The sequence below is a fragment of the Pseudomonas sp. CAN1 genome (assembly GCF_030462585.1).
In the GTDB taxonomy this organism is placed as follows: Bacteria; Pseudomonadota; Gammaproteobacteria; order Pseudomonadales; family Pseudomonadaceae; genus Pseudomonas.
In genome coordinates this window covers 283,459-331,827 of sequence record NZ_JASMRU010000005.1, presented here as the reverse complement: position 1 = coordinate 331,827, position 48,369 = coordinate 283,459, and the positions used below count along the sequence as shown (strand labels likewise).

Here is a 48,369-nt window from a genome sequence, read left to right as displayed (position 1 = left end):
AGAACGTCCGCAGCCCGGAGCAGCGCGACAAGCTGGAGAACTGGCTGAAAAAGACCGTCCTGTCCCTCGGCTCGGCCGATGACACCATGGACGTCATCATCATCGGCACGATCCTGCACTACGACTCCGTCCTGTCGCGGCTGCTGAAAAACCCGCTGTGGAAGCGCCGCAAGTTCAAAGCCATCATCGAATGGCCGCACCGTATGGACCTGTGGGAGAAGTGGGAGGAACTGCTACTCAACTCCGACGACGAGGGCGCGTCAGCTCTGGCCTACTACCAGGAGCGCGCCGCCGCTATGGAAGAAGGCGCGATCATCTGCTGGCCGGATGGTCAGCCGCTCTACAAGCTCATGGTAAAGCGCGCCCGTGACGGGCATTCGGCGTTCGACTCCGAGCAGCAGAACGACCCGGTACAGGGCGACAACGCCCCCTTCGCGGCCTGCATCACCTTTTGGGTGAACCGCCTGTCTCAGTGGCTGTTCTATGGCGCGTGCGACCCATCCCTGGGCAAACAGGGTGCGAGCCGCGACCCGAGCGCCATCCTGGTCGGCGGCTTCAACCGCGAAACCGGCGTCCTGGACGTGGTGGAAGCCGGCATCCGCAAGCGACTGCCGGACAAGATCATCGAAGACATCATTGCCATGCACCGGGCCTATCGCTGCCTGGTGTGGGGCGTCGAGGCGGTCCAGTTCCAGGAGTTCCTGCGCACCGAGCTGGTGAAGCGCTCGGCCAAAGCCGGCTGCCCGGTGCCGGCCCGCGCGATCACGCCGCACGCCGACAAGCTCCTACGCATCGAGAGCCTGCAGCCACACGTGGCCAACGGCCTGATTCGCCTGCACCCCAGCCAGACAGTCCTGGTGCAGCAGCTGAAGCACTTCCCGGCCGCCGACCACGATGACGGCCCCGACGCCCTTCACATGCTCTGGATGCTGGCAACGACCGGCTTTTCCTCCATGGAGTTCGCCCTGGTTGGCCGTCAAGGAATGGCCTCCGCTGGTGGATTCGAAGATTCATTTGACGCAGGTGGCCGCATGGGCGGCGACTGGTAGGAGACRACRATGCCCATCGTGGATATTTACGGCCAGCCCCTGAAAATGCGGGAGCTGCGCGAGCAGCAGACGGCGCGCTTGACYGCCCTGGCTAAAGAGTTCGCCGACCATCCGGCCAGGGGCCTGACCCCGGCCAAGCTCGCCCGCATCCTCCTGGAAGCYGARCAGGGCAACCTGCAGGCGCAGGCCGAGCTGTTCATGGACATGGAGGAACGCGACGCCCACCTGTTCGCCGAGATGAGCAAGCGTAAGCGCGCCGTGCTTGGCCTGGACTGGACCATCGTGCCGCCGCGCAATGCCTCGGCCGCCGAGAAGGCCGACGCGGAGTACCTCCACGAAGTGCTCCAGGACCTGGAGGGGCTGGAGGACTTGATGCTCGATGCCATGGACGGTGTGGGCCATGGTTACAGCGCCATAGAGCTGGACTGGTCCCTGGAGGGGCGGGAGTGGATGCCGCTGGCCTTCGATCACCGCCCGCAAAGCTGGTTCCAGCTCAACCCGGACGACCAGAACGAGCTGCGCCTGCGCGACAACAGCATGGCCGGCGAGGCGCTTCAGCCCTTCGGCTGGATCATGCACAAGCCGCGTGCGCGCTCCGGCTACGTGGCGCGTAGCGGCCTGTTCCGGGTGCTGGCCTGGCCTTACCTGTTCAAGCACTACGCCACGTCAGACCTGGCCGAGATGCTGGAAATCTACGGCCTGCCGATCCGTCTCGGTAAGTATCCGCCCGGCACCCCTGATGAAGAGAAGGTGACCCTGCTCCGCGCGGTTACCGGCCTTGGCCATGCGGCAGCCGGCATCATCCCGGAATCCATGTCCATCGACTTCGAACAGGCATCCCAGGGCACCGCCGACCCCTTCCTGGCCATGATGCGCTGGTGTGATGACGCCATGTCCAAGGCGATCCTGGGCGGCACGCTCACCAGCCAGACAAGCGAGTCCGGTGGTGGTGCTTTTGCCCTGGGCAAGGTTCACAACGAAGTCCGCCACGATCTGCGCAACGCCGACGCCCGCCAGCTGGCCGCCACGCTCAGCCGCGATCTGCTCTGGCCGCTCCTGGTGCTGAACCGCTCCGGCAGTACCGATGCCCGCCGCGCGCCCCGCCTGGAGTTCGATCTGAAGGACCGCGCGGATATGACCGCCATGTCCACGGCCCTGCCGCCCCTGGTCAAGATGGGCGTCCAGGTGCCAAGGGACTGGCTCCAGGAGCAGCTGGGCATCCCGCTGCCAGCCAACGGCGAGGCCGTCCTGGTAGACCTGACCAGCTCCCCTATGGCGCAGCTGACCCGCCGCCACGGCAGCCGCGTGGCGGCGCTCGCCCAGGTGATCGGGCCGCGCTACGCCGACCAGCAGGCCCTGGACAAGACCCTGGCCGCAGTACCGGCTCAGGGCCTGCAAGATCAGGCCCACGACCTGCTAACCCCGCTCCTGGATGCGATCAACCGCGGTGGAAGCGAGGCCGAGCTGCTCGGCGCGCTGGCCGAGGCGTTCCCCGACATGGATGAGAAAGCCCTGACCGAGGCGCTGCACCGCCTGCTGTTCGTGGCTGATACCTGGGGCCGCCTCCACGGCGCCCTGGACAGGATCGACTGATGGCGACCCCGACAGAGGCCGATCTGCGCGCCATCTTTGGCATGCAGCCGGCCGCCGCCATTGAGTATCTGGAGCGCAAGGGCTTCGCCATCACCTGGAACTGGCACGACGTCGACGCGGCAACCCATGCCCGCGCCTTCACCGTGGCCAGGGCGGCCCGCTTGGACGTGCTCCAGGACATCCGCGACGCACTCACCGAGAACCTGCAGAAGGGGCAGACCCTGCAGGACTTCCAGCGCAACCTGCAGCCGACCCTGGAGGCAAAAGGCTGGTGGGGCCGCCAGATCATCGTGGCGCCGGACGGTGGCGCAGAGGTCGCCCAGTTGGGCAGTCCGCGCCGCCTGGCGACCATCTACCAGACCAATGCGCAGTCGGCCTACATGGCGGGGCGCTACGCGGCGGCCTATGAGGCGCGGGAGACGCACCCCTATTGGATGTACGTGGCCGTCATGGACAGCGTCACCCGGCCCAGCCATGCCGCGCTGCATGGCAAGGTCTACCGCTGGGATGACCCGATCTGGCAGCACATCATGCCGCCCAACGGCTACAACTGCCGCTGTCGCATGGTCGCGCTCAGCGCCGAGGCGGTGAAGCGGCGCGGGCTCACGGTTGAATCCAGCCAAGGGAAGACGCACCAGGTCACCGTGGAAACGGGCGTGGACAAGCGCACGGGGGAGATTCGTGAGCAGACCGTCACCGCCCTGGACACCACCGACCGCAGCGGTCGGAAGATCCAATTCCGTCCCGATGCCGGCTTCGACGGCAGCCCGATACAGAGCCACCTGATGGACCAGGTGCTTTACGACAAGGCCGAGCGCACCCTGGGTGCCGAGGCGGCCATTGCCGAGGTCCAGGACACGCTGCTCGATCCGGTGCGCCTGCGGGCCTGGGAGGCGTTCGTGGATCGCGCCGCGTCGCCCCAGGGGCAAACCATGTCCATTGGCGTGCTCGATCCAACCGACATCACCTACGCCGTCGCCCAGGGCGCCCAGCTGCGTGCCGGAGTGGTGGCCACCAGCGACACCGCCATCCGCAATAGCTCGCTCGCCCGTGAACTGCTGGCCAACCTGCCGCAGCGTCTGGCCAAGCCCGACCTGGTGCTGTGGGAGCGCGGCAGTGAATCCCTGGTGTACGTGGTGCAGGCCGAGGGCGTCGTCCTGGCCGTGCGCTTGCGCGGTGAGGTCTACGGCCCCGGCCAGCTGGAGAACGTCGGCCAGCTCCAGGAGGTCACCATGGAAAGCATCCAGGACGGCCTGGCCACGGGCCGATACAGGAGGATTCGCTGATGGCGAACAACTTCGACATCCAGCTGGACGACCAGGAACTACGCGAGCGCCTGGAGGCGCTGCTGGGCGCCGTCACCGATACGCTGCCGATGATGCGGGGCATTGCTGCCGAGCTGGCGGCCGAAACCGAGTTCGCCTTTATGGATGAGGGGCCAGGCTGGCCCCAGCTCGCCCCGGCAACGGTGGCAGCACGCGAGGCGAAGGGGCGCGGCGCCCATCCCATCCTGCAGCTCACCAACGCCCTGGCGCGCTCGATCACCACTCAGGCCGACCGCGACCAGGCGCAGATCGGCTCCAACCTGATCTATGCCGCGATCCAGCAATTGGGCGGCAAGGCGGGCCGGGGGCACAAGGTCGTTATCCCGGCGCGTGGGTATCTGCCTGTCACCAGCAATGGCCAGCTCAAACCCAACGCGCGCCAGGCTGTCCTGGACACTGTCATGGCGGCGCTCACTCGACCGCGCTAGAAACGCGCAGGATGCACGCAAGCGCGCGCCGCGCTACCTCGCATCGCGTTTGTGCCGATACCCCCGTTAGAACCCCGTTAGAAATCGTTCCTCGGCCATTCGCGCACGAGGGTTCCGCCTCCAGATCACTTGGGGGGGATATTCCTAGTCGTTGAACCCCTTCCCGTAACAGCACCCTTTGCCGGTCGCCACCATTGGCGGCATGGAAAAGAACCCACTGCTCGTTGCCATCGCTGCCTGCTCCTTCCAGCTCCCGAAGCTGGAGGACGGCAGCACCTGGATTCAAATCACTCCGGCTGGTGAGTTCCTGCCCATGGACGGGCGCCCCATGGACGTTCCGGCCTGGCGCATCGACGCTGCCAGCGCCGCCTCTGTCGTCCAGCGCGCCAAGGCTCGCCAGACGCCCCCCGTCCTGGACTACGAACACCAGACCCTGAAGAAAGAGGAAAACGGCCAGCCAGCACCCGCTGCCGGTCGCTTCTACGACTTCGAATGGCGCGAGGGCTCCGGGCTGTGGGGCCGCGTCGAGTACACCCCGCGCGCCGCCCAGCTGATCCAGGACGGTGAGTACATGTACTTCAGCCCAGTCTTCAGCTACGCCCCGGACGGCACTGTCCTGTCCTTCCTCATGGGCGCCCTGACCAACGACCCCGCCATCGATGGCCTGGAACCGCTCGCGCGCCGAGCGGCGGCCACCTTTGGCCTCTACCCCCCCAAAGAGGAACCCTCCGTGGATGAACTCCTGAAAGCCATCATCGCGGCCTTGTCGCTGAAGGAAGGAACGACCCAGGAAGAGGCCATCGCCGCCCTCAAGGCGCTGAAGCCTGCCCTGGATGACCAGGCGTCGGTCCTGGCCAAGCTGCGCGAAACCCTCGGCCTGGACAAGGAAGCGAACGCCGAGCAGATCGCCGCCGCCACTGCCCAGCTGAAAACCACCGGCAACGGCAACCCGGACCCCGCCAAGTGGGTGCCCATCGCCGTTGTCGGCCCGCTCCAGGAACAGGTCGCCGTGCTGACCTCCCGCCTCAACGGTGGCGAGCTGGACGGCCTGATCAATACCGCCATCCAGGAAGGCCGCCTCATTCCGTCCATGGAAACCTGGGCGCGCGAGTACGGCGCCAAGGACTTGGCCGGCCTGAAGAGCTACCTGGGCCAGGCGAAACCCATCGCCGCGCTGACCCGCCAGCAGACCACCGAACGCGATGTCGTGCCGACCTCGGTGGACCAGCTGGACGAGGCCGCCCTGGCCGTCTGCTCGGCAATGCAGCTCAAGCCCGAAGACTACCTCGCCACCCTGAAAGCCCAGTAAAGGAGGCGCCATGACCGCCCTGACCACTGACCGCAACACCCCGCTGCAGGACGCCGAAATCATCGGCGTGCCGGTGGCGGCCAACGTCCAGGTCTTCGCCGGCTCCATCGTGGTGGCGAACGCTACCGGCTACGCCGTAGGCGGCAGTACTGCGACCGGCCTGACTTACCTCGGCCGCGCCGAGGAATACGTGGACAACCGCAACGGCGCAGCCGGGGCCAAGGTCGTCCGCGTCCGCCGCTTGAACGCCTTCAAGTGGGCGAACGACGGTTCCATCACCCAGGCCAACCTCATGAAAACCGCCTACATCGTGGACGACCAGACCGTCGCCGCCACGGACGGCACCTCCACCCGCTCCCAGGCCGGCCGAATCATCGGCGTCGAGTCTGACGGCGTCTGGGTGGAATAACAGGCTCACCAACGGAGAACCGAGCACATGCTGATCAATAAGCAGAGTCTCATTGCGGCGTTCACCGCGATTAAGACGATCTTCAACAACGCCTTCGCGGCTGCACCTTCCACCTGGCAGAAGATCGCCATGGAAGTCCCCAGCACCAGCGGCAGCAACGATTACAAGTGGCTGAGCGCCTTCCCGAAAATGCGCCGCTGGATCGGCGCCAAAGTGGTGAAGAACCTCAAGGGCTACAAGTACGTAGTCGAAAACGAGGACTTCGAAGCCACGGTCGAGGTGGACCGCAACGACATCGAGGACGACACCCTCGGCATCTATGCGCCGCAGGCGCAGATGGCGGGCTACTCGGCCGCCCAGCTCCCCGACGAGCTGGTGTATGAAGTCGTCAACGGTGCCTTCACCAAGGTGTGCTTCGACGGCCAGTACTTCATCGACACCGACCACCCGGTCGGCGATGCCTCGGTGAGCAACAAGGGCACCGCTGCACTCTCCAACGCCACCCAGGCCGCCGCCAAGGCCAGCTATGGCGCGGCGCGCACCGCCATGAAGAAGTTCAAGGACGATGAGGGCCGCTCCCTCAACGTCACCCCGAACGTCCTCCTGGTCGGCCCCGCCCTGGAAGACATGGCGAAGATGCTGCTCACCAGTCCGAAGCTGGCGGACAACACGCCCAACCCCTACGTCGGCACCGCCGAGCTGGTGGTGGATGCGCGTATCGAGTCGGATACCGCCTGGTTCCTGCTGGATACCACCAAGCCCATCAAGCCCTTCGTCTACCAGCCGCGCAAAAAGCCGGTGTTCGTCTCCCAGGTCAACCTGGAGTCGGACGACGTCTTCAACCTGAAAAAGCTCAAGTTCGGCGCTGAAGCCCGTGCTGCTGCCGGTTACGGCTTCTGGCAGCTGGCCTACGGCTCCACTGGCACCGCGTAAGGGGGTAATCCATGGCACGCGCAACCACCACCAAGGCCGCTAAACCGGCCGCCAAGGCCAGCCAGGCGCCGGCCGGCGACCAGAAGACTGTGGACGGCATCTTCGTCCGTAGCTTCCCGCCGACCTTCCGCCGCGCCGGCTTCGCCTTCACCAGTGAAGGCATGGGGATCGCCCTGGACGCCATCAGCGCCGAGCAGCTCCAGGCGCTCCAGGACGAACCCATGCTCAGCGTCGAGTTCTGCGACTTCCCGGTGGACGACACCAGCGTCGGCGCCGCCGAGGCAGGCGAGCAGAGCAACGCGGAATAACCCGCCCCAGCAGAAGGACCGCCCCCGGCCAAGGATGGCCACCTATTCAGGAGACAGGCATGAGTGACCACGACCTGGCCGTCAGCCAACTGACCATCGCCGCGCAGATCGCCGAGCACAACGCGCCGATCAGCCTGGCCGAGGGTGACCTGGTCCAGGCCGGCCTGCAGCAACTGGTCGCCGCTGACTGCCGCGCCGCCATCGACGTCCTGGAGCAGCACCACGAGCACCAGGAGCCGCAGCTGTGACCTATTGCACCCAGGACGAACTGGTCGAGCAGTACGGCGAAGCGGTCATCCGCCAGCTGAGCGACCGCGTCAATAAACCCGCAACAGCTATCGACCCGGCTGTCGTGGCCCAGGCAATTGGCGATGCAGATGCGGAAATCGACCTCCACCTGCATGCCCGTTACCAGCTGCCGCTGGCCGAGGTGCCGGTGGTGCTCAAGCGAGTGGCCTGCGTGCTGGCCTTCGCCAACCTCCACACCCAGGTCAAGGACGACCACCCCGCGCTCCAGGATGCCGAGCGCAAGCGCAAGCTCCTGGTCGGCATTTCCACCGGGAAACTCAGCCTTGCGCTGTCCGCCACCGGCACGCCGGCCCCCATCGGCAACACCGTGCAGATCAGCGCAGGGCGCAACGACTGGGGGAATAAGTGGTGAGTGATCCCTTCGACTACCTGTTCCTGGAGCAGCTCCTGGTTGAACGGATTCAGGCCGAAGTTCCGGGCCTGGCCAGCGTCGAGGGGCTGCCCGATCTGGCGACCCTGGGCGACCAGAGCCAGGCATCGCCCTGCGTCTACGTGATCTACCTGGGCGACCAGATCGAAACCGGGGCGAGCGCCCAGGGTGGCAGTCGGGCGGTCCAGTTCGTAGTCCAGCACTGGGCGGCCGTGCTGACGGTGTACTACGCCGACGCCCAGGGCGACGGACAGGGCGCCCGCCGCTTGGCAGGTCCGCTGCTAGGTCGGCTGCTGAAGGCGCTTACCGGGTGGATTCCGGCCCAGGACGTGGCAGCACTGGCACGCAGTCCCCAGGCGGCCCAGGTCGGCTACGCCAACGGCTACTTCTACTTCCCCCTGGTGTTCACCGCCAGGTTTGTCTACCCGAGGATCAAGACATGGAAACCGTGAAAGTCACCATCACCGCTGAGAACCCCAACCACACCCATGCCGGCAAGCCGGTGGCCAAGGGCGACGAGATCGAGGTCAGTACTGTGGAAGCTGCGTTCCTGGTCCGCCGTGGCGTGATCGCCAAGTACCAGGGCCAGCCCAAGCCGGCCAAGCCCGAATCCGAAAGCAGCGACAAATAACGCGCAACAACTGATTCCTACGGAGGCCACACATGGCACAGGAAACTTACTTCTACGGGCAAGGCCAGGTCGACGCCGCCCCCATCGTCAACGGTGTGGTCGGTAAATGGCGCTGGATTCAGGACGTCTCGGCCATGGCCATCCAGTTGGCTGTCGACAAGGTCGAGCACAAGGAATCGTACAGCGGCCAGAAAGCCCTGGTCCGTAGCTTCCCCATCGGCAAAACCGCCACCATCAACATGACCCTGCACAGCATCAGTCCGGACAACCTGGCGCTGACCCTGTACGGCAAGGTGGTGACCAAGGCAGCCGGTACTGTGACCGCCGAACCGCTGCCCGGCGCCCTGGTGGCCGGCGACGTGGTCGCCCTGGCCAACCCCGGTGTCACTGACCTGGTCATCACCGACAGCGCTGCGACTCCGGTCGAGCTGGATGAGCAGTACTACGCGCTCCTGGCCGATGGTGCTTACGGTGAGGTCCAGATTCTGAGCCTGCCCACTCCGGCACCGACTCAGCCTTTCAAGGCTGCGTATGGGTATGCCGCGACCAAGCAGGTGGGCATGTTCACCGCGCCCCAGCCGACCATCGCCCTGCGTTATAAGGGCATCAACCTGGCCGAGGGTGGCGCGCCGGTCATCGTCGAGCTGTACAAGGTCGCCACCGATCCGCTCCAGGAGCTGGCACTGATCAACGACGGCAACGCGGTGGCGGGCATGCAGATTAGCGGCGGCATTCTCCTGGACAGCAGCCGTCCGGCTTCGGATGACCTCGGCCAGTTCGGTCGCATCATCCAGCTGGGGTAAGCCATGCAGAAGAGCCCGGCGCCCCAGGCGCCCGACAACAGCCTGGAAGTCCTGCTCCCCGACCGTCAGCTGACGGTCGGGGGTATCAAGGTCACTGTCCGCGAGCTGACCTTCCGCGAGCAGTTGGCCAACAACTACTTGCTCGCACCGATGGCGGATGCTCTGTCCGCCATCCCTGCCGAGCAGTTGGAAGGGCTGGATTCCATCAACGTCATCTATGACGCCCTGGCGCTGTACTCCGACAGCCTGAGCGAACTGCTTGCCATTAGCTGCGGGCAGCCTGTGGAGTGGGTGGACGCCCTGCCGCCCACTGACGGCGAAGCGCTCGTTCTGAGCTGGTGGATGGTGAACAGTGGTTTTTTCGTCCGAAGGCTCTGGAGGCCCCGCCTACTGGCAAAGGCGAAGGGACAGAGCCAACCACCTGGGGACGAGTCTTCGCCGATCTCGTCCGTGCAGGGCACTCCCGCGAAGCCCTCGGCAACTACACCCGACGCCAGCTGACCCTGTTCTGGGCGGAAGCACAGGCGGCTGAGAAACGACAGCAGGCCCGTGACCTTCGGGCGGTGATGTTCGGCATGGCGGGCGGCAAGGATGCCAGCGCCTTCCTCAAAAAGTTGGAAACCTGACATGGCAAACAATCAGCAGCTGACACTCGCCCTGCGCATTCGTGCCGAGCTGCGGGACGCCCAGGACGCTCTGCGCCGTCTGGACGGTGAGGTCGACCAGCTCGGGGACAGCACCAGGGCAGCCGCGCGGGATGCCGACCAACTGACGGCGGCCACCCAACGCATCGGCGGTGGGATGAACGCCCTAACCGCATCCATCAAGGCCGCAGCCATCGGGCTGACCGCCTTCTTTGGCGTCCGTGAAATCGTCCAGGCGACCGATGCCTGGACCAACCTGCAGAACAGATTGCGCCTGGTCACCACGGGGCAGGCCGAGCTGGCGGCGGTCACCAATGACGTGTACCGCATCGCCCAGCTAACCAGCTCCGCGCTGGACTCGACTGCCACCGTCTACCAGCGTTTCGGCCAAAACGCCGACCGCCTGGGTATCAGCCAACGGCAGGTTGCTGGGCTGACGGAAACCGTCGCCAAGTCCATCGCCATCTCCGGCGCCAGTGCCGAAAGTGCCGAGGCCGCCCTGGTGCAGTTCGGCCAGGCGCTGGCCTCGGGTGTGTTCCGTGGCGAAGAGTTCAACTCCGTCAGCGAACAGGCTCCGGCGCTACTCAAGGCGATTGCGGACGGGCTCAGCGTCAACATCGGCGAGCTTCGCAAGATGGCGAACGAAGGCCAGTTGACCGGGGATGTCCTGGTGGATGCCCTGACCAACGCGGCCGCCAGCGTCAACGACCAGTTTGCTACCCGCATCAAGACCGTCTCCATGGCCGTCCAGGAGCTGGAGAACGCCTTCACTCGCCTGGTGGGTGAGTTCACCAACGGCCAGGGCGCGGGCGAGGCGCTGGCCGGCGCCATCTCGGGCGTGGCCAACGTCCTGGACGGCCTGAGCAACAATGCCGAGCTATTGGGCACCGCCCTGGACGCAGTCATGGTGACGGCGGCCGGTCGTGCCGTGGCAGCCATCACCGGCCTGACCGCCACCTGGATCGCCAACGCCGCCGCCAGCAAGGCCGCCGCCGTCGCTGCCGCGCAGAAGGCCACGGCCGACGAGGGCGCTGCTGTCGCCGCTCAGCGTGCTGCTGTCCAGGAGCTGGCACGAGCCAAGGCCGCCGTCGCCTCGGCAGAGTCAGAGGTTGCCGCCAGCCGCGTCCGCCAGGCCGCCGCGCTGCAGAACCTTCGGGACGTGCAGGCCGCCCTGGTCGCCGAGCGCGGGCTGGAACAGGCGCGCCTGCAGGCGCAGATCACCGACGTGGGCCGGCAGCAGTCGATTGCCCGTCTGGCCGAGCTGCGACTGGCGGAAGCGGCAATCATCAAGCAAGTCCAGGCAGCGGAAGCGACGCTCGCATCCACCACCGTGGCCTCGTCTGCTGCGGCTACCGCCGCCTATCAGCGCAGGACCGCCGCAGTGGCGGCCGCCGCAACGGCGCAGCAGGCCCTCACGGTGGCCACGAACAGCGCCAACGTGGCGTCCGCTGCTGCCGCAACTGCCTCCAGCTTCCTGGCTCGGGGGATGGGCACGGTGACCGCCGTAGGTGGTCGCCTGCTCGGGTTCCTCGGCGGCCCGGTCGGCGTCATCTCCATGATCGCCATCGCCGCCACGGCCTTCCTGGACTTCGGCGGGGACGCCGAGTCCGGCATGGATCGCGCCGCCAACGCCACCGAAACGGCCAGCGTCCGCATCCGCAATGCCACCCGCAACATCATCCAGTCCCTGAACCTGGGCGACATCAAGACCGCCAACTATGACCAGATCGGTCAGAGCATTGAGCAGGTCAAGCGGCAGCTGGCGGACGCGGAAGCGGTCCAGCAGCGCGCCGAGGCGCTCCAGGACAGCGATGTGCCGGCCGTGCCGGGTATGGACCTGCCGAGCCTGGACGATGCGAACGAGAAGGTGCAGGCACTGACCGGGGCGTTGCGGCAGCTGGAGGCGCAGCAAGGCAGTGATCGCTTCAAGAACGTCCGGGAGGGTAACCAGTATCTGGACAACCTGCAGCGCCAGAACGAACGCCTGCAGAACCTGAGCGCTACTGAAGAGGCTATGAACTACCTCCGCAAGGAAGGTATCGACGCCACGTCAGCGCTGGGTAAGAAAATCCTGGAACAGGCCGGCGCCAACCAGAAGCTAGACGCGGCGAACAAGGCAGAGGCCGAGTCCAAGCGAGATGCGGAAGCGGCAGCGCGCAAGGGCCTCCAGACCTCCGAGCAGTTGCGCAAAAGCCAGGAAAGCTACGTCACCCAGCTGGAGCGCCAGGCCGCGCTGCTCGGCATGAACAGCACCGAGGTACGAGCCTACGAACTGGCAGAGAAGGGACTGACGGGCGCGCTCAAGGCCAGGGCGGAGGCAGCGCTGGCGGCCATCGACGCCGACGAGAAGAAACGCCAGGCCGAGGCCAACGCTCGGCAGAACGTCGACCTGCAGGCCGAGTACCTGCGCGCGAGCGGAAACAATGTTGACGCGGGCCTGCTGGAGATTCGGGCGAAATTTGACGCGATGCGCCAGGACTTCGAAAAGGCTGGCAACGACGCCGGCCTGGCCTGGATAGACAAGCTTGTCCCGGTAGCCGAGGCCAAGGTTCGCCTGGACGACGTGAAACAGCAGTTGGACGATCTACAGGCGGATCAGCAGCGCGCGGAATCGTCGGTCAACGTCCAGCAGGACGCGGGCGTCATCAACGAGATGGAGGCCCGCCAGCGCATCCTGGACATCCACCGGGCGACTTACGAGAAGCTCCAGCAGATTCGCCCAGTCCTGGAACAGATGGCCCGCCAACCTGGTGAAGTCGGGCAAGCCGCTGCGCAGGCATTGGCCGCGCTGGATAGCGAGGCGCAGCGCCTGCAGGCCACCACCACGCAGCTCCAGACGACGCTGCGAGATGGACTGACGACCGGCTTCACCGATGCCATCAAGGGGCTGGCGAACGGCACCATGGACTTGCGCGACGCCATCGGTGCGCTGGCCGAGGGTGTGGCCAATGCCTTGCTGGATATGGCGTCGCAGAACCTGGCGCAATCCCTCGCGGGTAGCATCATGGGCATGTTTGGTGGTGGGGACCAGGGGGCGGGCCTGACCACCGGCGCTCTGGCTGTCTCCGGATCAGCGACGCAGCTGAGTATTGCCGGTGGGACTCTGCTCACTGGCGCGGCGGCCATTGAGGCTGCCGCTATCTCCCTGGCGGCCGCGAACGCGGGTGGTGCGGCCGGAGGTTCGACCTCCGGGTCCAGCGGTGGCAGTAGTTGGTTCAGCCTGGCCTCATCGGCGTTCTCAAGCTACTACGGCGGCGGCTCGACTGGAGGATATGCGACCGGGGGGCACGTCCTTGGCCCCGGCACTGATACCAGCGATTCCATCCGGGCTGACCTCTCAAACTGGGAGTTCGTCACCCGCGCTGCGGTGGTTCGCCAACCTGGTGCGCTGCCATTCCTGAACGACTTCAACGCGCACGGCATGGCTGCCCTGGACAAGTGGGCGACCCGTGTCGGCCATGCGACTGGTGGGCTAGCTGGTACTCCTGCGCCAAGTCTCCCGGCGCCGGTAGGTGCTGGAGCGCCGCCGCCTGACTCCAGCTCCCTGATGAGCGCCACCCTCAAGAACGCCCAGAACTTCTACCTGGTAGACGACCCCAGTCGCATCCAGGAAGTCGCCTTCAGCGAAGCCGGCATCGAGAAGATGCTGGTCCGAATCTCCCGCGACCCGGAGCGCTTCCGGGCCGTCCTCAAACTGGACGCCTAACCATGCCCAGCTCGATTGGCTACGTCGACAACGCGGGCGGCACGCTCGCCCACTACAACATGCTCCAGCAGATTCGAGACTTCGCGTCTGCCAACGGCTGGACGGTGCTGCGATACAACACTGTCCCCGCCAACCGTGAACTGATCATGAAGGCCCCCGGCCTGAGTGGTGAGGAAGATATCTATGTTGGCTTCCGCACCTACCAGGACGCCTCCGCCGACTACTACAACCTGGTGGCGGCGGCCTTCACTGGCTACCTGTCGAGCAGCACCTTCGACGCCCAGCCTGGCGCGATGCTCTCCGGCGTGCCCTGCCACAACAACCGCGTGGACTACTGGCTAACCCTGAATGGCCAGCGTCTGGCGCTGGCTATGAAGGTCGGGACGCCGGTCTATGAATCGGTCTACCTGGGCAAGTTCCTGCCCTACGCCATGCCCGACCAGTACCCCTATCCGGTCATTGCGGCGGGCATGCTCGATGGCGTCCCAGCCACTCGCTTCTCCGACACCACGCACTCGATGCCTTACAAGGGCACCCGACCGAACATGCGCATGCGCTTCAACTCGGGAGTCTGGTTGCAGCCGGACTGCAACCCCTGGTTTGGCAACACCATCACCGGAGCGGTCACCCAGGCGCGCGATACCGGCGGCAACTACGCGCTGACTCCCGTCGTATTGAGTGACGCCAATGGGGTCTATGGCGAACTGGACGGCATCTTCCACATCACCGGCTTCAACAACGCAGTGGAGAACACCCTGGTCATTGGCGGAGTTACCTACGTCGTGATCCAGGACGTGGGCCGCAATGGCTTCTCCGACTACTACGCACTGAGGATGGACTGATGGCTTTCTACACCGGAGCGGCGAACAGCTTCGCGGACCTGCGTACCGCCCTGTTTAGCGCGTGTGTCGCCCAGGGCTGGACCCTTACCGATGACGTATTGAGCAAGGGGGCTGCGTTCGTTAAGTGCTCGATCAGCTCGGCGGACACCGCCGCGCAGGGCATCGGTCTGATCCTGCAGGGGGCCACCGGCTACGCCTCGGGGGCACTGGTCAGTCCGGCTCCAGTAACGCCGCGCCTGGGGGCACCTTCGCGCGATACCACCCTGGCCTCCTGGCCGATGGAGTACTCCATACACGTCTTCGACAGCCCGGCCGAGGTCTACCTGGTCGCGCGGTACAACCTGGATTACTACCTCTGGTTGGCCTTCGGGGTATCGGACGTGGCAGGGCTCGGCGGTTCGGGGCTATGGACGTCTGCCATCAGCCGCTTGAAGCGTGGCCCCCAGGGTGGAGGTCTGAACATTTCTCCGATTACCGGAGGCGGTCAGGGCTCAGATCACACCAATCCGGGTTTCGGCGCCTCGTCGGGCGCGCTGTTCTGGAATACCGACGGCTACATCGATGCCGGCTCGCAGCAGGACGCCATTTGCTCAAACCTGGACGGTGTGCTGTGGCCGTACCGCACGCTGAATAACGCGCGCTCATTGAACAGCTTCCAGGCTGTCGAAGCGTCCTATCCACTTATCACTCGAAGCCCTTCAGCCTGGAACAGTGAGGCCATCCTGTTGCCGATCCAGGGCTACGTATTCCGCGCGAGCAATAAGTGCTCCCTGGTAGTTGATCTGCGAAACGCACGCTATGTCCGCGTCGACAACTACGAGCCTGGTCAGATCATCACCCTTGGCTCTGATCGCTGGCGGGTCTACCCGTTCTACCGGAAGAACACCGCAGCGCGAAACGGTGGTACTGGTCTCGACCATAGCGGCACCTTCGGTTGGGCCATCCGATATGACGGTCCCTGATCATGGCAGTGCTGAACGGAATGCTGGTGCGCTCCGCTGCGGGTGGTCTCAATAACCCGTACCTGACCGGGGCAATGCATGACTTCGCCGTGGACTACTGGCCCCCGCACGAAGCGCTTGTCGGGGCCAGACCTCGCGGCACGTTGTCTTCTGACTGGCCAGTAGAGGCAAACGGCCGAGCCATCAGCGGCAGCAAGGCCCGGAGTTACAGCGACGATTACTACCACCGCATCCACGTCAGGCCGCAGGAGCTTGCCCTGGGCAACGTGGCGTCGGTCCAGACCACGCCGATCTATGTTTGGAACGCCTTCCTGGTGGCCAAGACGCTGGCGTCCATCGACGGCACCGACGAGGGGCTGATTGCCAGCGGCCAGGCCGAGCCGCCGCTGCTGTTCCCGGCACTGAAAGAACGCATCTGGCAACTCAGCGTCACACCGGACGGCCAGCCGGTGCTGGACACTCGTGTGGTGTGGAACTTCGGTGGCGGTATTGGCGCAGCTGTCAGGGTTACGGCCAATCGGATCATCGCCTGGAGTTTCGCGCCGAACTGGGGCGACAGCGTCATCGAACGGCTCAGTGCTGCCACCGACATCCTGCAGAGCGAAACCAACGTCGAGCAGCGCCGGTCCCTTCGCACCGTTCCGAGACGCGAGTTCCAGGCGCAGATGATTGCCGTGGAGCGCGAGCGGCAACTGCTCGATCTCTCGCTATTCGGTTGGGGCGCACGCACTTGGGCGATGCCGATCTGGCCAGACGTCCAGCTTTTGCGGGTGGCTGCCTCGGCGGGTGAAAGCCGCATCAATTGCGATACCCAGTACTTGGACTTTCGCGTCGGCGGAATGGCCATGCTGCGTGGCGAATCAGCCTTCACCCATGAAGTCGTCCAGGTGCAAAGCATCGACGGCACCGGCCTGACCCTGGGGCGTCCGCTTCAACAGACCTGGGGCATTGGCTCGCGCCTTTACCCTGCCCGCGCGGCGCAGCTCACAGCGCAACCGCAGCTCACCCGCCTTACCGACACTGTCAGTACTGCGGAGGTCAACTTCCTGCTGATGGAGCTGACGGACTGGCCGGCTGTCATGCCGGCTAGCAGCTATCGCGGATGGCCAGTGCTTGAGCAGCGCCCGGACGAGAGCCAGGACTTGACGCATAGTTTTGAGCGCCTGATACGCGCCCTAGATGGCGGCATGTCCCTGCCACTGAACACTGACTTGGCCGGGCGGGCCTTCCCCGTGATTGGTTGGCGCTGGCTGGGCATGGGAAGGGCTGAGCGCGCGGCTTTCCGTTCGCTCATCATGGCTTTGAATGGTCAGCAGGCCGCCGTATGGGTTCCGACGCATGCGGATGACCTAACACTTCTCTCCACCATCAGCGACGCGGGCGTCACGCTGGATATCGCCAGCATCGGTTACACCCGCTTTGGCCAGCTGAAACCGGGCCGCCGCGACATCCGCATCGAGCTGGTCGACGGCACTGTCTTCTATCGCCGGATCATCAATAGCACCGAGACAAGCACCGAGACCGAGCGCCTGGCGATAGACCTGGCCCTGGGGCGTCAGGTCGAGCCGGACCAGGTCGCGCGAATCTGCTGGATGACGCTGGCCCGCTCTAACAGCGACGTGGTGGAGCTTGAGCACATCACCGACAGCGAAGGCTTGGCCAGTTCCTCGCTCACCTTCAAGGGGGTCCGAGACGATGAGTTTTGACGTGCGCGAGCAGTCGCTTGCACTGGGTAAGCCCATTCGCCTGTATGCCTTCAGTCGCGGCGTTCTGCGCTGGAGCTACAACAGCAGTGACCGAGACGTCACCTACAACAACCAGGTCTATAAGACCGTCCAGGGCGGGCTGGTGGATTCCGGCATCATCCAGTCCGGTGACCCTGGGTCCGACCGGCTGACCCTCACGGGGCCGGCCGATCTGGAGGTAGCGCAGGAATATCGGGGGATGCCGCCGAGCGACGTCATTGAGCTGGAAATCTATGACGTCCACTGGCAGGACACCGAAGTGCTAACCGCCTGGGTCGGCCAGGTCACGTCCGTGAACTGGCCCAAGGTCGAGTCGGCCACCATCACATGCACGGGACTGGATGCGCTGATGGATCAGCCGGGGCTGACTGACACCTACTCGCGGACCTGCACCGCAGTCCTGGGCGATGTCTGGTGCGGGGTCGATCTCGACGCCTACCGCGTCGAAGGGGTCGTCCTGGCAATCGATGGCTTGAAGATCACAGTAGGCGCGGCCGGTGGCTACCCGGACGGCTACTTCACAGCGGGCTATGTCGAGTGGGACGTGGGCGGCGGCAACTTCGACCGGCGCCATGTTGAGAAGCACCAGGGCAGTGACCTGACCATGTTGGCCGGCACAGCCGGCATTCCCTCGGTTGGCGTGCTGCGACTCTATCCAGGCTGCGACTTCCTGCCGACGACCTGTCGAGACAAGTTCAACAACGCCCAGCGTCTGCGTGCCATTCCGCAGTTGCAGGGCTCTTCTCCCTTCGATGGAAACCAGGTCTGGTGAGGTAATACGCCATGTGGGTTCAGATCGTCATTCTTATCGCGTCATACATCATCTCAACAGCGCTTGCGCCCAAGCCCAAGTCCCCCAAGGCCCCGGCCTTTGAGGACTTCGATTTCCCCCTTTGCGAAGAGGGTGAGGAAAAAACGGCTCTGTTCGGTCAAGCCTGGACGAAGTCCTGGATGGTGCTGACGGTGGGCAACTACCGAACCAAGAACATCCGCAGCAAGGGCGGCAAAAAATGATTGTGACTGCCCAGCACTTGCATACGATTCCGACCTGGACGGGCCGTCAGGGCTTCTGCCACGCGGCGGCGCGGGAGTTCTTCGCCCGCCACGACCTGGACTGGCTCGACTTCATCCGCAACGGCATCGACGAACAGCTTTTGATCGACACTGGTGACGCCATGGCGCTGCTCCTGGTTGAGTACGCGCGGGAGGTCGGCGATGGGGTCGAGTAACAAGTCTCAGACGATTGGGCGTCGCTATTCCTTCGACATCCACATGGGGCTCGGCCTCCCGGTGGACGAGATTTGCCAGATTCGCGCCAGTAAAAAGACAGCTTGGCAAGGCTCCATCACCAGCAATGGGCAAGTCAGGATCAGCGCGGCCAACCTGTTCGGAGGTGACAAAGGCGAAGGCGGGATCGATGGAACCCTGGATGTCATGTTCGGCGAAGAGGATCAGGTTCCGGTCGCCAAGCTGACGTCGATGCTGTCGCAGCTCGGCGGCGTCGTACCCGCGTTCCGAGGTATCACTACCGCCTTTTTCTCCGGCCTGGTCGGCTCTAACAACCCCTATCCCAAGACCTGGGAGATTCTCCGCCGTGGCGGCAACCGGCTTTGGCTGCCGGACAGTGCCTGGTATCCGGAAAAGCAATTCATCTGGCTGGCGGACAACCAGATCAAGGCGATGAATCCGGCCCATATCCTCTACCTGCTCTACACCGGACAGCGGTTCGGGAAGCGCCCCCGCGCTCGCATGGACGACGCATCCTGGCGTGCCGCCGCCGACACCCTGTACAGCGAAGGTCTCGGCCTCTGCCTGGAGTGGAAGCGCAGCGATACCTTTAAATCCTTCCGCGATACGGTGCTGGGCCACATCAGCGCTGAGGTTTACCTGAGCCGCCGCACCGGCCTGATCAGTATCCGACTACTGCGTGACGACTACGACGTCGATAGCCTGCCGTTGTTCGATGAGGACAGCGGACTTTTGGAGATCACCAAGGACGAGTCAGGCAGCAACGACAGCAGCAGTGTGCCCAGCGTCCTTTACGTCAAGTACGTCGACGCTATCGATGGCGAGACGAAACAGGTCAAGGGCGTGAATAGTGCCGTGGCCAAGCGCGACGGGGGCCAGTCAGCCCAGACTGTCGAGTATGTCGGGGCGCCCACTGGTGACATCGCCGGCCGGCTCCTGCAGCGTGACATGCGCCTGAAAACCTCGGGCCTGAAGCGCTTCAAGGTCATCCTGGATCGTCGCGGTCGCAACCTGGAACCGGGCCAGCCTTTCCGCATTCGCTCGCTCCGGCGCGGTATCCAGCAGATCGTCGTCAGGGTGGGCCGCTACGAGGACGGTACGGTGGATAACGGGCGGATCACCATTACCGCGCTTCAGGACGTTTTCAGCCTGCCTTTGACCAGCTTTGTGGGCGTTCCCCCCACTGGCTGGCTGCCGCCTGACCGGGAGCCGCGCGCGATCACTCAGCGCCGCTTTTTCGAGCTGCCGTATCGGGAGCTGGCGGGCGTCATTGATCCGGCCAACCTCGCCAGGCTGGACGTGACTGCGGCATTGGCCACCGCCGTTGCGGCTGCTCCAACCTCGCTGTCGCTCAGCTACACCCTGACCGACCGGGTGGGCTCCTCTGGCGCGTTCGTGGACCGGGGAGAGGGCGACTGGTGCCCCACCGCGCTGCTCGCCACTACTCTGCCGATTGCGGCTGGCCCGTCCGTTGTCACGCTCGCCAGTGGCGACCGCCTGGAGGAAGTATTTGTAGGCCAGGCGGCCCTGGTCGACGACGAGATCGTCCGGGTGGATGCAATCAACTACACCACGGGCGTGGTGACCTTTGCCCGAGGCTGCATTGATACGGTGCCTGCCCAGCACGCAGCCGGAGCGCGTGTCTGGTTTTATGACAACTTCGAGAACGCTGACGAAACGGTGTATACCAGCGGCGTCACACTCCAGGCGCAGCTTCTAACCAATACCGGAGTAGGCCAGTTGGCTCCAGGGCTCGCTGGCACCGACAGCCTCGCGCTGACAGGTCGCCAGGGCCGCCCCTATCCGCCAGGGCAGTTCAAGCTGTCCGGCAACTACTACCCGACAGCGGTCACGGGTGAGCTGGTCCTGACAGGCGTGCATCGTGACCGGCTTCAGCAGGCGGACCAGTTGGTGGATACCACCATCGGCGCCATCGGGCCTGAGAGCGGCACGACCTATAATGCCCGTCTGCTGCGGGCTGATACCCTGGCCGAGCTGACCTCGGCCACTGGCTTATCTGCCCCCACGGTGACACTGGCCACCGGCTATGCCGGGGCGATCATTGCCGAGCTGTGGTCTGTTCGGGGTGGGCTGGCGAGCCAGCAACGGCAGCGCCACCAGTTCACCTACACCCCGCCTGCAGTGGGGAGCCATCGATACTGGCGGGTCTACGTCACTGCTGGAGAAAGCAGCTATGTGGGCTTTGCAGAGGTGCAGTTGCTCAAGGCTGGCGTCAATCAAGCAACCGGCGGCACCGCCTCGGCGAGCTCCAGCTATACCGGCCTGCCGCCGTCCAATGCCTTCGATGGCAGCACCAGCACAGAGTGGGCGAACAACGGCGGCTTCCCTGCATGGCTGGCCTACGACTTCGGGACGCCCAAGTCTGTAGACTCGGTGAGGCTGCAGGCCCGTTCCTTCACCGGGCAAGGCCCCAAGACCTTCAAGATTCAGTATTCCGACGACAACGCCAGTTGGACGGATGCGCTGACAGTGGCGAGCGCCCCAACATGGGGCTCCCTGGAAGCGCGGACCTATACCCTGTAGCCGGTCAGTTCTGCCCTTGTTTTGGCGCGCTCCGCATCAGCTCGGCGCGTCAAAACCGGCGCAAATCCGCGCCAAAAAGCGCGCGGCGCTACAGGGGCACGCCGCGAAGGGCCATCCCTGGCCCATCGCGGCTCTCGCGACATCCATGTCGCTCAACCCCTGAAACTGCGCTTCAACGAGGCCTCCTGAACGGGGCATTCGAAGTGCTCGGAGGTTTCTCTGGAAGCCTTGCGGAGCCAGAGCCAGAGCCAGAGCCAGAGCCAGAGCCAGAGCCAGAGCCAGAGCCGATGGCGGGGCTCTTCGTAGGACCGAGGGGGACGCCTAGTCCTTGCTCGCGAACCGCATGGCACGGAATTCCCCGTAAGAGCGGACCTTGTCCGCGAAATCCATCGCGGATGGATTCCGCCCTGGCCAGAAGATGCCGATGTACAACGCCCGCGCAGGGCCGGATTGCGCCGGCAATTCGTACGATCTCAGGCGAAATGGACTACGCCTCACCACCCCATCGGATAATGCTCGATCCGACACGGCCGTTCGTTTCCATCACCCTTGCAGATGCCGTCCAGGTACTGGTAGCGCATCCACACCCGCTGTCCCGATGCAGGCCAATGTTTGCGCGGGATGCGGCTTTGCCAGTCGGCGCTTTCGGGTTCGAAGGCGATCAGCTCGCCCTTGGCCGGGCAATCGGTGCCCGCGGAACGTGGCTTGGACGACTCGACGCGGCCCTGCAGTCCGCGCACGGGGAGTTTCAGCGTGCCGATGATCTCGACTTCCAGCTGGCAGACCTGCCAATCCCCCGCGTTCGCCGCCTGTACGGCGCCAAGCGAGAGCAGCAGTCCGGCCACGGCGACAGCTTTCACGAAAAGGCTCCTTGTGATCGATGGTCCCTGTCCGCCAAGCCTATACCAGACCGGCGAAATGGCTCGGGGCTTGTCCCGGATGGTCCGCCGGGCCTATGCTGGCGGCCGGTCGGCAGTTCACCCAGGCGTCGCCGCCTCCGTATGGAGAGCGCTAAACCTGCCGCGCGGTTCCCCGCACCTTTGATGATCCGACACACTCTCTTCTGTGCCGCATCGGAATTCGGCGACCCCCGGTAACCTCTCCGCGAGGTCTTGGCACGCAACGAGGATTGCACTGTGTCCAGGCAACGCTTGCCCTATCACGCCCCCGACATCTCCGCCCTGGCGAAATCGCTGGCGCGCCAGCTCGACGAATCGTCCGAACGTCCCGGCCATGTCGAGATGCTCAACCTGCTCGCCCGTGCGGTGGGCTTTCGTAATTATCAAGCGCTGCGCGCCAGTCATGAGGCCGAGGCGCGCCTGGTGCGCGAGCCGCAGCCGGCCGAGGTGGTGGATTTTCGCCGCGTCGAGCAGTGGCGGCGTTACTTCGATGACGCCGGTTGCCTGCAGCGCTGGCCGAAGAAGCACAGCCACCGCGAAGCCTGTTTGTGGGTGCTGTGGTCGCGGCTGCCGGTGCGTGAGCGCTGGAGCGAGAAGGCGATCAACCAGCGCCTGCAAGCCCAGGAAGTGCTCGGCGACCACCTGCTGCTGCGCCGGGCGCTGGTCGATGGCGGCTGGCTGGCGCGCACCGAGGATGGTGGCGAGTACTGGCGCATCGAGCGGCGCCCGCCGGCCGAGCTGAGTGCCCTGCTGGCTGTTCTGCCAGCTTGTGCCTGATACTCGGCTGCTGAACTAAAAGCCCGCCAATTGGCGGGCTTTTTCACACGCGCATCTGTCAGTCGTCGTGATGCTTGTGTTTGTGCTTGTAGTGGCCCTTGCCCTTGTGATGGCTGCTGCCGCTGTGGTGGTCGTCGTCCTTGTCGCCCGCCAGGTGGTTGCCCAGCGCACCGCCGGCCGCACCGCCCAGGCCTGCGCCGATGGCGCCGCCGGTGGAGCCACCGACCTTGTTGCCGATCACCGAGCCGCCGGCTGCACCCAGGCCGCCGCCGATAGCTGCCTCGGTCTTGTTGCCGTTCTTCGCGCCCATCGCGCCGCCCGCTGCGCCGCCTACGCCGGCGCCGATGGCCGCACCGGTGGAGCCGCCCAGGGCGCCGCCGACCACGTTGCCGAGGGCGCCGCCTACACCGCCGCCGATGGCGGTCTTGGTGTCGTCGGCCACGGCGTGGCTGGCCAGCAGGGCCAGTGCCAGAACAGAAAGAGTCTTACGCATGTTGCGAACCTGAATGTAGGAGATAGATGAGGAAATTGTCCTGCACACAAAACAGCCGGGCAATCACTGCCCGGCTGACGGTCGACGTGCGGATCAATGGATCAACGGCGCTATGCCCTGGATCAATCCCAGTCGCGATGATGGTGTTTGTGCTTGTACCAGCCACGGTGACGACCGTTGTCGTGCCAGCGGCGGTCGTAGTGGCGACGGTCATAGTGACGGCGGTCGTCGTAGCGTGCGCGGCGATAATTGCGGTCGTCATCGTCGTCGCGGTTGTTGTCGGCGTAATGGTTGCCCAGTGCGCCGCCTGCGCCGCCGCCCAGGGCCGCGCCGATCAGGCCGCCCGTGGTGCCGCCCATCTTGTTGCCCAGCACCTGGCCACCGGCCGCGCCCAGGCCACCGCCGATGGCGGCTTCGGTCTTGTTGCCGTGGCGGGCGCCGACTGCGCCGCCGGCTGCGCCACCCAGGCCGCTGCCGATGGCTGCGCCGGTGCTGCCGCCGACTGCGTCGCCGACTACTGAACCCAATACCCCGCCCAGGGCGCCACCGACGCCGGCACGGGTGTCGCCGTCCGCGAAGGCAGTACCACCGACCAGCGCAAGGGACAACAGGAGCATCGAGGAGTACTTCATAGAGAGGATCTCTCTGTGGGGATGTTGGTGGCGATCCTCTGTTTGTGCGAAGGCTCTGACAAGGTACTTCCGACGAGTAACACGACTTTCATCAAAGAATGCAAGTAATTGATTTATGGTCAGAACTTTTTCGATTTAGGGCGGTCTGAGTGTTATTCCGGGGTTCCGATTTTAGCGTGCCTATCTCACAAAATGCCATTGAAATGATGGCTTTTCACGAAATGAGCTCCGGCCCTTCCGAGTTTACCTTTCAGCCTCTTCCTACTTGATCTGTGTCTTGCGGATTTTTCTCAGGACGCGGCATTTTCGCGTCTGCAGAAAAGCTTCGCGAGCAAGCTCGCTCCTACAGAAAGCCGCGCGCGCTCTTCGTAGGAGCGAATTTGCTCGCGAACGGAAACGGACGGCGGCGCCCCGGGCGGAGCGCCGCGAGAGGGCGTCAGGCGATCCGCTGGCTCGGGCGAGCTTTCTCGAAGCGGATGGCGACGAACTTGGAGGTCGGCGTGTGGCTGCCGACGCCGTGGCTTTCCAGCGGCACCAGCGGGTTGGTTTCCGGGTAATAGGCGGCGGCCTGGCCGGCGGGGATGTCGAAGGCCAGCAGGGTGAAGCCGTGTACGCGGCGCTCCACGCCATCGTCCCAGAGCGACAGCATGTCCACCTTCTCGCCCGGCTCGAAGCCCAGGCGGCGGATGTCCGCCTCGTTGGCGAAGACCACCTCGCGCTGGCCGCGCACGCCGCGGTAGCGGTCGTCGAGGCCGTAGATGGTGGTGTTGTACTGGTCGTGGGAGCGCAGGGTCTGCAGGATCAGGTGCGGTTCCTGGCCGGACTTGCGGATCTTCTCGTGGACCAGGTCGGCCGGCAGCGGGTGGTGGTGGAAGTTGGCCTTGCCGGTAGCGGTGTTCCAGCGCCGCGCGCCGGCGGGGTTGCCCAGGTAGAAGCCACCCGGGTGCGCGACGCGGCGGTTGAAGTCGGTGAAGCCGGGGATGGTGTCGGCAATCAGGTCGCGGATGCGGTCGTAGTTGGCGATCATCGCGTCCCAGTCCACCGGGTGGTTGCCCAGGGTGGCCTTGGCGATGCCGGCGATGATCGCCGGCTCCGAGCGCATCTGCTTGGACGACGGCTCCAGCTGGCCGAAGGACGCGTGGATCATGCTGAAGGAATCTTCCACGGTGATCGCCTGCGCGCCTTCGGCCTGGCGGTCGATGTCGGTGCGGCCCAGGCAGGGCAGGATCAGCGCGTCGCCGCCGACAGTGAGATGGCTGCGGTTGAGCTTGGTGCTGATCTGTACGGTCAGCTGGCAGTTTTCCAGGGCACGGTGGGTGCGCGGGCTGTCCGGGGTGGCCTGGGCGAAGTTGCCGCCCAGGCCGATGAAGACCGTGGCCTCGCCCTTGAGCATCGCGTTGATGGCTTCGACGGTGTTGTGGCCGTTGTCGCGCGGCACCTTGAAGCCGAAACGCTTCTCCAGGGAATCCAGCAGGGCCACCGGCGGGCGGTCGTTGATACCCATGGTGCGGTCGCCCTGCACGTTGCTGTGGCCGCGTACCGGGCAGAGGCCGGCGCCAGGGCGCCCGAGGTTGCCGCGCAGCAGTTGCAGGGCGACGATTTCCTGGATGGTCGGCACCGAATGGTGGTGCTGGGTGATGCCCATGGCCCAGCAGACGATCACCCGCTCGGCGCGGCGGTACATCAGCGCCGCCTGTTCGATTTCCTCAAGGCTCAGGCCCGACTGCTGGACGATGTGTTCCCAGCTGGTGGCGTCCAGTTGCGCCAGGTAGCCGTCGACGCCCTGGGTGTGTTCGGCGATGAACTCATGGTCGAACACCGCCGGCTCGCCCTTGGCCTGGGCCTCGCGCTCCCACTGCAGGAGGAACTTGGCGATGCCGCGCACGGCGGCCATGTCGCCGCCCAGCGCCGGGCGGAAGAATGCGGTGTTCAGCGGCTCGGAGCCGTTGGTGAGCATTTCCAGCGCGTGCTGCGGGTGCTGGAAGCGTTCCAGGCCGCGCTCCTTGAGCGGGTTGAAGGCGACTACCTGGGCGCCGCGCTTAACCGCCTCGCGCAGCGGTTCGAGCATGCGCGGGTGGTTGGTGCCGGGGTTCTGGCCGAAGACGAAGATCGCATCCGAGTGCTCGAAGTCGGCGAAGGTCACGGTGCCCTTGCCGACGCCGACGCTCTGGCCCAGGGCCACGCCGCTGGCCTCGTGGCACATGTTCGAGCAGTCGGGGAAGTTGTTGGTGCCGAAGGCGCGGACGAACAGCTGGTAGAGGTAGGCCGCCTCATTGCTGGCCCGGCCGGAGGTGTAGAACTCGGCCTGGTCGGGGCTTTCCAGGCTGTTCAGGTGCTGGGCGATGAGGGCGAAGGCGTCGTCCCAGTCGATCGGCAGGTAGCGGTCGGTGGCCGGGTCATAGCGCATCGGCTCGGTCAGCCGGCCCTGGTATTCGAGCCAGTAGTCGCTCTGCTGGCGCAGCGAAGTGACGCTGTGGCGGGCGAAGAAGGGCGCGTCGACGCGGCGCTTGGTGGCTTCCCAGTTCACCGCCTTGGCGCCGTTCTCGCAGAACTTCACCCGGCCGTCTTCGGGGGAGTCGCCCCAGGCGCAGCCGGGGCAGTCGAAACCGCCGTTCTGGTTGGTCTTGAGCAGCGCACGGAGGTTCTTGAACGGCTGTTTGCTGTCCAGCCAGAAGCGCGTGACGCTGATCAGTGCGCCCCAGCCGGCGGCGGCACCCTTGTAGGGTTGGTAGCGGGGGTTTTCCTGTTGCAGGCTCATGGGCGGCTCTCTGTCAGACGGCTTGTGGCGCCGGGCTGTAGACCCGGGGCGCATTGCGATGGGGCAGGTGGATCAGGTTCAGGTTGTGCTCGCGGGCCCACTGCACGGTGAGGGCGGTGGGCGCGGACAGGCTGACCAGGGTCGGCAGGCCGGCGCGCACGGCCTTGTGGATAAGTTCCAGGCTGCAGCGGCTGGTGACCACGGCGAAGCCCTCGCGCAGGTCCAGGCGCTGGCGCTTGAGGGCGCCGACCAGCTTGTCCAGCGCGTTGTGCCGGCCGATGTCCTCGCGGCACAGGCGGATTTCGCCGTCGCCGTCGACGAACAGCGCGGCATGCACCGCACCGCTGCGGCGGGCGATCTGCTGGGCGGCGTCGATGCGGTCGCGCAGGTCGAACAGGTGGCTGGCCGGCGGCAGCGCGGCGCCGGGCAGCAGCGGCAGGCTCGGCAACGCCTGGTCCAGCGCCTCGACGCCGCACAGGCCGCAGCCGGTGTTGCCGGCCAGCTGACGGCGCTGCTGCTTGAGGTTCCAGAAGGCGCGGCTGCTCACCTGCACTTCGGCGGCGATAGCGTCGCCGTGGGGTGTGAGGCGGATGTCATAGATATCGTCGATGGACTCGACGAGGCCGGCGCCGAGGCTGAAGCCGTGGACGAAGTCTTCCAGGTCGCCGGGCGAGACCATCATCACCGCCTGGCTGAGACCGTTGTAGGCGATGGCCAGGGCGACCTCGTCGGCCAGCGCGGCGCGACCGGTGTCGCTCAGCGAAGTGAGTTCGGCATAGGCATAGCCGTCGGCAGGCACGACGGCAGCCCGGACATCGGCGGGAGCCGGGCGGGCGATCAGGCAAGGCATGGGCTGAGCCCTGTGGTTCTAGTAATAGGGCCAGCCTAGGCCGATGCAGGGGGAGCGTCTAATGGGTGCTGTCGATGTAGTGATAGATGGCGTTTATCGGTCGGCCGGCGAGGCGCCCAGCAGAGCGGCTGCTTCGCGGAAGCAGGCTTCGGCCAGCGCCGAACGCGGCTCGCTGCGGCGCTGGATGAGGCCCAGCGGCGAGAGTGTGCGGGCGTCGTCGATGGGCGTGAGGACGAAATGCTCGCCCTGGGAGTCCAGCCCGCTACCCAGCGGCATGATCGCGCAGCACAGGCCGCGCTCGACGGCCTGCAGCAGTTGGTGCACGGCGTCCGTCTCCAGGCGCGGCTGGGGCGTCAGGCCGCGGCTGCGGAAACCGTGGTCGATGGACTGGCGAAAGTGCATGCCGGCCGAGAGCAGGCCCAGCGGCAGTTCCACCAGGGCATCCCAGCTCAGGCTCGGGCTGTCTATCTGGAAGTGCCGGCGGTCGTGCAGCAGGCCCATGCGCGTGGCGGCCAGCTCCAGGCCCTCGAAGTGCTCGCGATCGATGCGGTCCAGGTAGGACAGGCCGAGGTCCAGCTGGTTGCGGCCGAGGCCTTCGAGAATGTTCTCCGAACTCAGGGCGAACAGCTGGAAACGCAGTTCCGGGTGACGCTGGGCGAACAGCTCGATCAGCTGCATCGGGTCGAAGCCTGCCAGGGGCACCAACCCCAGGCGCAAGGTGCCAACCAGCTGGCCGCGGCAGGCGGCGGCTTCCGCATAAAGCCCGTCGTGGGCCGCCAGCAGGCTGCGGGCCCAGGCCAGCACGCGTTCGCCGGCTTCGGTGAAGCCTTCGAAACGCTGGCCGCGGCGCACCAGCTCCAGCCCCAGCTCTTCCTCCAGGCTGCGCAGTCGCATGGACAGCGTTGGCTGGGTGACATGGCAGCGCGCCGCCGCCTGGCCGAAGTGTCGCGTTTCGTCCAGGGCGCAGAGGAATTTCAGCTGCTTGATGTCCATCGGCGGGGGAGGCTCCGGAACGTTCTGTCGGTTAGCGGGAGGATTAGGACATTTCCGTCAGGCGCGGCGGAAGCTGCCGTCTAGACTCCAGGGGCGCGCGGTCTGCCCAATGCGGCCGCCTGTCACTGTAACCGTAGGGAGGTTGAAAATGGGCATTTTCGCGTTCGTGAAGGAAGCCGGCGAGAAGCTGTGGGACAGCATCGTGGGCAATGAGGCCAAGGCCGCCGAGTCGCTCAAGGAGCACGTGGCCAATGTTGGCCTGGGCAACCCGAACATCCAGGTCAGTGTCGAGGGCGACAAGGTGATCGCCAGCGGTGAAGTGGCGAGCCAGGAAGAGAAGGAAAAGATCCTGCTGGCCCTGGGCAACGTCGCCGGTGTTTCCGGCGTGGAAGACCACATCACCGTGGCAGCGTCCGCGGCTCCGGTCGCCGAAGCGCGTTTCGTTACCGTGAAGAAGGGCGACACCCTGAGCGCCATTGCCAAGGCCGAGTACGGCAACGCCAACGCCTACATGAAGATTTTCGAGGCGAACAAGCCGATGCTCAGCCATCCGGACAAGATCTACCCCGGCCAGGTGCTGCGGATTCCGGAATAAGCGGTTTTTGCATCAGGAAGTCGACGAGCCCGGCCCAGCGCCGGGCTCGCTGCTTCTGCTTGGTGTAAAGCTGCATGGTGTAAAGCCGGCCCGCTGAAAATCAGAGGCCTTCGAGCAGCGCCCGATAGTCTTCCACGGCGGCGAATTCCTCAGTGTCCTTCGGCCCCTGGCGGCTATCCGGATGGCGCACTGCCAGCAACTCGCCGATACCAAAGGTCCGCGCCGCGCGCAGGATCGGCAGGCTGTCGTCGATGAACAGGCTGCGCGCCGGATCGAAGCCGACATCCGTCTGCAGCGCGTGCCAGAACTGCTGGTCTTCCTTGGGGAAGCCGTAGTCGTGGGAGCTGATCAGCCGGTCGAACCAGGGCGCCAGCTCCACCCGCTGCATCTTCAGCGACAGCGAATCGCGGTGCGCGTTGGTGATCAGCACCGCACGCTTGCCCAGGCGGCGCAGTTGCGCGAGGAACCAGTCGGCGTCCGGGCGCAGGGCAATCAGGTCGGCGACCTCGTGCTTGAGGTCCATGATCGACAGCTTCAGCTCGCGGCTCCAGAAGTCCAGGCAATACCAGTTGAGCAGGCCTGCGTTGTCGCGGAACAGCGGCAGCAGCTCGGCGTCGGCCTGGGCGCGGCTGATGCCGTGGTGCTCGGCATAGCGCCGGGGCAGGTGTTCGAGCCAGAAGTGGTTGTCGAAATGCAGGTCGAGCAGGGTGCCGTCCATGTCGAGGAGCACGGTGTCGATCTGGTTCCAGGGCAGGCGGGGCATGCGGAGCTCGGCAACAGGGTGTCGCAAATGCAGCGGGCCGTGGCGGCCCCGGCGCAACATCCGACACGGAGAATCGGGAAAGGCGGGTTATCATAGCCGACCCGGCCACCCCCAGGAGTTGCCCCATGCGTGAGAAACCCACGGTCCTCGCCCGAGAGATCGTTGCCCGAAGCCGGCTGTTCGCCGTCGAGGAGCTGCAGCTGCGCTTCTCCAATGGCGTCGAGCGTACCTACGAGCGCCTGGTGGGCAAGGGGCAGGGCTACGGCGCGGTGATGGTGATCGCCATGCTCGATGCCGAGCACGCCGTGCTGGTGGAGGAATACTGCGCCGGGGTCGACGAGTACCAGCTGTCGCTGCCCAAGGGCCTGGTCGAGCCGGGCGAGGACATCCTCGACGCCGCCAACCGCGAGCTGAAGGAGGAGGCCGGCTACGGCGCCCATCAGCTGGAGCACATCACCGAACTGTCGCTGTCGCCCGGCTATATGAGCCAGCGCATCCAGGTGGTGCTGGCGCGCGACCTCTACGAAGAAAGCCTGCCCGGCGACGAGCCCGAGCCGATGCGGGTGGACAAGATCAACCTGCGCGAGCTTTCCAGCCTCGCCCAGCATGCGCAGTTCAGCGAAGGACGCGCCCTGGCGGCGCTCTACCTGGTGCGTGACCTGCTGACCCAACGAGGGGATTTCCAGCCGTGATGAATGCCTTTCTGCCTGCCGTGATCGACCTGGTCCACCAGGCGGGCGACGCGATCCTGCCGTTCTGGCAGGGTGACCTGGACGTACAGAGCAAGGCCGACGAATCGCCGGTCACCGCCGCCGACCTGGCCGCCCACCGGGTGCTGGCCGATGGCCTGCGCGCGCTGGCGCCAGACGTGCCGGTGCTCTCCGAAGAAGATTGCGACATCCCGCTGGAGCAGCGCGCGCAGTGGACCCGCTGGTGGCTGGTGGACCCGCTGGACGGCACCAAGGAGTTCATCTCCGGCAGCGACGAATTCACCGTCAACGTCGCGCTGATCGAACGTGGCCGGGTGGTCTTCGGCGTGGTCGGGATTCCCGCCAGCGGCCGTTGCTACTACGGCGGCGCCGGCCTGGGGGCCTGGTGTGAAGATCGCGGCGGCGAGCCCGAGGCCATCGAAGTGCGTACCGAGCCGGACGACATCTTCACCGTGGTGGCCAGCAAGCGCCACTCCAGCCCGCAGCAGGAAAAGCTGCTGGCCGGTCTCGCACAGCGCTTCGGCGACCTGAACCTGGCCAGCATCGGCAGCTCGCTGAAGTTCTGCCTGCTCGCCGAAGGCTCGGCGGACTGCTACCCGCGCCTGGCGCCGACCTCCCAGTGGGATACCGCTGCGGCCCAGGGCGTGCTCGAAGGTGCCGGTGGCGAAGTGCTGGATGTGCAGGGCGAGCCCTTCACCTACGAGGCGCGCGAGAGCCTGCTCAACCAGTCCTTCCTGGCGCTGCCCAAGGCGGCTGCCTGGCGCGAGGACCTGATCCAGCTGGCCCGCACGCTCGACTGATCCCATCTCACTGTAGGAGCGAGCTTGCTCGCGAACACCCTTGATGCCGGTGTTGCCGGTTGACCCGTTCGCGAGCAAGCTCGCTCCTACAGAAAGCACCTCAGATACCGTGATCCATGCCTGAATTACCTGAAGTCGAAACCACCCGCCGGGGCATCGCGCCCCACCTCGAAGGCCAGCGCGTCAGCCGCGTGATCGTCCGTGAGCGCCGCCTGCGCTGGCCGATTCCGGAGGACCTCGACGTGCGCCTGTCCGGGCAGCGCATCGTCAAGGTGGAGCGGCGCGCCAAGTACCTGCTGCTCAATGCCGAGGTGGGCACGCTGATCAGTCACCTGGGCATGTCCGGCAACCTGCGCCTGGTGGAATGCGGCACGCCGGCGGCGCGTCACGAGCACGTGGACATCGAGCTGGATTCGGGCATGGCGCTGCGCTACACCGACCCGCGCCGCTTCGGCGCGCTGCTCTGGAGCCTGACGCCGCTGGAGCACGAGCTGCTGCGCAACCTGGGTCCGGAACCGCTGACCGACGCATTCGAGGGCGAGCGCCTGTTCCAGCTGGCGCGCAACCGCAGCATGGCGGTGAAGCCCTTCATCATGGACAACGCGGTGGTGGTCGGGGTGGGCAACATCTACGCCACCGAGGCGCTGTTCGCCGCCGGCATCGACCCGCGCCGCGAGGCCGGGACCATCTCGCGGGCGCGCTACGTGAAGCTCGCCCAGGAGATCAAACGCATCCTCGCCATCGCCATCGAACGTGGCGGCACCACGCTGCGCGATTTCGTCGGTGGCGACGGCCAGCCCGGCTACTTCCAGCAGGAACTCTTCGCCTATGGGCGCGGCGGCGAGCCGTGCAAGGTCTGCGGTACGACCCTGCGCGACGTCCGCCTCGGCCAGCGCGCCAGCGTCTACTGTCCGCGCTGCCAACGCTGAAGACCGGCGGCGGCCCTAAGCTGCCGCCGGCAATCCGCCCAACACCATCTTCGCCATAACAACAATGGCTCCCGCAGAGGGGCCGTCAGGTGATCCATGTCCGGCAATTATCTGCCCCGCAATCCTTTCGCCGAGGCGCTCGGCCACGCCATGCTGCGCGTCGCCGGCTGGCGCATCGAGGGCGCGCTGCCCAAGCTCGACAAGTTCGTGGTGATCGGCGCGCACCACACCTCCAACTGGGATTTCGTGCTGTTTCTCGCGGTGAAGTTCGTGCTGCGCCTGAACGCCCGCTGGTTCGGCAAGCACACCATTTTCCGCGCGCCTTTCGGTGGCCTGCTGCGACGCTGGGGCGGCATCCCGATCCAGCGCCACCTCAAGCTGAATACCGTGGACCAGGCGATCCAGGCCTTCCGTGACAACCCCGAGATGATGCTGATCCTCTCCCCGGAAGGCACGCGGCGGAAGGTCGAGCGCTGGAAAATGGGCTTCTACCACATCGCCCGCGGCGCGGGCGTGCCCATCGTGTTGGCGGCGCTGGACTACCCCGGACGGCGCATCGTCATCGGCGAGGCTTTCTGGCCCACTGGCGACGAGGCCGCCGACCTGCAACGGATGCTGGCCTTCTACCAGCCTTTTGTACCGAAAAAGCCCGAATACGCATTCCTCGGCGATTGAAGGCTGTCACGCGACAAGTCATGGAGCGCTGTTATAGTTATGGCAGTCTGCCTGCCCAACTACACCAATAAAGGACTTCCTTCCATGAACCTGTTCCGCACCACCGCCACTGCAATGGCACTGACCTGTGGGCTTTCGGTTCTGCCGGCTGTCGCCCAGGACGCGGTGAGCACTGCCAGCGGTGACCCGATGTACACCGTCGAGGCCCCGCCGGCCTACGCGATGATGGGCGACCTGATCTTCGCCCGCCCGCTGCTGATCGCCGCGACCGTGGTGGGGACCGCGGCCTTCGTGGTGACCCTGCCGTTCAGTGCGGCCGGTGGCAACATCAAGGAAGCGGGCCAGGCGCTGGTCGTCGATCCGGGCAAGGCCGCCTTCGTGCGCTGCCTGGGCTGCACCACCAGCGGCTACAAGAAGGACTGATCGGCCGGGCGGCGCGGCCGCCTCGCCAGCTCGCCCTGACGTGTGACTTCCACGGGTAGCCCATGAACCTGAGCGGCTTGAAGAAGCACCTGCGTCCGCTGCTTCTGCTGCTGGTCGCCGGCGTCCTTGGCTACACCTTCTGGTCCAGCGCCGGCCTGCTGCAGTTGGGAGCGGGCCTGGCGCTGTTCCTGTTCGGCATGCAGTGCCTGGAAGAGGGCCTGCGCGATCTTGCCRGCAGCCAGCTCGAACGCTGGCTGGAGAAGAGCACCGCGACCCGCGGCAAGAGCCTGTTGTTCGGCCTCTTCGGCACCTTTCTGCTGCAGTCCTCGACCCTGGTTTCCCTGCTCACCATCGCCTTCATCAGCACCGGGCTGATTCAGCTGGCGGGCGGTATCGCCATCCTCTTCGGCGCCAACCTGGGCGCCACCAGTGGCATCTGGCTGCTGGCGCTGGCCGGGCAGAATCTCAGCCTCAGCCCCCTGGCGCTGCCGCTGCTGGTGTTCGGCGTGCTGATGGGCTTCAACGGCGCCAAGAGCAAGGCCGCCGGGCGCATCCTGCTGGGCATCGCCTTCATCTTCCTCGGCATCGACCAGATCAAGGACGGCTTCGGCAGCTTCGGCGATGCCATGGACATGAGCGACCTGCGCTCCGAAGGCATGCTCGGCGCGCTGCTGTTCGTCACTTTCGGCATCCTCATCACCGTGGTGCTGCAGTCCAGCCACGCCACGCTGATGCTGACCCTCGCGGCGCTGGCCGGCGGCCAGCTGGAGCTGGGCCAGAGCCTGGCGATCGCCATCGGCTCCAACGTCGGCAGCAGCGTCACCACGGCCTTCGTCGGCTCCCTGGGCGGCAATCGCAGCGGGCAGCGGCTGGCGCTGGCGCATGTGCTGTTCAACGTGGTCACCGGGGTGCTGGCGTTCCTCCTGCTCGCGCCGCTGACCTGGCTGGTGCACTGGCTGGTGGCGCCGGTGGGGCTGGCGGACAACCCGATGATCCAGCTGGCGCTGTTCCACACCCTGTTCAACGGCATGGGCGTGGTGCTGTTCTGGCCGATCCAGGGCGCGCTGGCCAAGGCGCTGGTGCGCTGGCTGCCGGAGGTGGAGGAGCCGGCGGTGCTGATCACCGACATGGCGCCGGCCCTGCCGACCATCGAGCGCACCCATGCGCGCTATCTCAACGAACGTGCGCTGGACTCCGCCGACGCTGCCGCCAGCGCGGTGCTGCAGGAGCTGCGTCACCTGGGCCGGCTGAGTATCGAGGTGATCTGCCACGCGCTGTACCTGCCGGTGGACATGCTCAACCAGCCGCGCATCGACGAGGGCCAGCTGCAGGCCGCCCCGGACCGTCACGCCCTCGGCGCGGACGTGCTCTACCAGCGCCACATCAAGGGCGTGTACGGCGACCTGCTGAGCTTCATGGGCCGCCTGGAGGTGCCGCTGGACGAGGAGCACCAGCGCTTCTGGCTGTCCTGCCAGGTGGTGGCGCTGCAACTGGTGGACGCGGTAAAGGATGCCAAACACCTGCAGAAGAACCTCGGCCAGGCGCTGCAGGGCGAGCCTTCGGCACTACGCGACACCTACGTCGAGCTGCGCCGGCACCTGATTGGCATGCTGCGGGAAGTGCGTGCGCTGGGTTCGCTGCTCGGTGGCGAGCTACCGGAAGAAGCGCTGGCCGCGCGCCTGCAACTGCTCGACGAGAGCGCCGCGGAGTTCGATGCGGCCTTCCGCCAGCGCCTGTTCGCCGCCGTGCGCCGCCAGGAGCTGGACGGCCTGCAGATGAGCTCGCTGATGAACGACCTGGGCTACGTCAGCCGGATCATCCAGAGCCTGCGCAACGTGCTGCAGCTGGGCACCGAGCACGGCCTGTTCGAGCCCCACGGCGACGACGCGTCGCCGCTCATCCTGCCCTGATTACTTGAGCGGCGCCGCCAGCTCGGTGGCCAGACCGATGCCGCGCGGGTCGCTGGCCGACTGTACCTCGCCGGATTTCTTGTTCCACAGCAGCACCTGCTGGTTGCCGTAGGCGCGGCCGACGTCCTTGAGCGTGTAGCCGCGGCGCTGCAGGTCGGCCATTTCACCGGCCATGAAGGCACGCGGTTCGTGCTCGATCACGTCGGGCAGGTACTGGTGGTGATAGCGCGGCGAGGACACCCAGCGCTGCACCGGCTTGCCGTCCAGGTAATCGAGCATCGCCAGCAGCACCATGCTGGGAATCCGACTGCCGCCGGGCGTGCCGAAGGCGGCCAGCTCAGTGGGGCTTTCGATGAAGCTCGGGCTCATGCTCGACAGCGGGCGCTTGCCGGCGGCCACGGCGTTGGCCTGGCTGCCGGCCAACTGGTAGGCGTTGGCGCCGCTGACGTCGGTGGCGAAGTCGTCCATCTCGTCGTTGAGCAGCACGCCGGTGCCCGGCACGGTGAAGGCCGCGCCGAACGGCAGGTTGACCGAGAGGGTGGCAGCCACGGCGTTGCCGTCGGCGTCCATCACCACGAAGTGGGTGGTGTGGTCGCCTTCACGCCAGGCCGGGGCCGGCGGCAGCGCGGAGCTGGGGGTGGCGCGCTGCGGGTCGATGCCGGCGGCCAGGCGCTTCAGGTAGTCGGGCGCCAGCAGTTGGCTGACCGGGTTGGCGACGCGGTCCGGGTCGCCCAGCAGGCCACGGTCGCGGTAGGCGCGGCGCAGCACTTCCACTACGTAATGCGCGCGCTGCACCGGCTCGGCCTTCTGCCACGGCAGCTGCTGCAGCATGCCCAGGCTCTGCGCCAGGGCCACGCCGCCGGCGGAGGGCGGCGGCGCGCTGATCAGTTCGCGGCCGTCCGCCAGCGGGTAGCGCAGTGCCTGGCGTTCGACGGTGCGGTAGCTGGCGAGGTCTTCCAGGCTCCATACGCCGCCGGCGGCGCGCACGCCGTCCACCAGCTTCTGCGCGGTCTCGCCTTCGTAGAAGCCGATGCGGCCATAGCGCGCCAGCTTCTCCAGGGTATTGGCCAGCTGCGGCTGGCGCATCAGGCTGTATTCCTCGGGCAGGTTGCCCTGGTCGAGGAAGATGCGCGCGGTCTCGCGGTCCTTGCGCATGGCGTCGAGGCGCCAGGAGGCGCGGTCGATGTAGACGCGGTCGATGGACACGCCATCGGTGGCCAGGCGGATCGCCGGCACCAGGTTGTTGGCCAGGGTCTTGCGGCCGTAGCGGCTGCTGATGTCCGCCAGGGCGGCGGGCAGGCCGGGGATACCGGCGGCCAGCGGGCCGTTGAGCGACAGCTGTGGGTCGACCTTGCCGTTGCGCTCGTACATCCGCGCGTGGGCGGCCAGCGGCGCGCGCTCGCGGGCGTCGATGAAGTGATAGGTCGGCGGGCTGCCGGCCTTGCGCAGCAGGAAGAAGCCACCGCCGCCCAGGCCCGAACCGTAGGGTTCGGCTACCGCCAGCGCGGCGGCGATGGCCACGGCGGCGTCGAAGGCGTTACCGCCGTCGGCGAGGGTTTCCAGGCCGGCCACGGTGGCCGACGGATGCGCGCTGGCAACGCTGGCCTGCGCCGGGTGTTCCGCGGCGTGCAGGGCGAAGCTCAGCAGCAGGAGGCTGCACAGGCCGAACAGGGAGGCGCGGGAGCGGGAGTTCAACAGGGACATGGCATCTCACGAACCGCCGGCACTGCCGGCTGGAAAACCAAATGGCGAAGGTGGAGGATAGACAATCCACAACGCCCCAGGTTTGTGAGAACTCAATGAAAAAGTGTCGAAACGCGCGAAGTCAGGCCTTGCCGGTGAGCTTCTTGTACTTCTCCATCAGCTCTTCCTTGCTCTCGACGCGGTTTTCGTCGAGGGGAATGCAGTCGACCGGGCACACCTGCTGGCACTGCGGCTCGTCGTAGTGGCCGACGCACTCGGTGCACAGGTTCGGGTCGATGACGTAGATCTCCTCGCCCTGGGAGATCGCGGCATTGGGGCACTCGGGTTCGCAGACGTCGCAGTTGATGCAATCGTCAGTGATTTTCAGGGACATCGAACAACTCCAACCATGGCGGCAGCCACGGCGATCGGTAGCAACAATGGTGAAATTGTGCCGTATCGGCGCGTTTAGTGCACGCGAACCGGGAGTCAACAGACGCAAACCGCCATCCTTGGCGGCTCGGCGGTCAGCGCTTGAAGCGCTCGGCCAGGGCGCTGGCCACCGCGGGATGGACGAACTTGGTGATGTCGCCGCCCAGCGCCGCGATCTCGCGCACCAGGGTGGAGGAGATGAAGGAGTACTTCTCCGACGGCGTCAGGAACATGCTTTCCAGGTCGGGGGCGAGCTGGCGGTTCATGTTCGCCAGCTGGAATTCGTATTCGAAGTCCGACACCGCGCGCAGGCCGCGCAGCAGGATGTTGGCGTTCTGCTCCTTGGCGAAATGCGCGAGCAGCGAGGAGAAGCCGACGACTTCCACATTGGGCAGGTGCGAGGTGACCTGGCGGGCCAGCTCCACTCGTTGTTCCAGCGGGAACAGGGGGTTCTTCTTGGGGCTGGCGGCGACGGCAATGATCACCTGGTCGAACAGTCGCGAGGCGCGTTCGACCAGATCGGCATGGCCTTTGGTGATGGGGTCGAAGGTACCCGGGTACAGCACTCGATTCATCGCGGCGTCCTGGTCGGCTCTTGTTGGCAGGCTGGGCAATAGCGGGGCGGATGGTAACGCAGCATGTCCGTGGGGCCAAGCGACCTTGGTAGTGCTTCCGTAAACGGACTACCGGATTTTTTCGCTGCGGGACCGCTGGGTCACGCGCAGGCCCCGTGCCAGAGGCTGCGCGTGCAAATTTCCGGCTTCTCCGCGGTTTCTACCCTGTAGGAGCGAGCTTGCTCGCGAACGGTGCTTCCCCGATGCATTGGAGTTGGGCGGTTCGCGAGCAAGCTCGCTCCTACGAAAAGCCATTTGGCGGATAACGCGGAACGGGTTATCCGCCGGCTTGCACGCGGCGGATAACGCTGGCGCGGTATCCGCCCTACAGGAGCGGGTTCAGGCCTTGCCCAGGCGCTTGGCCAGGGCGTCGGCCAGTTGCGCGGTGAGGCCGTAGACCGAGAGCTGCGGGTTGGCGCCGATGCTGGTGGGGAACAGCGAGCCATCGTGGATCGACAGGTTCTCCAGCTGGTGGTGGCGGCCGAGGCTGTCGCATACCGACTGCTTCGCGTCCTCGCCCATGGCGCAACCGCCCATCACGTGGGCGCTGCCCAGGCGGGTGCGGTACAGCTCCAGGCTCAGGCCGTCGATCAGCGCGTGGGCTTCCTTGGCGCTCTTCACGTAGTCGGCGTCGGCATGCAGCGGTAGCACCGCCTTGGCGCCAGCGGCGAACTGGATGTCGGCCATGGTGTGGAAGGCGCGGCGGATGCCGTCCCAGGTGTAGTCGGTCATCTGGTAGTCGAGCACCGGGGTGTCGTCGCCGCGCAGGCTGACCGAGCCGACCGCGCTGTCCGGGTGGAAGCCGTCGCGCATCAGCGCCAGGATCACGTTGGTGTGCGGCAGCTGCTCCATGCGCAGCGCGTTGTCCTCGCCGAAGCGGCCGAGCAGGGTGGCGCTGAGCGCCGGCTGCAGCGGCGGCACTTCGAGCTTGTAGGACATGCGTCCGGTGGCGCCGTCGTCCCACTGGAAGTGGTCGGAATAGATCGACTGCGGCGCGCCGTAGAACGGGTTGATGACCTCGTCGAACAGAGCGGCGCTGAAGTTCACCGTGTGCAGGAAGGTGCGCTGGCCGACGCGGCCGTTCGGGTCCGGCGCCTTGGAGCGCAGGAGGATCGCCGGGGTGTTGATGCCGCCGCCGGAGAGCACGTAGTGGCGCGCCTTGATGGTGATCTTGCGGCCGGTGGGGGCGACGCAGCGCTCATCCATGGCCGAGCATTCCAGGCCGCTGACCTTGTTGCCGTCGTGCAGCAGGCGGTCGGCGCGGGCGAGGAAGAGCAGCTCGCCGCCTTTCTCCAGGGTTGCCGGGATGGTGGTCACCAGCATCGACTGCTTGGCGTTGGTCGGGCAGCCCATCCCGCAGTAGCCGATGTTCCAGCAGCCACGGACGTTGCGCGGGATGACCTTCCAGTGCAGCCCGAGCTTCTCGCAGCCGTTGCGGATCACGTCGTTGTTGGCGTTGGGCGGCATGATCCAGGGCGCGACGCCCAGGCGCTGCTCCATCTTCTCGAACCAGGGCGCCATCTCGGCGACGCTGTGGCCCTTCACGTCGTGTTCCTTGGCCCAGTGCTCAAGCGTCGGCTCGGGAGTGCGGAAGCTGGAGGTCCAGTTGACCAGGGTGGTGCCGCCCACGGCGCGGCCCTGGAGGATGGTGATGGCGCCATCCTTGCTCATCCGGCCGATGCCTTCCTGGTACAGGCTGGGGTAGGCGTCGGACTCCTGCATCTTGAAGTCGGTGCTGGTCTTGAGCGGGCCTTCTTCCACCAGCAGCACCTTGTAGCCGGCGGCGCTCAGGGCCTCGGCAGTGGTGCCGCCACCGGCGCCAGTGCCGACGATGACGACGTCGGCTTCCAGGGTCAGGTCCTTGTCCAGGCGCGAGCCGTTGTGGACTTTCCAGCCGCGGGCCAGGCCCTCGGCGAACAGATCAGGTACGGGCATCGGGAATCTCTCAGGCGAATTCTTGTTGTTCTGGCGACATCAGATCTTCGGCGGGCCGGGGTAGCCGCAGTGGCCCCAGGATTCCGCGCGGCCGTACCAGGCCATCATCACCAGTTGCAGCAGCGAGCTGTGGCCCATCTTCAGCAGGGAGATGAAGCTGTTCTGCCAGCGGTGCAGGAAGTTCTTCACGTCGTCGGCGCTGGCGTTGTCCCAGCTGCCCCAGATGCCGGTGAGCGGCCCGCGGGTGATCGGCAGCGCGAGCACGTCGAACAGCTGCACGGTGAGCTTGAGCATCTCCGGGGAGAGGTGGTTGAGGCTGTTGTCCAGGCTTTCGATGGTGCCCTTGACCGCCTCGGCCATGCGCTCGGCGGGCACCGCGCCGGCCAGCATCACCGGGATCAGCGCCCGCAGGAAGGGCAGGTCGGAGTCGCGCAGCACGGCGAAACCGCTGGCCGGGGTGCTGGCCGAGCAGCCGCTCAGGCTGGCGGTCACGCCCGCCGTGGCGAGGAAGGCCCCGCCCAGCAGGCCGATCTTCAGCACGCCGCGCCGGGAGAGACCCGGCGCGCTCAGGGAGGTGTCTGTCATTCTTGTTATGTCACCTTGGGTGGATGGGGTCGGTCAGCGGATGAACAGCTTGTAGACCAGTTTCTGCAGCGACTTGCCGTAGGGCGGGTAGATCACCCGCGCGGCGTTGAAGCGCGGCTTGCTGAACACGCCCTTGGCCTTGGAGAAGGTCAGGAAGCCTTCGTGGCCGTGGTAGTGGCCCATGCCGGACGGGCCGACGCCGCCGAAGGGCATGTCGTCCTGGGCCACATGCAGCAGGGTGTCGTTCAGGCACACGCCGCCCGAATGGGTCTGGGCCAGCACGTGGTCCTGCTCACGCTTGTCGTAGCCGAAGAAGTACAGTGCCAGCGGGCGGTCGCGTTCGTTGATGTAGCTGAGCGCCTGGTCGAGGTTCTGGTAGGGGATCACCGGCAGCAGCGGGCCGAAGATCTCTTCCTGCATGATCTTCATCTCGTCGGTCACGTTCAGCACCAGCGCCTGCGGCAGGCGGCGGCCCTGGGCCTGCGGGTAGAGCGGCACGACGGTGGCGCCGCGGGCCTGGGCATCGGCCAGGTAGCCGTTCAGGCGCGACAGCTGGCGCTCGTTGATGATCGCGGTGTAGTCGGGGTTGTTCTCCAGTTTCGGGAAGAAGCCCTGGACCACTTCGCGGTAGCTCTCGACGAACTCGTCGACGCGGTTCTGCGGCACCAGCACATAGTCCGGCGCCACGCAGGTCTGGCCGGCGTTGAGCGACTTGCCGAAGGCGATGCGCTCGGCGGCGTCCTTCATCGGCACGCTGGCGGAAACGATGGCCGGCGACTTGCCGCCCAGCTCCAGGGTGACCGGGGTGAGGTTCTCGGCGGCGGCGCGCATCACGTGCTTGCCGACGCTGGTGGCGCCGGTGAACAGCAGGTGGTCGAAGGGCAGCTTGGAGAAGGCCACGCCGACATCCACTTCACCCTGCACCACGGCGACCAGGTCCTCGGGGAACACCTTGCCCAGCAGCTCTTTCAGCACGCGAGCGGATTCCGGGGTGGATTCGCTCATCTTGATCATCACCCGGTTGCCGGCGGCGAGTGCCCCGGTCAGCGGGCCGATGGCGAGGAACAGCGGGTAGTTCCACGGCACGATCACGCCGACCACGCCCAGCGGCTGGTAGATGACCTTGGCCGAGGCCGGCATGAACTGCATGCCGACCGAGCGGCGCGAGGGCTTCATCCACTTCTTCACGCGCTTGGCCGCGTAATGTACGCCGTGCAGGCTGGGCATCACCTCGGCGAGCAGGGTCTCGTCGGCGGAACGGTTGCTGAAGTCGGCGTTGATCGCATCGATGATCGCCTTCTGCTCGGTCACCAGCAGGTTGGCGAGGCTCTTCAGCCACTGGATGCGCTGGCCGGCGTCGGGCATGGGGTTGGCGCGATACGCCTGGCGCTGGCGTTCGAGAAGGGTTTCCAGCTGATTGATCTGCTGCTGGGTCTGCTGCAGGTAGGCGATGTCGGCAACCATGACGGGCTCCTTGGCGGAAGCGGGTGGGGAAGCTCTCCGATGATTCGCACAGGAATCGCGGATGCCTCGCGTTTTTATACTGTCGCTGGTTTTTTAGAGCAATTGCTCTAGAGTGTCAATCAGCATGCCGGTTCCGCGCCGCCAGGCCCAGCCAACGAAAAGTTGGGCGGGCCCGCCAGTTGTGTCAGGTGGTAGCAATCGGTGTACCTTTGCGTCCGCGCAATCCGCTTCGACGAGTTTTGGCAATGGCACCACGCATCAACACCCGTGACCGCATCGCCCAGGCCAGCCTGGAGCTGTTCAACGCCCAGGGCGAACGCAGCGTCACCACCAACCACATCGCTGCGCACCTGGGCATCTCGCCGGGCAACCTGTACTACCACTACCGCAACAAGCAGGTGATCATCGCCCAGCTGTTCGCCGAGTACGAAAGCCACGTCGACCAGTTCCTGCACCTGCCCGAGGGACGCGCGCTGACGGTGGAGGACAAGACCTTCTATCTGGAAGCGCTGCTCGCCGCGATGTGGCATTACCGCTTCCTGCACCGCGACCTGGAGCACCTGCTGGACTCCGACCCGGAGCTGGCCGCCGGTTACCGCGCCTTCGCCCGTCGCGCGATGGACAACGCCAAGGCGATCTACCGCGGCTTCGTCGACGCCGGCATCCTGCAGATGGACGAGCCCCAGCTCGAAGCCCTGACCCTCAACGCCTGGATCATCCTCACCTCCTGGGTGCGCTACCTGTGCACCACTCGCGAAGTGGCCAATGACCTCAGCGAAGCGCTGATGCGCCGCGGCATCTACCAGGTGCTGGCGCTGGAAAGCGGGCACATCGCCCCGCCGTTCCGCGAGGCGGTGGCAGCGGTGTTCGACCGGTTGTACGTGCCGCTGGAGGACTGATCTGCGCATAGCGCGGAGACTTCGGAGTGGCTTCGGCCCTCACCCCAGCCCTCTCCCAAGGGGAGAGGGGGCAGATCCTGCCGGCTGATAGATCGCCTTCATCCTGCGCCGAACGGTCCCTCCCCCATTGGGAGAGGGGCTTTCGAAGTGTTAAGCATCCACCTGGCGCGGCCCCGGCACCCGTGGCCGGCGCAGGGCGATGCCGTGGCGCAGGAAGAACTCCTCCACGCCCTCGGTGGCGTCGGTGTAGAGCGTGCGGTTCGGGTGATCGGCGAGGAAGCGCGCCATCAGCGCCAGGCCGATCCCGCGGGACTGGAAGCCCGGCAGCACGGCGATTTCCGCCAGCCACGTGGTCTGCGCCGTTTCGCTTTCCGCGCGCAGCAGGCCGAGCACCTGTTCGCCGTCCACGGCCAGCAGGAAGTAGCTGGAGAATTCGTAGAGATCGCGCAGCTCCGCAGTAGTGCCGGGTGAGCCCCAGCCCACGGCGCGGTACAGCGCGGCGATGCCCGCGCACTGTGCATCGCTCAGGGGTTCGTTGTGCAGAATCGTCAGCGGCGTGTCGTGCATGGCGGCGCTCCTTCCTGGCGTTTCCTTCCTGGTGCAGTTCCAGTCTGCCTCATTCCGGCGCCCAGTGGCTGACCCAGCTCAGTCAGGCTTCGCGTCGTTCGCGCAGCCACTGCGGGATGCGGCGCTCCAGATAGTAATCCGGGCGGCCAGGCGAGCCGCCGATGAAGCCGACATGGCCGCCATGGGACAGCAACTCCATCTGCGTCGAGGCGGACAGCTCGTCCAGCTGCGGCACGCTGTGGGCGTGGATGAACGGATCGTCGCTGGACTGGATGATCAGCGTCGGCACGCGGATGCCGCCCAGGTAGTAGCGGCTGGAGGCGCGCCGATAGTAGTCGTGCACATCGGCAAAACCGTGCAGCGGCGCGGTCACGCGGTCGTCGAAGTCCCAGAAGGTGCGCATGCCGTCCAGCGGGCCGAGGCGTTCCAGCGCGGCGAGGTTTTCCGCGTGGCCGCCGGCGGCGAAGGCCTGGCGCTTGGTCTGCACATAGGCCACCAGCTCGCGCATGAAGTGCGCCTGGTAGACCCTGGAGAAACCGATGCCGATGCGGTCGGCGCACTGGTCGAGGCGGAACGGCACCGACACCGCCACCGCGCCCTTGAGCGGGCAGCTCTCGGCGGATTCGCCCAGGTACTTGAGCAGCACGTTGCCGCCCAGTGAATAGCCCACCGCATAGAGCGGCGCCATCGGCCGCTTGGCGCGGACGTGGGCGACCACCGAGGCGAGGTCTTCGCTGACACCGGAGTGGTAGCCGCGCGGCAGCAGGTTTGACTCGCCCGAGCAGCCGCGCCAGTTCAGCGCCACGCTGGCCCAGCCTTGCGCCGCCAGCTGTTGCTGCAGACCGAGGATATAGTGCGACGACGACGAGCCAGTCAGACCGTGCAGTGCCAGCACCAGCGGCGCATCCGCCTCGTGCGGGCCGTGCCAGTCGAGATCGATGAAGTCGCCATCCTCCAGCCACAGCCGCTCGCGGGTGCGTTCAAGGCTGGGCGCCTTGCGCAGCAGCGAGCCATAGAGTGTCTGCAGGTGCGGGCCGGGAAGCCACCAGGCGGGTTTGAACGGGGAGGGTATAGTCATCACGGATCGAATGGGGCTGACGAGTCGTGATAGTAACGCCAAGTTGGTCGTGCAATGGATGCCTTGTGCATCCGCCGCCAGGGAAACCCACGCAAAGGAGGGGATGGCATGTGGAAGAAGATCGCGGCATTGAGCCTGTTACTGTGGCTCGCCGCGTGTGGCGAACCGGTGCCGCAGGAGCACAAGTCCTACGTGGGTTTGTGGACCGCGCCGCAGATGAGCCTGCTGGTCACCACGGATGGCCGTGTCGTCTACAAGCGGCTGTCGGGCAGCACCTCGAAGTCCATCGAGGCGCCGATCAAGAGTTATGAGGCCGACGGCTTCACCGTGGGCTTCGGCCCGTTCGGTACGAGCTTCAAGGTGTCAAAACCGCCCTATCAGGATGGCGGGAAGTGGAAGATGGTGGTCGACGGCGTGGAACTGGTGCGCACCAGCACCGTCGATATCGGCAAGTCCATCTGAGGGCTTGCTGCACCCGCAGCATCAAGGAGTCGGCCCGGAAGGCCGACCGCTTCAACCGACATGAGGATCGTCCCCTATGTTCAGCCGCTGGCTGTTCCTCTCCGCTCTCACCGTGGCCTTGCCCAGCTTCGCCTGGGCCGAGGGTGCTTCTTCCGACTTCAGCGAGGACGCGCCCAGCGCCGAGCAGAGTGATCCGCGCGGCGAAGAACTGTTCGCCGAGTTCACCCGCCTGCAGCAGGCCGCCGCCACGGGCGAGCCGCAGGCACTGTTCGACTTCGGCGCCTATTTCTACCACCAGCAGAACTACGCCGGTGCGCGCAAATGGTGGGGCAAGGCGGCCGAGGCCGGCCTGGCCCGCGCGCAGATCCAGCTGGCCATGCTCTATCGCGATGGCGACGGCGGCCCCGAGGACAAGGCCGAAGCAGCGCGCTGGTTTGCCAAGGCTGCCGAGCAGGGCGATGCCGGCGCACAGAACGAGATGGGCGTCCTCTACTGGGGCGGCGAAGGCGTCGACAAGGACCGGGTCAAGGCCGGCACCTGGTTCGAGCGCGCGGCCAAAGGCGGTAGTGAGGATGCCGAGACCAACCTCGGGTGGTTCTACCTCGATGATTCCCAAGGCGTCTATGGCGCCGCCAGCGACGAAGAAGCCGCCCTGCTGGATCGCTACGCCGCCAGCCGCGAAAAGGCCTTCCAGTGGTTCTGCAAGGCAGCGACTAAGGGCAACGCCCGCGCCCAGTTCAAGACCGGTGAGGCCTACTGGAACGGTCTGGGGGCGGGCATGAACAAGCTGCAGGCGCGGCTCTGGCTGGAAAAGGCCGCGCAGCAGCAGGACGCGGAAGCCATCGCCTGGCTGAAGACCGCCGAGGACACGGCCTGGTACACCCGCCTGGAAAACTGGACCCACGCTGCGCTGGATGGCGAGTTGTCCGGCACGGCCGATTGCTCCGGCGCGGCGGATCGTCGTCATGCCGATCGCGCTGTGGAGAATGAATCGCCCGAGCCCGAAGCCGTGGAAGCCAGCGCGGCGGATGCAGCAGAAGCAGTGGACGCCGCCGAACCGGCGAGCCAGTAAGGCTCGCTACCAGCCGAACTCGTCGGCCAGGTCCTCCGCGCGGCGGGCGTCGCCGAGCAATTGCGCCAGCTCGCCGATCAGCTCGCGGCGGTAGAGCGGATTGACGCTGTAATCCTCGGCGAAGATGTCCTCGCCCGCTCCGCGCCACACCCGGGCGAAGGTGGCGAGGCAGGCGGTCATCTGCCACAGATCGTCGAACATCGGCGCGGGGTCCCAGGGGCCGCCGTGCTGGTCGAAGAGGATGCGGCCGCTGGAGCATTCGAGGATGAATGGGTCGGCACCCTGGTCCGCCACCACGATCCAGTCCTCGTTCCACCCCGCCAGCCGCTCACCGGTCAGACCGTGCCAGCGATAGCCGGCCTGCTGTTTCCACAGCTTCGCCAGCGAGGGAATGAAGAACGGATTGCCGGCGGTATCCAGGTTGCAGTCACACGGACCGACTTCGCGGTAGAAGCGCTCCAGCTCGGCGGGCAGGGCGATCTCACCGGCCCAGTCGCTGGCCGGCTGTTCGAAACAGCGCTCGTCCAGTGCCAGCAGTTGTTCGCGGATCGAGAGTGGGGTGGTGGTCATGGTTCAGCCGTCCTTTGCTGTCGGTTGATCTTGTTGCTGCCCTTTGGATTTCGCTCCAGCGATTCCTCAAGAGCGAACCGCTGCAGGTTCTGCAACGGTTCGCTCCCTGCTCAGGGCTCTTGCCGCTGCCACAGCGCGTAATGCACCGAGCCTGCCTTCTTCTCCCGATGCAGCCGCCAGTTGCCCGGCAGGCCGAGACTGGAGGGCACGGCTTCGCTTTCGGTGTAGACCCAGGCGTTGCTGGCCAGCCAGCCGCGTTCTTCCAGCAGGCGGCAGGTGTTCTGCAGCAGGTCCTGGTGGAAGGGCGGGTCGAGGAAGACCAGGTCGAAGGCCTGGGAGGCCGGGGCGTCGAGGTAGCGCAGCGAGTCGGTCATCAATAGCTGGCCGTTGCCGCACTTGAGCGTATCGAGGGTGCTGCGCAGGGCGGCCACGGCTTCGCCGTTGGTGTCCAGCGCGAGGCCCGCGCTGGCGCCACGGGACAGCGCTTCGAGGAACAGCGCGCCGCTGCCGGCGAAGGGGTCGAGCACGCGGGCGCCCGGGACGTAGGGCGCGAGCCAGTTGAACAGGGTCTCGCGCACGCGGTCGGGGGTCGGGCGCAGGCCCGGGCCGTCGGGGAAGGCGAAGCGCCGGCTGCGCCATTCGCCGCCAATGATGCGCAGCTGGCCCTGGCCGCCGTGGGGCTTCTGTGCGGCGCGCGGGGCGCCGCCGGGTCGTTTGCTCATCAGTGCTCCGGTACGCCGGCGGGTTGCTCGGCGGGTTTGTCGGTGGGCGGCGGCAGCGGTTGCTGCGGCACGGAGGGGCCGGCGGTAACGATGACGAAGGCGTCCGGGTCGAGGTGGCGGCGCATGGCTGCCTTCACCTGCTCCACGCTCAGGCCCTGGACCTGGCTGAGGAAGGTCTCCAGGTAATCCAGCGGCAGGTTGTAGAAGCCGATGGCGCCCAGCTGGCCGACGATGTCGGCGTTGCTCGCGGTGGAGAGCGGGAAGCTGCCGGCCAGCTCGCGCTTGGCGTCGTCGAGTTCCTTCTGCGTCGGGCCCTTGTCGAGGTAGTCGCGGACGATGTCCTGGACCAGCTTGAGGGTGCCTTCGCTCATCTCGGCGCGGGTCTGCAGGCCGATGGTGAACGGCCCGCGCGACTGCATGCCGGTGAAGCCGGAGTAAACGCCGTAGGTCAGTCCGCGCTTCTCGCGCACCTGGTCCATCAGACGGGTACCGAAGCCGCCGCCGCCGAGGATCTGGTTGCCCAGGTAGAGCGCGGCGTAGTCCGGGTCGTTACGGGTGATGCCCAGCTGAGCCAGCATCAGCTGGGTCTGCTTGGACGGGAACTCGATGTGGGTGACGCCGGCCTTGGGCATCTGCGGCTCGCCCGGCGCCGGCAGGGCGGCACCCTTGGGCAGGGATTTCGAGACGCTACCGGCGATGGCTTCGGCCTGCTCGCGGGTCAGGTCGCCGACCAGCGCGATGACCACGTTGCCGGCGGCGTAGGCCTTCTGGTGGAAGGCGCGCAGCTGGGCGACGCTGATCTTCGGTACCGATTTCTCGTTGCCGTCGCTGGAGTGGGCGTAAGGGTGGTCGCCATAGAGCCGCTTGAACAGCTCAAGGCCCGCCAGCTTGCCGGGGTTCTGCTTCTGGTACTCGAAGCCG

The 48,369-nt window shown here is 66.1% G+C and carries 51 protein-coding genes (1 of these 51 only partly in view); 33 read left to right on the top strand and 18 right to left on the bottom strand.

The annotated features are described in order from the left end of the window. The 22 genes from terL to QO207_RS10295 form a co-directional block, all read left to right on the top strand. Window positions 1-1,049 (top strand): phage terminase large subunit (gene terL, locus QO207_RS10400; RefSeq protein WP_301532353.1); only part of this gene is annotated, 1,049 nt, incomplete at its 5' end. Between the two features lie 9 nt (window positions 1,050-1,058). Then, complete coding sequence (locus QO207_RS10395; protein ID WP_301532352.1) at window positions 1,059-2,642, top strand: DUF935 domain-containing protein; 1,584 nt, start codon at window positions 1,059-1,061, stop codon at window positions 2,640-2,642. Further along, entirely contained in the window at window positions 2,642-3,928 is a 1,287-nt protein-coding gene (locus tag QO207_RS10390) for a phage minor head protein (RefSeq protein WP_301532351.1), read from the top strand. The genes QO207_RS10395 and QO207_RS10390 overlap by 1 nt, the downstream gene beginning before the upstream one ends. Further along, window positions 3,928-4,395 (top strand): phage virion morphogenesis protein, encoded by a 468-nt coding sequence (locus QO207_RS10385; protein WP_301532350.1) that lies wholly within the window; start codon window positions 3,928-3,930, stop codon window positions 4,393-4,395. The genes QO207_RS10390 and QO207_RS10385 overlap by 1 nt, the downstream gene beginning before the upstream one ends. 202 nt (window positions 4,396-4,597) lie before the next feature. After that, window positions 4,598-5,704 carry a phage protease gene (locus QO207_RS10380; protein ID WP_301532349.1) on the top strand — a complete coding sequence of 369 codons (1,107 nt, stop codon included), beginning with the start codon at window positions 4,598-4,600 and terminating at the stop codon, window positions 5,702-5,704. A 10-nt stretch (window positions 5,705-5,714) separates the two neighbouring features. Further along, window positions 5,715-6,113, top strand: coding sequence for a hypothetical protein (locus QO207_RS10375; RefSeq protein WP_301532348.1), 399 nt, complete (start codon window positions 5,715-5,717; stop codon window positions 6,111-6,113). Window positions 6,114-6,140: 27 nt separating this feature from the next. Continuing rightward, window positions 6,141-7,046 carry a Mu-like prophage major head subunit gpT family protein gene (locus QO207_RS10370; protein WP_301532347.1) on the top strand — a complete coding sequence of 302 codons (906 nt, stop codon included), beginning with the start codon at window positions 6,141-6,143 and terminating at the stop codon, window positions 7,044-7,046. Window positions 7,047-7,057: 11 nt separating this feature from the next. Then, on the top strand, window positions 7,058-7,354 hold the full coding sequence (locus QO207_RS10365; protein ID WP_301532346.1) for an HI1506-related protein: 297 nt from the start codon (window positions 7,058-7,060) through the stop codon (window positions 7,352-7,354). A 59-nt stretch (window positions 7,355-7,413) separates the two neighbouring features. Beyond that, window positions 7,414-7,602, top strand: a complete 189-nt coding sequence (locus QO207_RS10360) for a hypothetical protein (protein ID WP_301532345.1) — start codon at window positions 7,414-7,416, stop codon at window positions 7,600-7,602. Further along, window positions 7,599-8,015 carry a gp436 family protein gene (locus tag QO207_RS10355; RefSeq protein WP_301532344.1) on the top strand — a complete coding sequence of 139 codons (417 nt, stop codon included), beginning with the start codon at window positions 7,599-7,601 and terminating at the stop codon, window positions 8,013-8,015. The genes QO207_RS10360 and QO207_RS10355 overlap by 4 nt, the downstream gene beginning before the upstream one ends. After that, window positions 8,012-8,485 (top strand): hypothetical protein, encoded by a 474-nt coding sequence (locus QO207_RS10350; protein ID WP_301532343.1) that lies wholly within the window; start codon window positions 8,012-8,014, stop codon window positions 8,483-8,485. Before QO207_RS10355 ends, QO207_RS10350 begins: the two co-directional genes overlap by 4 nt. Beyond that, complete coding sequence (locus tag QO207_RS10345) at window positions 8,473-8,664, top strand: hypothetical protein (RefSeq protein ID WP_301532342.1); 192 nt, start codon at window positions 8,473-8,475, stop codon at window positions 8,662-8,664. Before QO207_RS10350 ends, QO207_RS10345 begins: the two co-directional genes overlap by 13 nt. A 32-nt stretch (window positions 8,665-8,696) precedes the next feature. Further along, complete coding sequence (locus tag QO207_RS10340) at window positions 8,697-9,467, top strand: hypothetical protein (protein ID WP_301532341.1); 771 nt, start codon at window positions 8,697-8,699, stop codon at window positions 9,465-9,467. Between the two features lie 3 nt (window positions 9,468-9,470). After that, a complete protein-coding gene (locus QO207_RS10335; RefSeq protein WP_301532340.1) occupies window positions 9,471-9,968 on the top strand; it encodes a DUF6631 family protein in 498 nt (165 codons plus the stop codon). A gap of 126 nt (window positions 9,969-10,094) precedes the next feature. Beyond that, window positions 10,095-13,817, top strand: a complete 3,723-nt coding sequence (locus QO207_RS10330; RefSeq protein WP_301532339.1) for a tape measure protein — start codon at window positions 10,095-10,097, stop codon at window positions 13,815-13,817. Between the two features lie 2 nt (window positions 13,818-13,819). Next, window positions 13,820-14,659: a hypothetical protein gene (locus tag QO207_RS10325; protein WP_301532338.1), complete on the top strand. Its 840-nt coding sequence runs from the start codon at window positions 13,820-13,822 to the stop codon at window positions 14,657-14,659. Next, window positions 14,659-15,621, top strand: coding sequence for a hypothetical protein (locus QO207_RS10320; RefSeq protein ID WP_301532337.1), 963 nt, complete (start codon window positions 14,659-14,661; stop codon window positions 15,619-15,621). Before QO207_RS10325 ends, QO207_RS10320 begins: the two co-directional genes overlap by 1 nt. Window positions 15,622-15,623: 2 nt before the next feature. After that, complete coding sequence (locus QO207_RS10315) at window positions 15,624-17,327, top strand: hypothetical protein (protein WP_301532336.1); 1,704 nt, start codon at window positions 15,624-15,626, stop codon at window positions 17,325-17,327. After that, window positions 17,317-18,138 carry a phage BR0599 family protein gene (locus QO207_RS10310; protein WP_301532335.1) on the top strand — a complete coding sequence of 274 codons (822 nt, stop codon included), beginning with the start codon at window positions 17,317-17,319 and terminating at the stop codon, window positions 18,136-18,138. Before QO207_RS10315 ends, QO207_RS10310 begins: the two co-directional genes overlap by 11 nt. 11 nt (window positions 18,139-18,149) lie before the next feature. After that, window positions 18,150-18,380, top strand: coding sequence for a hypothetical protein (locus QO207_RS10305; RefSeq protein ID WP_301532334.1), 231 nt, complete (start codon window positions 18,150-18,152; stop codon window positions 18,378-18,380). Then, a complete protein-coding gene (locus QO207_RS10300; protein WP_301532333.1) occupies window positions 18,377-18,595 on the top strand; it encodes a hypothetical protein in 219 nt (72 codons plus the stop codon). The genes QO207_RS10305 and QO207_RS10300 overlap by 4 nt, the downstream gene beginning before the upstream one ends. After that, window positions 18,582-21,158 (top strand): discoidin domain-containing protein, encoded by a 2,577-nt coding sequence (locus QO207_RS10295; protein WP_301532332.1) that lies wholly within the window; start codon window positions 18,582-18,584, stop codon window positions 21,156-21,158. The genes QO207_RS10300 and QO207_RS10295 overlap by 14 nt, the downstream gene beginning before the upstream one ends. Window positions 21,159-21,652: 494 nt before the next feature. On the opposite strand, the gene QO207_RS10290 is transcribed toward QO207_RS10295, so the two are convergent. Further along, entirely contained in the window at window positions 21,653-22,018 is a 366-nt protein-coding gene (locus QO207_RS10290; RefSeq protein WP_301532331.1) for a hypothetical protein, read from the bottom strand. 276 nt (window positions 22,019-22,294) lie between these two features. Between QO207_RS10290 and QO207_RS10285 the strand changes: the two genes are divergently transcribed. Continuing rightward, a complete protein-coding gene (locus QO207_RS10285; RefSeq protein ID WP_301532330.1) occupies window positions 22,295-22,834 on the top strand; it encodes a DUF2087 domain-containing protein in 540 nt (179 codons plus the stop codon). A 58-nt stretch (window positions 22,835-22,892) separates the two neighbouring features. Here the strand turns inward: QO207_RS10285 and QO207_RS10280 are convergent, their stop codons facing one another. The 5 genes from QO207_RS10280 to QO207_RS10260 form a co-directional block, all read right to left on the bottom strand. After that, entirely contained in the window at window positions 22,893-23,327 is a 435-nt protein-coding gene (locus tag QO207_RS10280; protein WP_301532329.1) for a hypothetical protein, read from the bottom strand. 122 nt (window positions 23,328-23,449) lie between these two features. Next, on the bottom strand, window positions 23,450-23,959 hold the full coding sequence (locus QO207_RS10275) for a hypothetical protein (RefSeq protein WP_301532328.1): 510 nt from the start codon (window positions 23,957-23,959) through the stop codon (window positions 23,450-23,452). Window positions 23,960-24,395: 436 nt separating this feature from the next. Beyond that, window positions 24,396-26,717 carry an FdhF/YdeP family oxidoreductase gene (locus tag QO207_RS10270; RefSeq protein WP_301532327.1) on the bottom strand — a complete coding sequence of 774 codons (2,322 nt, stop codon included), beginning with the start codon at window positions 26,715-26,717 and terminating at the stop codon, window positions 24,396-24,398. Between the two features lie 13 nt (window positions 26,718-26,730). Beyond that, window positions 26,731-27,567 (bottom strand): formate dehydrogenase accessory sulfurtransferase FdhD, encoded by an 837-nt coding sequence (gene fdhD / locus QO207_RS10265; RefSeq protein ID WP_301532326.1) that lies wholly within the window; start codon window positions 27,565-27,567, stop codon window positions 26,731-26,733. 93 nt (window positions 27,568-27,660) lie between these two features. Next, window positions 27,661-28,560 (bottom strand): LysR family transcriptional regulator, encoded by a 900-nt coding sequence (locus tag QO207_RS10260; protein WP_301532325.1) that lies wholly within the window; start codon window positions 28,558-28,560, stop codon window positions 27,661-27,663. A 148-nt stretch (window positions 28,561-28,708) separates the two neighbouring features. Here QO207_RS10260 and lysM point away from each other — a divergent pair, with 148 nt between their 5' ends. Beyond that, on the top strand, window positions 28,709-29,155 hold the full coding sequence (lysM, locus tag QO207_RS10255) for a peptidoglycan-binding protein LysM (RefSeq protein ID WP_301532324.1): 447 nt from the start codon (window positions 28,709-28,711) through the stop codon (window positions 29,153-29,155). A gap of 100 nt (window positions 29,156-29,255) precedes the next feature. Here the strand turns inward: lysM and yrfG are convergent, their stop codons facing one another. Beyond that, a complete protein-coding gene (gene yrfG / locus QO207_RS10250; RefSeq protein WP_301532323.1) occupies window positions 29,256-29,918 on the bottom strand; it encodes a GMP/IMP nucleotidase in 663 nt (220 codons plus the stop codon). 125 nt (window positions 29,919-30,043) lie between these two features. Between yrfG and nudE the strand changes: the two genes are divergently transcribed. The 6 genes from nudE (at window position 30,044) to QO207_RS10220 (ending at window position 35,365) form a co-directional block, all read left to right on the top strand. Then, window positions 30,044-30,610, top strand: a complete 567-nt coding sequence (gene nudE, locus QO207_RS10245; protein WP_301532322.1) for an ADP compounds hydrolase NudE — start codon at window positions 30,044-30,046, stop codon at window positions 30,608-30,610. After that, the gene (cysQ, locus tag QO207_RS10240; protein WP_301532321.1) at window positions 30,610-31,428 is read left to right on the top strand and encodes a 3'(2'),5'-bisphosphate nucleotidase CysQ; all 819 of its coding nucleotides are present in this window, start codon (window positions 30,610-30,612) and stop codon (window positions 31,426-31,428) included. Before nudE ends, cysQ begins: the two co-directional genes overlap by 1 nt. Window positions 31,429-31,544: 116 nt before the next feature. Then, on the top strand, window positions 31,545-32,357 hold the full coding sequence (mutM, locus tag QO207_RS10235) for a bifunctional DNA-formamidopyrimidine glycosylase/DNA-(apurinic or apyrimidinic site) lyase (protein ID WP_301532320.1): 813 nt from the start codon (window positions 31,545-31,547) through the stop codon (window positions 32,355-32,357). 96 nt (window positions 32,358-32,453) lie between these two features. Next, window positions 32,454-33,032 carry a lysophospholipid acyltransferase family protein gene (locus QO207_RS10230; RefSeq protein ID WP_301532319.1) on the top strand — a complete coding sequence of 193 codons (579 nt, stop codon included), beginning with the start codon at window positions 32,454-32,456 and terminating at the stop codon, window positions 33,030-33,032. Between the two features lie 84 nt (window positions 33,033-33,116). Further along, complete coding sequence (locus tag QO207_RS10225) at window positions 33,117-33,455, top strand: multidrug transporter (protein ID WP_301532318.1); 339 nt, start codon at window positions 33,117-33,119, stop codon at window positions 33,453-33,455. 62 nt (window positions 33,456-33,517) lie between these two features. Beyond that, complete coding sequence (locus QO207_RS10220) at window positions 33,518-35,365, top strand: Na/Pi cotransporter family protein (RefSeq protein ID WP_301532317.1); 1,848 nt, start codon at window positions 33,518-33,520, stop codon at window positions 35,363-35,365. On the opposite strand, the gene QO207_RS10215 is transcribed toward QO207_RS10220, so the two are convergent. The 6 genes from QO207_RS10215 to QO207_RS10190 all read right to left on the bottom strand — a co-directional run bounded on the left by QO207_RS10215 (window position 35,366) and on the right by QO207_RS10190 (window position 42,078). Beyond that, complete coding sequence (locus QO207_RS10215; protein ID WP_301532316.1) at window positions 35,366-37,069, bottom strand: gamma-glutamyltransferase family protein; 1,704 nt, start codon at window positions 37,067-37,069, stop codon at window positions 35,366-35,368. Between the two features lie 121 nt (window positions 37,070-37,190). Continuing rightward, window positions 37,191-37,442, bottom strand: a complete 252-nt coding sequence (locus QO207_RS10210; protein ID WP_301532315.1) for a YfhL family 4Fe-4S dicluster ferredoxin — start codon at window positions 37,440-37,442, stop codon at window positions 37,191-37,193. Between the two features lie 133 nt (window positions 37,443-37,575). Further along, window positions 37,576-38,055 (bottom strand): pantetheine-phosphate adenylyltransferase, encoded by a 480-nt coding sequence (gene coaD / locus QO207_RS10205; protein ID WP_184590535.1) that lies wholly within the window; start codon window positions 38,053-38,055, stop codon window positions 37,576-37,578. Between the two features lie 378 nt (window positions 38,056-38,433). After that, window positions 38,434-40,029: a GMC family oxidoreductase gene (locus QO207_RS10200; RefSeq protein WP_301532314.1), complete on the bottom strand. Its 1,596-nt coding sequence runs from the start codon at window positions 40,027-40,029 to the stop codon at window positions 38,434-38,436. A 39-nt stretch (window positions 40,030-40,068) separates the two neighbouring features. Beyond that, complete coding sequence (locus tag QO207_RS10195; RefSeq protein WP_301532313.1) at window positions 40,069-40,614, bottom strand: twin-arginine translocation pathway signal protein; 546 nt, start codon at window positions 40,612-40,614, stop codon at window positions 40,069-40,071. 33 nt (window positions 40,615-40,647) lie between these two features. Next, complete coding sequence (locus QO207_RS10190; RefSeq protein ID WP_301532312.1) at window positions 40,648-42,078, bottom strand: coniferyl aldehyde dehydrogenase; 1,431 nt, start codon at window positions 42,076-42,078, stop codon at window positions 40,648-40,650. A 245-nt stretch (window positions 42,079-42,323) separates the two neighbouring features. On the opposite strand from QO207_RS10190, the gene QO207_RS10185 reads away from it, so the two are divergent. After that, entirely contained in the window at window positions 42,324-42,977 is a 654-nt protein-coding gene (locus QO207_RS10185; protein ID WP_301532311.1) for a TetR/AcrR family transcriptional regulator, read from the top strand. 150 nt (window positions 42,978-43,127) lie between these two features. Here the strand turns inward: QO207_RS10185 and QO207_RS10180 are convergent, their stop codons facing one another. Then, window positions 43,128-43,544: a GNAT family N-acetyltransferase gene (locus tag QO207_RS10180; protein WP_192432254.1), complete on the bottom strand. Its 417-nt coding sequence runs from the start codon at window positions 43,542-43,544 to the stop codon at window positions 43,128-43,130. Between the two features lie 82 nt (window positions 43,545-43,626). Beyond that, window positions 43,627-44,622: a hydrolase gene (locus QO207_RS10175; RefSeq protein WP_301532310.1), complete on the bottom strand. Its 996-nt coding sequence runs from the start codon at window positions 44,620-44,622 to the stop codon at window positions 43,627-43,629. Between the two features lie 108 nt (window positions 44,623-44,730). On the opposite strand from QO207_RS10175, the gene QO207_RS10170 reads away from it, so the two are divergent. Next, complete coding sequence (locus tag QO207_RS10170; RefSeq protein WP_301532309.1) at window positions 44,731-45,084, top strand: hypothetical protein; 354 nt, start codon at window positions 44,731-44,733, stop codon at window positions 45,082-45,084. 76 nt (window positions 45,085-45,160) lie between these two features. Then, window positions 45,161-46,156 carry a tetratricopeptide repeat protein gene (locus QO207_RS10165; RefSeq protein WP_301532308.1) on the top strand — a complete coding sequence of 332 codons (996 nt, stop codon included), beginning with the start codon at window positions 45,161-45,163 and terminating at the stop codon, window positions 46,154-46,156. 6 nt (window positions 46,157-46,162) lie between these two features. Here the strand turns inward: QO207_RS10165 and QO207_RS10160 are convergent, their stop codons facing one another. From QO207_RS10160 to QO207_RS10150, 3 genes are all read right to left on the bottom strand, one after another. Then, a complete protein-coding gene (locus QO207_RS10160) occupies window positions 46,163-46,726 on the bottom strand; it encodes a hypothetical protein (RefSeq protein ID WP_301532307.1) in 564 nt (187 codons plus the stop codon). A 110-nt stretch (window positions 46,727-46,836) separates the two neighbouring features. Then, window positions 46,837-47,448: a 16S rRNA (guanine(966)-N(2))-methyltransferase RsmD gene (gene rsmD, locus QO207_RS10155; RefSeq protein WP_301532306.1), complete on the bottom strand. Its 612-nt coding sequence runs from the start codon at window positions 47,446-47,448 to the stop codon at window positions 46,837-46,839. Beyond that, window positions 47,448-48,369 carry the 3' portion of a pitrilysin family protein gene (locus QO207_RS10150; protein ID WP_301532305.1) on the bottom strand. It continues 596 nt past the right edge of the window, so only the last 922 of its 1,518 coding nucleotides appear in the window; its start codon lies off the right edge, out of view; its stop codon occupies window positions 47,448-47,450. The genes rsmD and QO207_RS10150 overlap by 1 nt, the downstream gene beginning before the upstream one ends.

What these genes read in the sequence shown, in the direction of transcription:
- QO207_RS10390 (WP_301532351.1), top strand. Translation starts at nt 2,642, where the DNA reads ATGGCGACCCCGACAGAGGCCGATCTGCGCGCCATCTTTGGCATGCAG.
- QO207_RS10385 (WP_301532350.1), top strand. Translation starts at nt 3,928, where the DNA reads ATGGCGAACAACTTCGACATCCAGCTGGACGACCAGGAACTACGCGAG.
- QO207_RS10380 (WP_301532349.1), top strand. Translation starts at nt 4,598, where the DNA reads ATGGAAAAGAACCCACTGCTCGTTGCCATCGCTGCCTGCTCCTTCCAG.
- QO207_RS10375 (WP_301532348.1), top strand. Translation starts at nt 5,715, where the DNA reads ATGACCGCCCTGACCACTGACCGCAACACCCCGCTGCAGGACGCCGAA.
- QO207_RS10370 (WP_301532347.1), top strand. Translation starts at nt 6,141, where the DNA reads ATGCTGATCAATAAGCAGAGTCTCATTGCGGCGTTCACCGCGATTAAG.
- QO207_RS10365 (WP_301532346.1), top strand. Translation starts at nt 7,058, where the DNA reads ATGGCACGCGCAACCACCACCAAGGCCGCTAAACCGGCCGCCAAGGCC.
- QO207_RS10360 (WP_301532345.1), top strand. Translation starts at nt 7,414, where the DNA reads ATGAGTGACCACGACCTGGCCGTCAGCCAACTGACCATCGCCGCGCAG.
- QO207_RS10345 (WP_301532342.1), top strand. Translation starts at nt 8,473, where the DNA reads ATGGAAACCGTGAAAGTCACCATCACCGCTGAGAACCCCAACCACACC.
- QO207_RS10340 (WP_301532341.1), top strand. Translation starts at nt 8,697, where the DNA reads ATGGCACAGGAAACTTACTTCTACGGGCAAGGCCAGGTCGACGCCGCC.
- QO207_RS10335 (WP_301532340.1), top strand. Translation starts at nt 9,471, where the DNA reads ATGCAGAAGAGCCCGGCGCCCCAGGCGCCCGACAACAGCCTGGAAGTC.
- QO207_RS10330 (WP_301532339.1), top strand. Translation starts at nt 10,095, where the DNA reads ATGGCAAACAATCAGCAGCTGACACTCGCCCTGCGCATTCGTGCCGAG.
- QO207_RS10325 (WP_301532338.1), top strand. Translation starts at nt 13,820, where the DNA reads ATGCCCAGCTCGATTGGCTACGTCGACAACGCGGGCGGCACGCTCGCC.
- QO207_RS10320 (WP_301532337.1), top strand. Translation starts at nt 14,659, where the DNA reads ATGGCTTTCTACACCGGAGCGGCGAACAGCTTCGCGGACCTGCGTACC.
- QO207_RS10315 (WP_301532336.1), top strand. Translation starts at nt 15,624, where the DNA reads ATGGCAGTGCTGAACGGAATGCTGGTGCGCTCCGCTGCGGGTGGTCTC.
- QO207_RS10310 (WP_301532335.1), top strand. Translation starts at nt 17,317, where the DNA reads ATGAGTTTTGACGTGCGCGAGCAGTCGCTTGCACTGGGTAAGCCCATT.
- QO207_RS10305 (WP_301532334.1), top strand. Translation starts at nt 18,150, where the DNA reads ATGTGGGTTCAGATCGTCATTCTTATCGCGTCATACATCATCTCAACA.
- QO207_RS10300 (WP_301532333.1), top strand. Translation starts at nt 18,377, where the DNA reads ATGATTGTGACTGCCCAGCACTTGCATACGATTCCGACCTGGACGGGC.
- QO207_RS10295 (WP_301532332.1), top strand. Translation starts at nt 18,582, where the DNA reads ATGGGGTCGAGTAACAAGTCTCAGACGATTGGGCGTCGCTATTCCTTC.
- QO207_RS10280 (WP_301532329.1), bottom strand. Translation starts at nt 23,327, where the DNA reads ATGCGTAAGACTCTTTCTGTTCTGGCACTGGCCCTGCTGGCCAGCCAC.
- QO207_RS10275 (WP_301532328.1), bottom strand. Translation starts at nt 23,959, where the DNA reads ATGAAGTACTCCTCGATGCTCCTGTTGTCCCTTGCGCTGGTCGGTGGT.
- QO207_RS10270 (WP_301532327.1), bottom strand. Translation starts at nt 26,717, where the DNA reads ATGAGCCTGCAACAGGAAAACCCCCGCTACCAACCCTACAAGGGTGCC.
- fdhD (WP_301532326.1), bottom strand. Translation starts at nt 27,567, where the DNA reads ATGCCTTGCCTGATCGCCCGCCCGGCTCCCGCCGATGTCCGGGCTGCC.
- QO207_RS10260 (WP_301532325.1), bottom strand. Translation starts at nt 28,560, where the DNA reads ATGGACATCAAGCAGCTGAAATTCCTCTGCGCCCTGGACGAAACGCGA.
- lysM (WP_301532324.1), top strand. Translation starts at nt 28,709, where the DNA reads ATGGGCATTTTCGCGTTCGTGAAGGAAGCCGGCGAGAAGCTGTGGGAC.
- yrfG (WP_301532323.1), bottom strand. Translation starts at nt 29,918, where the DNA reads ATGCCCCGCCTGCCCTGGAACCAGATCGACACCGTGCTCCTCGACATG.
- nudE (WP_301532322.1), top strand. Translation starts at nt 30,044, where the DNA reads ATGCGTGAGAAACCCACGGTCCTCGCCCGAGAGATCGTTGCCCGAAGC.
- cysQ (WP_301532321.1), top strand. Translation starts at nt 30,610, where the DNA reads ATGAATGCCTTTCTGCCTGCCGTGATCGACCTGGTCCACCAGGCGGGC.
- mutM (WP_301532320.1), top strand. Translation starts at nt 31,545, where the DNA reads ATGCCTGAATTACCTGAAGTCGAAACCACCCGCCGGGGCATCGCGCCC.
- QO207_RS10230 (WP_301532319.1), top strand. Translation starts at nt 32,454, where the DNA reads ATGTCCGGCAATTATCTGCCCCGCAATCCTTTCGCCGAGGCGCTCGGC.
- QO207_RS10225 (WP_301532318.1), top strand. Translation starts at nt 33,117, where the DNA reads ATGAACCTGTTCCGCACCACCGCCACTGCAATGGCACTGACCTGTGGG.
- QO207_RS10215 (WP_301532316.1), bottom strand. Translation starts at nt 37,069, where the DNA reads ATGTCCCTGTTGAACTCCCGCTCCCGCGCCTCCCTGTTCGGCCTGTGC.
- QO207_RS10210 (WP_301532315.1), bottom strand. Translation starts at nt 37,442, where the DNA reads ATGTCCCTGAAAATCACTGACGATTGCATCAACTGCGACGTCTGCGAA.
- coaD (WP_184590535.1), bottom strand. Translation starts at nt 38,055, where the DNA reads ATGAATCGAGTGCTGTACCCGGGTACCTTCGACCCCATCACCAAAGGC.
- QO207_RS10200 (WP_301532314.1), bottom strand. Translation starts at nt 40,029, where the DNA reads ATGCCCGTACCTGATCTGTTCGCCGAGGGCCTGGCCCGCGGCTGGAAA.
- QO207_RS10195 (WP_301532313.1), bottom strand. Translation starts at nt 40,614, where the DNA reads ATGACAGACACCTCCCTGAGCGCGCCGGGTCTCTCCCGGCGCGGCGTG.
- QO207_RS10190 (WP_301532312.1), bottom strand. Translation starts at nt 42,078, where the DNA reads ATGGTTGCCGACATCGCCTACCTGCAGCAGACCCAGCAGCAGATCAAT.
- QO207_RS10185 (WP_301532311.1), top strand. Translation starts at nt 42,324, where the DNA reads ATGGCACCACGCATCAACACCCGTGACCGCATCGCCCAGGCCAGCCTG.
- QO207_RS10180 (WP_192432254.1), bottom strand. Translation starts at nt 43,544, where the DNA reads ATGCACGACACGCCGCTGACGATTCTGCACAACGAACCCCTGAGCGAT.
- QO207_RS10175 (WP_301532310.1), bottom strand. Translation starts at nt 44,622, where the DNA reads ATGACTATACCCTCCCCGTTCAAACCCGCCTGGTGGCTTCCCGGCCCG.
- QO207_RS10170 (WP_301532309.1), top strand. Translation starts at nt 44,731, where the DNA reads ATGTGGAAGAAGATCGCGGCATTGAGCCTGTTACTGTGGCTCGCCGCG.
- QO207_RS10165 (WP_301532308.1), top strand. Translation starts at nt 45,161, where the DNA reads ATGTTCAGCCGCTGGCTGTTCCTCTCCGCTCTCACCGTGGCCTTGCCC.
- QO207_RS10160 (WP_301532307.1), bottom strand. Translation starts at nt 46,726, where the DNA reads ATGACCACCACCCCACTCTCGATCCGCGAACAACTGCTGGCACTGGAC.
- rsmD (WP_301532306.1), bottom strand. Translation starts at nt 47,448, where the DNA reads ATGAGCAAACGACCCGGCGGCGCCCCGCGCGCCGCACAGAAGCCCCAC.